Source organism: Aquifex sp. (genome assembly GCF_056494385.1).
The window spans coordinates 1-52,313 of the sequence record NZ_JBSLZM010000073.1 but is presented as its reverse complement, the minus strand read 5'-3'; the positions used below and the strand labels follow the sequence as shown (position 1 = coordinate 52,313).

The following is a 52,313-nucleotide window of genomic DNA, read 5'->3' as shown; positions in this document are numbered from 1 at the left end:
GGAGGCAGATAAGTTTAGCGATAAAGTGGCTGGTTGAGGCGGCGAGGGAGAGGCCTAGGGGAAGGGGGCAGTATACGATGATAGAGAGGTTGAAGGCGGAGTTATTGGATGCGTTGAATGAGAAGGGGGGAGCGTATAGGAAGAAGGAGGAGACCCACAGGATGGCACAGGCAAACATGGTCTTTTCCCATTTCAGATGGTAGGTCTTGAAAACTCCTCTCAATTGATATAAATTAAATAAATGCACAAGGGGGCGAAGGGATTCGACGGGGACAGGCGGTCCCCGAGGAGCAGGCCGGGTGGCTCCCGTAACAGCCACCGAAACACTTCCCGAAGCTGAACTCGCTCTCGCTGCCTAATTAACAGGCAGCGCGTCCCCGGAAGGTTTGCGGGTGGCCTTCCGGAGGGCGTCAGAGACACCCGCTCGGGCTGACCGGTTGCACGGGGCCGGTTAGCCGACACTCATCCCGTGCTACCTTCGGGGAGCTTGCCCGTGGGCAACCCGAAGGGAAACCCTAAACACGGGCTAAGCCTGTAGAGCCTCGGATGTGGCCGCCGTCCTCGGACGCGGGTTCGATTCCCGCCGCCTCCACCAAATAAAAAAGACATTTATCTCTCAAAATGCATTTATTACATAAAGGTTTTTTCATGCAAACCTCCTTTGCATGAACGTCAATAAGTGCGTGAAACTCCTTATAAATTTCTAAATCCCTCGGTAAGTTTTCTTCAAAAAGTGTCTTGATTTCTTCATAGGAACCCTCAATTCTCCAAAGCCTTTTTAAAAGCCTTTTTGTATAAGCATCAACTACAAAGGTTAACCTATCCGTTGCATAAAGAAGTATTGCGTCTGCAGTTTCTTTTCCTATTCCTTTTAACTTGAGGAGCTTTCTTCTTGAAACTTTTGAAAGCTCATCTATATTGTTAAACCTTCTTACGAAATTCTTCAAGTATTGCGCTTTCTTTTTATAAAATCCCGCAGGTTTTATTAAATTTTCTAATTTTTCCTCTTCAATACTTCTTATTCCTTTAAAGGATAACACTTTTTCCCTTTTCAAGTTTTCAAGGGCTCTTTCAACGTTCTTCCAAGCTGTATTCTGCGTTAGAATTGCACCTATAACAATCTCCTCCCTCGGGTCCGAGCCGTATTTTTTGTGATATTCGTAATCAACAGGCCACCAGTTCTGTTTCCCGTAGGTCTTTATAAGCTTTTCGTAAAGACCTAAGAGGTTTACCTTACCAGCTCCAGACATCCGAAGCCTTGATGTCTTCTGAATCCTAGTCCGTATTTGTATATTTCATTAAGGACGAAGGGGTCTCCCTCAAGCATAAAACTTCCCTGATAGGCAACTATCTTTATAATTTTTTCCTCTTCGCTGTTTCCTACCAAGTGCTTAACCACAGCCTTTTTCCCGACCTTATTTCTAAAGGAAAGCTCCGGAAGACCGTTGAATATATGTCTTAAGGAGAAACGTAGCTCCTTTGTAAACACGTTGTTGTCAAATACTATAAACGTATCACCGTCAGATTTTAATTCTTCCGGAAGAACGGGATGTTTGTCCTTCGTAACTACAACTATTGGGGAAAGGGTTCTAAAAACACACTTACTTTCTGAAAGAGGGTCTTCTTCAATAAGTTGAGTTCTTAGTATCCTCATAGAACCGTTTATGTATTTTCCCGAGAATTCTTTAATCTTTTTAACACCGTTGTAAAATCTCAAGAAAAAATCAGGACTTCCTGAGGAAACGGTGAGTATCGCTTTTCCGTTGTTGTAGAGTTTTTCCCCGTTAACCTTTATGTCCCCGAAAAATACACAAAAGGTAAAGGGTTTAAAGCTTCCTCTTCGGAATATTTTTTCGCAATAGTCTGCATCTTCCGATTCAAGAACACTTTTTATGAAGGATAAGAAGGAGCGCCTGTAAAATATAGACACTTCTTTAGGAACTTCTAAAAAAACCTTAACTCTCATAATCAGCCCCTTCCCTTCTTTTTATTGTCCGCCTTCTTCAGCAGAACATCCTTTATAAGATAATTCTGAGCTATGTTAAGTAAGTTATTCAAGGTCCAGTAAAGAACCAGTCCTGCGGGAAAGTTTATAAAGAGAAGGGTAAAAGCTACAGCGGTTATATACCCTACCATGGCCTGTTTAGGGTCGGGGGTCGGGGTAAGCTTTTGTTGGAGTATCATCGTAGCTCCCATGAGGATGGGAAGTATGTAAAAGGGGTCCTTATCCGCAAGACTCGGAATCCAGAGAAAACTGCTTACCTTCAGGTCAACGGTTATTATAAGGACTTTATAAAGTGCAAAGAAAACAGGGATCTGAAGAAGTAAGGGAAGGCATCCCGACATAGGGTTGAAACCCGTTTCCGCGTAAAGTTTCATCATTTCCTCTTGCATCTTTACGGGGTCGTCTTTATACTTCTGTTTTATCTTTTCTATCCTCGGAGCGAGTTCCTGGAGTTTCATCATGGATACAGTGCTCTTATAACCGAGGGGAAAGAGAACTATACGAACGAGAAGCGTTAAAACAACTATTGCAAGAACCCAGCTACCTGTATGTTCGTATATCCAGTAAAGGAACTTAAAGAGGGGTTTTACTATAAGTTTTAACTTTCCCCAATCAAGGACATCCTCAAGTCCGAGTTCCCTTAATCTTGCGTAATCCTTGGCACCTATGTAAATCTCCTTTGGAGAGTCGTAAAGGAAGAGGGAGAAACTCGTAAAGTTGTCTTTATATTTGACCTTGTAAACAAGGTGTTTTGTGTGTTCTTTCAGGCCTTTAAAGAAGTATCTACTTTCCTCTCCTCCGAATGCTATTTCCCCCGAAAAGTCATTAACACCTTTCAGCTCCTTTATATCATACCTTACAACCTCACCGTTTATCTTAAATACGGGTCCAACGTGGGTATAAAAAGCTTCATCATCCGGTGGACTTCCTATAAAGACCCAGAGAGGTTTATTAATACCTTTAAGTTTTAACTCAATAGCTCCATCTTTGTAGGTAAGAATTTTTCTAAACGGTAGTTCCTTATGTATTATCTCAACAATATTTTCCTTTTTTACGATTCTATACTCACCAAAATTTAACTTCCTGTCAAGGTCAGTATCACCCGTAAAAACTTCCAAGGGAAATATTTTGTAGGCTCTTTCAACTTCTGATATCAGATTAAAGCCGTATTTTTTATCAACAAACCTTATAATTTTCCCTCCCTTTTCTGATATTTCTAAGGAGTAATTTCCGAGCTTTACGTTAAAACTTTTCTTATACTCTTGTTTTTCCCTGAAAGTTCCCAGCATAAGCTGGGGAAAATTTACATTTTTTTCTTCGGACTTTTCCTTTTTCTCTTCTTTTTTTATAGGTTTCTGTTGAGGTTTAAAGTAATAACTGTAAAACAGCTCGTAACCGAGTATAAATGTGAACATTAAAACAGTGAAGATAAGGAATCTTTTCCAAAATTGGGAATCGTTGTCCATCATGGATAATCCACTCCTCCTTTAAAAAGGGGATTACACCTTAGAATACGTAGTATCGCCTTAAAGCTACCTTTTAATACACCGTACTTTTCAACCGCCAGGATAGCATACTCCGAACACGAAGGGTAATATCTACAAGAGGGAGGATAAATAGGAGATATGAATTTCTGCCAGAACCTAAGAAATAATATAAAAACCTTTTTCATACTTAAGGAGCTAATCTCTTTCTTCCCTTTCTCCTTCTCCTTGCTATTATCTTCCTTCCCGACTTGGTTCTCATTCTGGCGAGAAAACCGCTTTTTCTCTTCTTCTTCTTAATTGATATATGCGGTTTTAATCCTTCCGTTACCATATCTCTCCTCCTATAAAGGTAAAAGGAAGGGGAAAGGGCTTACACAACAAACAGGAGTATAAACGCTATGAGCAATCCGTAAAGGGCGATTGTTTCAATGAATGCGAGACCTATAAACATAAGGGTCTGTAGTCTACCACCTGCGTTGGGATTTCTCGCAACACCTTCCTGAGTTCCCCTAACGGCGTGTCCCATACCTACACCTGCCCCGAGTCCCGCAAGCCCGATTGCGAGACCTGCTCCCAGGTATAGTAGCCCCTTCTCTATTGACGCTTCCCCTTCTGCTGCCATCGCAAGTGCGGGCATCATAACGGTTAAGAGTGCGAGAAACTTCTTCATCGCCTACCTCCTTCAAGTTATTTGATTATAAGTGAAGCGGTATTAAGGTCGTCTATTATCTTACACAAGTAAGCTGAAGGGTAACAAGCCCACATAATTAACTCGTATTCCTTCCCCTCAACGAACTTTTTAACCTCTTCGTGAAGGGGACCCATCTTGTAGCTCACCCTCGGAAGCCCCTCAGAAGCGTACTTTTCCCAATTTTCTTTAAGCTTTTTCTCAATCCTTCTCACAGCCTCGTTCTTCACGTCGGGAGGTACGGGCATGCCGAAGGCCGTGCTTCCTCTCTCAAGGTGGTATAGGTCCTCAAGGACTACAAGGACTTCAAGCTCAGCACTCAGTTTCCGGGTAAATTCAACCGCAAAGCGGAGAGCTCTCTCACAGTCCGAGAAGGTATCCGTGAAAACGAGCAATACCTTCATCTTAATGCTCCTCGTGTGCTACAGCTCCGGCGATGTAGACGACAGAAAGTATCATGAAGATGTAAGTCTGTATAAATATTGCGAGAAACTTTATCGCTATTACGAATATAAGCACCGGCGGTGATACAACTAAGGTAAAAGGATTCTTTATAACGAGACTTGCGAGGGTTATAAGGAGTAGTGCTCCCGCCTTCATGTTTGCGAATAACCTGAGGGATAACGTTATGGGTCTTGCTATGTGGGATATTATCTCAACGATGAAGAAGAAAGGAGCCATCAGGGGAATCGGTCCCATAAAGTGTTTGAGATATGCGAGTCCGTTTTCTCTAAATCCCTCAAAGTGGTAATAGAAGAAAACGAGGAGTGCTATAGCGAGGTTCGTATTTATGTTGGCGGTAGGTGATTCAAAACCCGGGACCATACCGAGTATGTTTCCGAAGAACACAAAAACACCTATGGTAGCTATTAACGGGACGTATTTCAGACCTTTCTCACCTACGTTTTCCAGAAGCATATTCCTGACGAATCTTATATATCCTTCGAGGAGAGCCTGATATTTTGTAGGTTTAAGGGAAGGTTTTCCGCCTTTAAGAATCACGACAAGGGCTATGGCTATGCTTATAAGTCCAGAGACTACGTGTGAGTACTCCATTTCCTTACCCCGTTTGCTTAATGGCTTAGAAGATTATAACATAAAATCCATGCTCGCAAAGCGAATAATTCCCTGTCTTGACGTTGATAAGGGCAGGGTCGTAAAGGGTGTGAAGTTCTTAAACCTCAGGGATGCGGGAGACCCCGTAGAAGTTGCAAAGAGGTATGAGGAAGAGGGGGCGGACGAGCTCGTTTTTCTGGACATAACTGCTTCTGCTGAAGGAAGAGATATAATGCTTGAAGTTGTGAAGAGGGTTGCTGAAACCGTCTTTATGCCCTTTACCGTGGGGGGAGGTATAAAGAGTCTTGAGGATATGAGAAAACTCCTTGAGTCGGGAGCAGATAAGGTATCCATAAACACTGCTGCGGTTAAGAACCCGGACCTTATATACGAAGGCGCAAAGAGGTTCGGTTCTCAGTGTATAGTTGTAGCTATAGACGCAAAAAGAAAGGGAAACTCATGGGAAGTTTACATACACGGGGGAAGGACACCGACCGGAATTGACGCGATTGAGTGGGCAAAAAGGGTTGAGAGTCTTGGAGCCGGGGAAATTCTGTTAACGTCCATGGATAGGGACGGAACCAAGGATGGGTATGATATAGAGCTTAATAAAGCGGTTTCTGAAGCGGTTAACATTCCCGTTATAGCCTCCGGCGGTGCGGGAAGAAGGGAACACTTTTACGAGGTGTTTAAAGAGACAAAGGTTGAGGCAGCTTTAGCAGCCTCAGTTTTTCACTTCAGAGAGATATCAATCCCCGAGTTGAAGGAGTATCTGGCAAAAAAGGATATAGTTGTTCGTCTTACTTCCTGAGTAGACACTTTATTCTTTCCTTTCCCAACAGCCTTTCAGCTATGTATAACGCTCTCCTTTTTGCAACCTCTTCGTTTATATTCGGGTTTTTCGTTTTTCCGTCCGCCATCCCTATTATATCAATCTTTTCAAGCTTTCCTATTGCGGAAAGAACCTTTATGATTTCCTTTAAGTTTCTTAAGTTAAGGTCGTTTGTCGTTGTCTTTGCATAACCGAAAGTAAAGGAGTAAACGATTTTTACCCTCTTTTTTTTCTTTACTTCTTTCTTTTCCTTCAGCTCACCAACGGGAAAGCCTATTTTCCCTTTATGTTTTAACTTCACTCTGAGTTTTTCCGTCGGATTTAATGGGGGCATGGGAAACTTAACGCTTCTTTCGGATATGGAAAAGGGGTAAACAGAAAAAACTTCCTTTATCAGGGGTTTTTCACTCTTTATCTTCTCAACCTTTGCATACTCCTCAACGTAGGAGTTCTTAAGAGGTATAACAAGAAGCCAATCTTCTCTAAGGGGATCTTTTGTCTCCACGAGTATTCTTGCGTTATTTTCACTCTGCTTCACAGTTATAGCAAGGCCTTCTATAATTTTTCCACTTGTTGTGTATTCAAGGGGCAGGTAAAGAATCACATCCGTTCTTCTGAAAACTTTACCAGTCTTTTTCCAAACTTTATGTTTTATCTGAACTTCGTAATTGAGACCACAAAACCACTCGGAAAAGGCGAGGTCTAAAAAAAGTAGTAAAAGTAAAACAACCATTTAATTTAATTTTAAGAATTCTTCCGAAAGGATTTTGATAGCGTTGCCTTCCTTAATTAGATACATACGTTTTATTCCCTTGTCGGAATATGTGTCCGAACTGTACTCCTGAAGGAACTCAACGAGATAATAACGGGGTTCTTTATCCATGGGTTTTGAGAAAGCGAGAATGGTGAGGTTTGAGATATCAACGTTTATAAACTTCTTTGAGAGAATGGTCCTCTTTTTGTATCTTTTCCATTCCCTGAGTCCTCCTCCCTTCCATCTGAAGTTTTTTGAGTAAAAGGATATGAACCTATCGTAGTTTTTATTTTCCCAAGAGGTTTTCCAGTCTTTTATAAAGGCTTCAACATCCTCAAGCCTTAGCTTTCTTGGTATCACCTTGTATATACCTATTAACGTATTCTTTATGTTTATCTTTGGAACAATCTCGTTCTTTAACACTCTTGTTTCCGCTACAACGCATCCCCTTGTGCTGAACGGGAGCTTGTTTCTATCCTCCTCGTTACTCCCGTGGAGCCATATACCGCTTCCCGTCTTACCAAGGAGTTTATCGTAGGGATTGGGGTAGTTTAAGGCCACAGCTATCCCGCCGTATATTTCGGATAAAAACCTCGGGTCTATGAACTCTGTAAAGTAGTATAAACCCTCCGGGGTTCTCCCATCCCCTTCCTTTCTTTTATCTCCTAAATTCTTTCCCGTAGTTACTGGATACATATCCACGAGTTTATTTCCCTTAAATACGAAGAGGTATTGACTCATCTTCTCAACGAGGAACAGGTAATGGTTTTCGGGGTTTTTTACGATTACCGGAGGCTTTTTTTCAAATCTTTTTTTTAAAACCTCCGCTATCGCTTTTCTGTAAAACTCTCTATTTTCAACCTCCCTTATAAGAAAGTTAAATCGGTAGTAAGAAGGGTTATAGTAAGGGTTTAGCTTTATTGATTCAAGGTAATACCTTATAGCTTCATCTTTTTTCCCTTCCCTTTCAAGTATTAAACCCTTAGTGTAGTAATATATATAAGGCTCTACCTTAAGGTCTAATGTTTCAAAGTAAGCCTTTAGAACTTTAAGTTCCAATGAATTTGTTTTCCCTTCGTAAAGTTTCTTAAAAATCTCTTTTAAGTTTCCCCTTTCAAGTTCAAGGGAAGCAAATGTAAAGGATATAAGGAGAAGAAGAATCATTTCTCTTCTTTTCGCCTTATCACTTTAACCTTATTCTCAGCTATATCTTCTATTGCCGCAAAGGTTTTTTTTAAGTTTTCTTCGCCTCTTGTTACGAAGAAGTCATCACCTTCCTGCAGAAGCTGGAGTGTTCTCTTGACTGCAGCGTGGACCAGTTCATACCTTGATTCAACATTTTTCAGAGCTTCTTCTATTTTAGGTCTTCTTGACATAACACTTACCTCCTTTAAGAAGATTTATAACTTCTTGATTCAGATGAAGTTTTTCAAGATTATTAAGTATACTTTTCCGTGAAACCCTATGGGAAACAATTATGGATTTCACCTTCTCAACCGCAGAGGTGAGAAAGTCGTTAACAACTATGTAATCAAAGTATCTAGCACAGGGAATCTCTTCACCTGCGGTTTTTAGCCTTTTTTCAATATTTTCGTCCTTATACCCTCTTGACTCTATCCTCCTCTTTAGCTCTTCAAGGGATGGGGGGAGAAGAAATATGGTTATCGTATCCGGTCTTAGCTCCTTTACCTTAAAAGCCCCCTGTACGTCTATTACAAGAAGAGCATCCTTTCCCTCTTTAAGAATCCTCTCTATATCCTTTTTCGGAGTTCCGTAATAGTTTCCATAGACGTTCGCATACTCTAGAAAAAAGTCTTCCTTTATCTTTTTTTCGAACTCCTCTTTTGTTATGAATACGTAGTCAACTCCGTTTTTCTCATAGGGTCTCGGTTTTCTCGTTGTGTAGGTTATAACCTTCTCCAGGTTATCAATCTCACCAAGAAGCTTTTCCGCTACCGTTGTTTTTCCCGTTCCGGAGGGGGCGGATATAACGAAGAGCTTTCCCATCTTATCAAATTATAAAATCTATACTATGGGAAGGGTGCTTATAATTTACGACACGAGGACCGGAAACACGGAAAAAATGGCAAAGCTCGTGGCGGAAGGAGCACGTTCCGTAGAGGGAACCGAGGTAAGACTTAAACACGTTGACGAGGCTACAAAGGAAGACGTTCTCTGGGCGGACGGTATAGCTGTGGGTTCTCCTACTAATATGGGTCTTGTCTCTTGGAAGATAAAGCGTTTCTTTGACGACGTTATCGGAGACCTCTGGGGAGAGATAGACGGGAAAATAGGGTGTGCTTTTTCCTCTTCGGGAGGATGGGGAGGAGGTAACGAGATAGCCTGTATGTCTATCTTAACCATGCTGATGAACTTCGGTTTTCTCGTTTTCGGTGTTACGGACTACGTGGGAAAGAAGTTTACACTACACTACGGTGCTGTAGTTGCCGGGGAACCGAGGAGTGAAGAGGAAAAAGAGGCCTGTAGGAGACTCGGAAGGAGGCTTGCGGAGTTTGTAGCTATCTACTGCGACGGAAAGAAAGAGCTCCTTGAGAGGGTGAGAAAATCTCCCGATAAGTTCGTAGATTAAATATTTAAGGAGGAAAGGTTGCACCACCTTACGCAGGAACAGGTTAACGAGCTTAAAGCTATACTTCTTGAGATGAAAAGAAAGATTCTCGCTTCGGCAGAAGAACAGATAAAGGATCCCTCAAACGTTGCATTTGAGGGGGGGGACGAGATAGACAGAGCGGACCTTGAAACTGATAGGTTTATAACCTTCCGAATCAGGGGAAGGGAGGCTAAGCTATTACATAAGATAGATTACGCACTTATGAAGATTGAGATGGGAAACTACGGTATATGTGAGAACTGCGGGGCGGAGATACCCTACGAGAGGTTAAAAGCTCGTCCTGTTACAACGATGTGTATAAAGTGTAAGGAGCTGGAAGAGGAGATGGAGAATGATTGAAGACCCGATGGATTGGGCCTTCCCGAGGATAAGGAGACTACCAAAGTACGTCTTTTCCCTCGTTAACGAGCTGAAGTACAAGCTGAGAAGGGAAGGAGAAGACATAGTTGACCTCGGAATGGGAAATCCGAACATGCCTCCGGCAAAACACATAATAGACAAGCTGTGTGAGGTGGCACAAAAACCTCACGTTCACGGATACTCCGCATCAAGGGGAATACCGAGGCTAAGAAAAGCCATATGTGATTTTTACGAAAGAAGATATGGAGTGAAGTTAGACCCTGAAAGGGAAGCTATCCTCACCATAGGGGCAAAGGAGGGATACTCCCACCTCATGCTTGCAATGATTTCACCCGGGGATACTGTAATCGTTCCGAATCCGACCTATCCCATCCATTACTACGCACCTATAATAGCGGGCGGGGAGGTTCACTCAATACCCCTGATATACTCCAACGAAAACTTTCAAGAAGAGTTTTTAAGAAGACTATACGAAATAGTAAAAACCGCAATGCCTAAACCTAAGGCGGTTGTCGTAAGCTTTCCCCACAATCCTACAACCTTAACCGTTGAAAAGGATTTCTTTAAGGAGCTTGTAAGATTTGCTAAAGAAAATAGCATATGGATAATCCACGACTTTGCCTATGCGGATATAGCCTTTGACGGTTATAAGCCTCCTTCAATACTTGAGGTTGAAGGGGCAAAAGACGTTGCGGTTGAGATTTACTCAATGTCAAAAGGGTTCTCTATGGCAGGCTGGAGGGTCGCCTTTGTTCTGGGGAATGAAGTCCTTATAAAGAACCTCGCACACTTAAAAAGCTATCTTGACTACGGAATTTTTACACCCATACAGGTAGCCTCAATAATAGCCCTTGATAGCCCTTACGAGATAGTTGAAGAAAAAGCGAAGATCTACGAGAAAAGGAGGAACGTTCTCGTTGAAGGTCTGAATAAGCTCGGATGGAAGGTTGAAAAACCTAAGGCTACTATGTTCGTATGGGCAAAAATACCCGAGTGGGTAAATATGAACTCTCTTGATTTTTCTATGTTCCTTTTAAAGGAGGCAAAGGTTGCGGTATCTCCCGGAATCGGTTTCGGACAATACGGTGAGGGATACATAAGGTTTGCACTTGTTGAGAACGAACACAGAATTAGACAGGCGGTTAGGGGAATAAGGAGGGCCTTCAGGAAGCTTCAGAAGGGGGTGAAAAAGCTTGAAGCTGAAAGAAATCCTTAAGGAGTTTTACAGGCTTAAGTTTGGACAGGCTTTCGGAAGGGAAGCCCAAAAGATTGAGGAAGTTTTTTTATTTTTCCTATTCCTTGATTACTTCGGTATATCTACACCGCTTAAGTTTTACCTCCTTGAGCTGTATCCCGAACTTCTTGAGGAGTTCCACAAGTGGCACAAGAGAATAGGGATAGCGAACTCACCCCTTGACTGGATAAAGTGCTGTTAAAAGAGGATTTCCACGGCTTCGTTTATATGGGAGACGGGATACACCTCCATATCCTCTATGTGTATCTCAAGGCTTTTCGGGATAATGGCTCTCTTAAAACCAAATCTCTTCGCTTCCTTAAGTCTTAGGTCTCCGAAGTGAACCGCTCTCACCTCTCCCGAGAGTCCCAGTTCCCCGAATATAACCGTGTCTTCGGGGATTTCCTTTTCCTTCTTTGAGGAAACGATAGCCATAGCAACTGCAAGGTCAACAGCAGGTTCTTTTACACTCATTCCACCCGCCACGTTTACGAAAACGTCCTGGTCCCTTGTGAAGACCTTTGACTCTTTTTCAAGAACAGCGAGTATAAGGGCCAATCGGTTCGGGTCAAAGCCCTGGGTTCTCCTCTGGGGTGTTGTGTAAAGAGCAGGAATTACAAGCGCCTGTATCTCAAGAAGGACAGGCTTACTCCCCTCCGTATGGGGAAACACAACGCTCCCGGGAGCTTTTGCCTTTTCACTTATAAAGAACGCTGAGGGTTCCGGGACCTCCTCAAGGCCTCGGTCGGTCATCTTAAAGACCGCAATCTCTCCCGTTGAGCCGAACCTGTTTTTCACAACCTTAACAATTCTGTAGAAGTTAAACCTCTCTCCTTCAAACTGTAAAACCGTATCAACTATATGTTCAAGAACCTTCGGTCCGGCTATGCTTCCCTCCTTTGTAATCTGTCCGACTATAAAGGCGGGTACTCCTTTATCTTTACAGAACTCGGTAATTCTGTAGGTTACTTCTCTTACCTGACTTACCGAACCTGCTGAACTCTCAAGTTTTTCCGAGAAAATCGTTTGAACCGAGTCAAGAACCAAAAGTGACGGGTTTTCCCTTTCAAGGACGCTTAAAACTCTCTCCAGGTTTGTCTCGGGATAAACGAGAAGGTTTTCGTTTTCTATTCCGAGTCTTTTAGCTCTAAGGGCTATCTGGTTTCCCGACTCTTCCCCGGATACGTATAAAACCTTTTTATCCCTTGCAAAATGGTCCGATACCTGAAGAAGAAGGGTTGATTTACCTATGCCGGGCTCTCCCGCTATGAGTATAACCTGGCCTTTTACCACCCCTCCACCGAGTGCCGTATCAAGGCTTTTGTATCCTGTGCTCTCCCTGTTTAACTCCTCCCTTTCCCAAGAGGATACGGGAAGAATCTTTGAGTCTTCTTTTACGAGTGAAAAGGAATTATTTTGATAAACCTCCTCCAGGAAGGTGTTCCAACTCCCGCAGGAAGGACACCTTCCGAGCCACTTCACGGACTTGTATCCGCATTCCCGGCATATAAAGACATTTTTCGTTTTCCCCATGAGGGTTTTAAGATACTTCCGTTTTTATCGTCATCAACTCCCTTATGAGTGTTGCGGGCTCAACGTCTTTGGGACATGCGGTGTTACACTTATTGCACGAGAGACAGTGGTAAAGATTTCCTTCAAGGGCTTCCTTTATCCTGAACTCCTTATTTTCTTCCCTCGGGTCTTCAAGGAATCTGTAAATCTTTGCAAAGAAAAGGGGTCCGGCATACTCCTCCTCAAGCACCTGGGGACAGTAGGACTGACAAGCACTGCAGAGTATACAATCGGCTCCCTTCTCTATCTTCTTATTTATCTCAGGGGGTATCCTTACCTCACCTTTGAACTCCTTAATCCAGGTTCTGAACTTTTTCATTCGGTTTATAACCTTTTCGTTGTCAACAACGAGGTCCCGTATAACCTCAAACTTATCAAGGGGTTCAACGACAACCGTTTTTCCCATGAGTATGTAAGGTAACGTCTGTTCCTTACAGGCAAGCTTCGGGAATCCATCTATGTAAACGGTGCAGGTTCCGCATATCCCTGCCCTGCAGAAAGCACGGAAGGAGAGGGTAGGGTCTATCTCCTCTTTTATCTTCTGGAAAGCTCTCAGAAAGGTCATCCCCTCTTCGTAGGAAACTTCAAAGTAGTCGTATCTCTTTTCTCCCGTTTCCGGGTTGTATCTGAAAATCTTTAACTTCAAAAGCATAATTAAATTTTAATAGGTAAACTCTCTCTTACCTCCTTCAAGTAATCGGGGTCATACTCCGCAAAGAGAAGCGTATCTCCCTTCTCGGAAAAAGAAAGAACTTCCCCCCAAGGGGAGTATATGCCCGAACTGCCTCCATACCTAACACCGAGATGTTCTCCCCAGGTATCGGAGGCAACCAGAAAAGCTTGAATTTCTATAGCACGAGCTTTTGATAAGGTTCTGAAGTGTTCCCTTCTTGCGTATCCCCACTGGGCCGGAACTAGAACTATATCGGGTTTTTCCCTTTGAAGTTCAAGGATAAGGTCGGTAAACCTAAGCTCAAAGCATATAAGTATTCCTACCTTTCCGAACTTTGTATTAAAAACTTTATTCTCCCTTTCAGGAATAAAGTATTTATCCTCACCAAAGAGTTTAAAAAGCTTTATCTTTCCCCTTTTCCCTATAATTTTTCCATCTTCAATGAGGAAAGCTGTGTTCTTTATCCCTTCCTCAGTTTTTTCCGGAAGCGTTCCGCATAACGTGAGGGATTTACTTTCGGAAACCTCTTTAAGAGTTTCAAGAATTTTTTCTGTTTCCTTTGTGTGCTCTTCAAGGTTTTCGTAGTCAAATCCGGAATACCACATCTCCGGGAGGAGAACGAGAGAGTTATCTTCAACTTTATTCAAGAAGTTAAGGACGAGCTTTAGGTTGTGCTCCGGAGATCTCTGTCTGAACTGGACACTGTATAGCTTCATAGAATATAAATACCATAATGAAAAAGCTTCTTTACGAAATTCTTGAGAATGACAGGAGCGTTGTTTTCTACATTTACAACACCTTTTCCTTCACGGTTATATTCATTTCGGTAATACTTACCGTTTACGACGAGATACACGAGTTTCACTCAAGCTTACACCCTGTGATTATGAATATTGAATACTTTGCCAGTCTAATAATAGCCTTTGAACTAGTAGGGAGGTTTATAATAGCTGAAAACAAAATAAATTACATAAAAAATCCACTTACAATCCTTGACTTTATAGCAATAATTCCCACGCTTCAGTCTTTCAGAATAATAAGGTTAATCGTTCTTATAGCAAGAGTCCTAAGGCTTACTTACAGGTATAATTTCTTCTTTGCATTTTTCAAGAATGTTCTTAAGGATTTCGCTTACGAGCTTATCTTTTTATTAGCTATTTTCTTCGTTTTTATCTTTTCACTGATACTTATAATCTTTTCCATTGAACATATAGGCGGAAATCCAAACATAAAAAGTTTATACGATGCCCTTTATTACGTAATAATTACCGCGACAACCGTAGGATACGGAGATATAACTCCGAAAACAGCGGAAGGAAGATTCCTGGCTATGGTTCTCGGAATAACGGGGTTATTTCTTTTTTCTTTAATCACCGCAACTTTTAGCACAAGCTTCTTTCACTACGTTAATATGTTAAAAGCGGGTATGGTTAGCTTTAGAGAAATGAAGAATCACATAGTTATATGCGGGTGGAACGAAACAGGGGAAGTTGTCCTTGAGAGTCTTAAACGGTTTTACGAGGAAAGGGGAGAGAGGATGAAGCCGGTGGTAGTTATAACCGAGCAGGAGCTTGAGCCGAGGAAGGAGTTTTATTACAAAAAAGGTGATTACGTAAGTGAGGAAGTGTTAAAAAACGCCGGAGTTGAGAACGCAAGCGTTGTTATAATCCTTGCGGAAAAAGGAGTAAGTCTTACGGAGGACTCAATAGATGCGAGAACGATACTCTCGGCTATGCTTGTGAGAGACCTAAATCCGAGGGCTACAATAATAGCGGAGATTCTTCTACGTGAGAACGCAAAGACGATAAAGAGAAAGAAGATAATAGACTACATAGTCGTTGACGGAGAAGTTGTAGGCATAATGATTTCAAACTTTCTTAAAAAGAGGGAAAAAGCCGGCGTTCTTGACCTAATAATAGAGAAAGTTGACTACGAAGAGATTCCGGCCGGAGAGAATAAAACCGTTGAAGAGCTGGAAAGAGAGATAAGAGACGGAAGGATTTTACTCGGCATAAGGAGGGGGGACGATATTATAGTTATGCCGGAGAAGGATTTTGAAGTTCTCCCCGATGATAAGCTCATAGTTGTTAAGAAAAAGACAAGTATCTAACTAATAAGTTATGGCAAGGTTAGTTGCAGTACTTTTTCCTTTGGCAAGTTTTTGTTTTCCTTTGAGTTCTCAAGAAGAAAAACAGCTTATAAAGGAGAGTATGAAAATTAAAGCAACTTTAAAAACCTTTATGGAACAGACGGATAAAAGATTTAAGGAATTGAGAGAATATATGAACAAAAGATTTGACCAGCTTTATAAATAACGGGTGTATTTACTACATTAACAGCAGGTGTTATAGCCTTTGCGTGGTGAGATAAACAGACAATTATAAGATAAGGTAAGGGATGAAACTATTGATTACCTTGAGCATGAAGAAGAGTTAGGGAAAAGGCTAAAACCGATAAGGAGCCTGAAGCCATACTGAAAAAATACAGACTTTTATAAAATTAACTCCTATGGGCTATAAGGTTGCGATAGTAGGAGCTACGGGAGAGGTAGGAAGGACATTTTTAAAGGTTCTTGAGGAGAGAAACTTTCCCGTTGATGAGCTTATCCTTTACGCTTCCGAGCGTTCCGAAGGAAAAACACTGACCTTTAAAGGGAAAGAGTATAGGGTTAAGGCTTTAAATAAAGAGAATTCCTTTAAGGGCATAGATATAGCCCTGTTCTCCGCGGGAGGTTCAACAAGTAAGGAGTGGGCTCCGAAGTTTGCAAAAGACGGCGTTATTGTGATAGATAACTCTTCCGCTTGGAGAATGGATCCCGAAGTTCCCCTGGTGGTCCCCGAAGTGAATCCCGAGGATGTGAAGGACTTTAAGAAGAAAAACATTATAGCTAATCCCAACTGCTCAACCATACAGATGGTTGTTGCCCTAAAGCCGATATACGACGTTGCGGGTATAAGTAGGATTGTAGTCTCAACCTATCAAGCGGTTTCAGGAGCAGGAGCAAAAGCGATAGAGGATTTAAAGAGTCAGACAAAAGCCTGGTGTGAAGGAAAGGAAATGCCACAAGCCCAGAAGTTTCCCCACCAGATAGCCTTCAACGCACTTCCCCATATAGACGTATTCTTTGAGGATGGATACACGAAAGAAGAGAACAAGATGCTTTATGAGACGAGAAAGATAATGCACGATGAGAGTATAAAGGTTTCCGCAACCTGCGTAAGGATTCCCGTATTTTACGGACACTCGGAAAGTGTTTCCATTGAAACGAAAAAGGAAATATCTCCGGAGGAAGCAAGAGAAGTTTTAAGAAAGGCGCCGGGTGTTGTTGTGGTGGACAATCCCCACAACAACGAGTATCCTATGCCCATCATGGCGGAAGGAAAAGATGAAGTTTTCGTGGGAAGGATAAGAAGAGACAGAGTTTTTGAGCCCGGGCTTTCTATGTGGGTTGTAGCGGATAACATAAGAAAAGGAGCGGCTACGAACGCTGTTCAGATAGCGGAGCTCCTAATAAAAGAGGGATTAATCTGATGACGGTTATTTTTAAGGAGAATAAGATAACGGGGGTTCCCGGAAATTACCCCCTTACTGCGGAAAATCTCTTCCGTGTTGGTCTTGCCCTTTGCACATTCCTTATAATAGACAGGAATGTTGATAAACCCACCCTTTCAATTGATGAGCCTAACTTTTTAACCCTTGCACTCTCGGTTGGTTTTATGAACGGAGGGGGGAACGTAAAGGTGGGAGAAGTAGGAGACTTAAAAGTGGAAACCCTTAAAGGTGAAAACTTTACTCTCGTAATCTCCCCCCTCTCGGATACCGACGTTAAGAAGCTTGAGAGCATGCTTTTCGGAAGAACACCCATTCCAAAAAGAACCGGAGAGGATATAGGAAACTTTTCCTGTTAACTTTATTTCTTATGGAACAGGACTTAATCGTATCAATAGGTCAAAGAGCCCTTGAGATGACACTTTTACTTTCTATGCCCGTATTACTCGCCACATTCCTTGTGGGACTTATAGTGAGTATACTTCAGGCTGCCACCCAGATTCAGGAGATGACCCTGGCTTATATCCCGAAGGTTATAACAGCCTTCCTCGTTATATTCTTTCTGGGGGGATGGATGCTGATGAAGCTCGTTGATTTCGCAAAGGAGATATTTGTAAACATTCCCGTATGGATAAGATAAGTGGCGGAGCGGACGGGATTTGAACCCGCGACCTCCGGCTTGACAGGCCGGCGTTCTGACCGGGCTGAACTACCGCTCCAGCCAGAATAATATTATATTACCCTTCCTTCCTGAAATCAAGATATAAGTTATCCTATTTCCTATGATTGAGAGGTATACCCGAAAGGAAATGGGTAGAATATGGAGCGAGGTAAATAAGTTTAAAAAGTGGCTTGATGTAGAGATAGCGGTATGTAGGGCTTGGAACAAACTGGGGCAGATTCCCGATGAAGCGCTAAAGAAGATAGAAGATAAAACATATGTTAACGATGAAGTAGTTGAAAAGATTAAAGAAAAGGAAAAGGTCTTTAAGCACGACGTTTTAGCCTTTGTTTCGGTAATTGCGGAGCAGGTTGGGGAGGAAGGAAGGTATATACACATGGGTCTCACCTCTTCAGACGTTGTTGATACCGCTTTAGCTCTTTTAATTAGGGAGGCAATTGACTTAATTCTTGAGGATATAGAGAAGGTTTTGGAGGAGATAAAGAGACTTGCCTTTGAACATAAGGATACCCTGATGATTGGAAGAACGCACGGGGTTCATGCGGAACCGTACACATTCGGTTTGAAGATGTGCGTATGGTATGACGAGATGAGAAGACACAAAGAGAGACTCCTTCAAGCAAAGGAGAATATACTTTACGGAAAAATCTCGGGAGCTGTAGGAACCTACTCGAACATACCTCCCGAGGTAGAAAGGTTAGCCTTAGAAGAACTCGGGTTAAAGATAGAACCCGCATCTACCCAGATAGTCCATAGAGATAGACATGCACACCTTCTTACCACCCTCTCACTTATAGCGAGCTCCCTTGAAAAGTTTGCCACGGAGATAAGACACCTCCAGAGGACAGAAGTTCTGGAAGTTCTTGAACCCTTTACAAAAGGTCAAAGGGGTTCTTCCGCGATGCCCCATAAGAAGAACCCCATACACTCGGAGAGGATATGCGGGCTTGCGAGAGTCATAAGGGCAAATACGATTCCAGCGATGGAGGATATAGTTCTTTGGCACGAAAGGGATATATCCCACTCCTCGGTGGAGAGGGTGATACTTCCCGACTCCTTTATAGCCCTTGACTACATACTCAACCTCTTTCACGAAATACTTAAGGGTCTCGTTGTCAACAAGGAAAAAATGAGGAAGAATATGGAGGTATCAAAGGGACTTTACGCCTCTTCAAAGATACTCGTTCTTCTTACACAGAAAGGACTTTCAAGGGATTACGCCTACGACGTTGTTCAGAGATGTGCTATGAAGGCCTGGGAGAGTGATAAAAGCTTTAAGGAAACGCTTCTTGAGGATGAAGAGGTGAGAAAATACCTATCTGAAGAGGAAGTGGAAAAAGCTTTAGACCCCTGGGAGTTTCTTAAGAACAGGGATTACGTCTATAAAAAAGTTTTCAGGAATTCTTAACTTTATAATAAAGCTATGCTTGTGGAAAAGTTTGACGCCGTAGTTATCGGCGGAGGCGGTGCGGGTCTTAGGACTGCTGTTGAAATTGCCAAAGATGAAAGTTTAAAAGTTGCTCTTGTTTCAAAGGTTTACCCCACTCGTTCCCATACTGGTGCGGCACAGGGTGGTATGAACGCAGCACTCGGGAACGTTATTCCCGATGACAGTCCCGAGGTTCACGCATATGATACGATAAAGGGTTCCGATTTTCTCGCAGACCAAGATGCGGTTTTCTTCATGACAGAAAGGGCACCGGAGATAATATACGAGCTTGATAGATGGGGTGTTCCCTTCTCAAGACTTCCGGACGGAAGGATAGCCCAAAGACCCTTCGGGGGAGCTTCTTTTCCGAGAACGGTTTTCGCAGCAGATAAAACGGGACACGTTCTTTTACACACTCTCTTTGAACAGGCACTTGCAAGGGATAATATAACCTTCTTTAACGAGTATTTCCTCCTTGATATCGTTCACGACGGGGAAAGGGTTAAAGGGGTATCGGTATATGACATAAGGAACGGGAGGGTCTTATTTCTTCAGGCTAAGGCGGTTGTTCTCGCAACGGGGGGTTTTGCTCGTATTTACTGGTTCAGGAGCACAAACGCCATAGGAAACACGGGGGACGGACAGGCTGTAGCTCTCAGAGCAGGTATTCCCCTAAAGGATATGGAGTTTATCCAGTTCCACCCCACGGGTCTTGCAAAAACGGGGATACTCCTCTCGGAAGCCTGCAGGGGTGAAGGGGGATACCTCTTAAACAGGGAAGGGGAGCGCTTTATGAAGAGATACGCCCCCGATAAGATGGAGCTTGCTCCGAGGGATATCGTCTCAAGAGCTATAGAGACGGAGATAAGGGAAGGAAGGGGAGTCGGTGAAGGGGCAAGAGCTTATGTCTACCTTGACCTTAGACACCTGGGTGAAGAGAAGATAAACGAAAGGCTTCCTCAGGTAAGACAGCTCGCCATAGACTTTGAGGGTGTTGACCCCGTAAAGGACCTCGTTCCCATAAGGCCCTCGGCCCACTACTGCATGGGGGGTATTCACGTCGTTGATTACAGAACTTCTGAAACACCCCTGAAAGGGCTATACGCGGTAGGTGAGTGTGCCTGTGTTTCTGTTCATGGTGCAAATAGACTGGGAGGAAACTCCTTAACTGAGTTAATAGTTTTCGGAAAATACTGCGGTATGGCGGTAAGGGAGTTCGTTAAGAATACCGATTTTGTTTCCGTAAGTGAGGGTGAAGCAAGAAGAGGTGAGGAATATGTTGAGACCCTTCTCAAGAGGGAAGGAAAGGAAAGCCTTGCGGATATAAGGGCTCAGATGGGAGAGATAACTTGGGGTAAAGTAGGTATATTCAGGGACGAAAAATCCTTAAAAGAGGCATACGAAGAACTTTCGGAGCTCCTTGAGAGATGGAAAAACATACCCGTAGTTGATAAAGGAAGGGTGTTTAACACTAATCTTATAGAGGTTATGGAGCTTAGAAATATGCTTGAACTCGCAAGGGTTGTTGCGTACTCAGCTCTTCACAGAAGAGAGTCACGGGGAGGACACTCAAGGGAGGATTACCCCCAAAGGGACGACAAGAACTTCCTAAAGCACTCCCTCGTTTATTACGACAACAACGGAAACCTAAAGCTTGAGTATATACCCGTAAGGATAACAAAGTATAAACCCGAAGAGAGAAAGTATTAAAGACGTTCAAGGAGCTCCCTGTTTACATTCACCCCGTATTTTTTCATTAACCTGTCAACAAGCAAACGAATGAGGTCTTCGGACTTTGTTTCCTTAATCCTGTTTTTTATATCCTTAAGCTCTTTCTCTCCGAGCTTTTTGTACTCCACCTTTTCAACAACGAGAATTCCATAACCACCGAATACGGGATAAACTCCCTTTACCTTATCCTTTCCGAAAAGTATTAAGAGTATATCCCTATTATCAAGTTTCATAATTCTTCTAAGACCCTCAAGGTTCTCTTTCTCAAACTTAACGGGTTTTACCCCTACCTCTTTCCCTTTTCTTAGATTTTCCATCAAGCCCTTGGCATACTCACTGAGTTTTTCTCTCTTTTCTTTCTCAATAAGTCTTTTTTCTATTTCATCCTTTACCTCTTCAAGGGTTTTTATCCTTCCTTTTTTTAAACCCTTGTAGTATAAAACGTAATAGGTTCCGTTATCTCTCAGGATTTTAACCTCACCCTCCTTTAATTTTTCCAAAGTTTCTTTAAATTTCTCAGGAGGTTTTTTATAACCTTCAGGAACTTTTCCTTCTTTTATAGCTTTGTAAATCTCTTTCACCTTTTCCTTATCTTTTAGCTCCCAAGCGTAGTATAGCTTCTCACTTCTTTCCCTAAACTCTTCCTTATGCTTTTCGTAATAGTCTTTTATCTCCTTTTCCGTAGGCTTATACTCAAGCTTTACGTCATTCGGTATTATGAGGTATAGCTTTCCACTTACAAGTGCACTCTCAATTTTCTTTTGTATCTCAAGCTCTTCGGGAAGAACGTAAGTTCCGAGTTCCACGAGTTTACTTACCCTCAAAGCCATAAGACTTTTCCTAAGTATTTCTTCGTATTCTTCTGGGGTTATGTTAAGCCTTTGTAGTAATTCTATGTATTTTTTGGGGGAAAACTTACCATTTTCCTTAAACTCTTCTCTTTTCTTTATCTCTTCAAGTAACTCCTCGTCTGAAACGTAAAGTTCGAGCTCCTTAGCCTTTAGGTATAAAACCTCCCGTGTTATGAGAGAGGATAAAACGAAGTTCTTAACAACTTGTCTCATACCCTCTCTATCAAGGAGTCCTGCAAACTTCAGAAGTTCAAACCTGAACTCCCTCACGGTTATACACTCGTTCTTAACAGTTGCAACGCATGGATTTCCCGAAAGCATCTGCCTTATGTCCGAAATGGAAAACATCCAGAACAGGAATGAGAGTGAAGCTACAGCTATGAAAATTACCGCTATCCTTTTGTGTTTGTGGATTAGGCCGAACATAGAGAAGATTTTAAGGGATTTGGTGGCGGCGGGAGGACTCGAACCTCCGACCTGGGACTTATGAGATCCCCGCTCTAACCAGCTGAGCTACGCCGCCTCTTCAGATTTAATATTATATTTAAACTCGGGAACGTTGCCAAGCTCCTTGGTTCCGAGGACCTCCTCAAGATAAGCCCTTATCTCGCCCAAGTTTATACCCCTGAAGTTTTCCGGACAATCAACCATATCCATTAAGGCCTGCTTTATAACGTTCATTGCGGATTCAACGTTTCCTTCTTTCAACCTGTGTAGGGCTATGGCAGCCCTTATGAGACCCCTGTAGCACTTTTTTATCTCCTCATTCTTAAAAAGTCCCCACACTTCTTCTAAAACTTCATGGGCTTTGTAATACTCACCCGTGTTCCAAAGGTATGAAGCCTCTTTGAGTAGCTCCCTTTCCCTGCTTATCCCGAGTAGTCTCTTCACGTGGTTAATCTTTACGTTATCCCTCTGGAGAAGGACGTAAAGGGATGCGTAGACCTTTCTTAGGTCCGCTCCCTTAAGCTTTTTAATAAGCTCAAAGTAGTTTTCGCTGGAAACGTTAAGGAGTTTCGCTATCTCCTCGTTAAGGGGTAAGAATACCTCGTTAAAGAAAAGGTTTGCAATCTGTGTAGCGGTTAAGAAGTCCACGTTCTGAGTGAGACAGTTAAAGAAATCTTCCCCCTCAAGTCCCCGTATGCATATCTCACAGGCTGTGAGCTTCTCTATATACTCCTTTAACCGGAGAGGTTTATTCTCCGAGCTCTCCATCTCCCTCCACAACTCTCTGTAGTTGTTTATTAGGGGAACTATCGCTACAGCTTCACCGAAGCTCTTAACACCTTCCTTTTCTATTCCGTTTAAAAATCTCGCATAAACCTGTATCTGGTTGGGGTTATCTATCCAGAGGTTTAGGCTTTCCTTCACCCTTTTTAGCAGGCTTCTGTTAAACTTCTTTCCCTTCTGGTAGGAACTAAGCAGATTGTTTGCAAGCTTGTAATACTCCTTTCGCTTTTCAAACTCAAAAAAGTATTCCGCCATGTAGTGTATGAACTTCTCATTCAAGTATTTCAACATCGTCCTCTCCTAAATACTCTCCGCTCTCAACTTCTATTATCTCAAGAGGTATCCTTCCGACGTTAATTATTTTATAAGGTGTTGATTTTGGTATAAAGAAACTCTCGTTTTCGTGGTAAAACTTCTCACTCCCGTTTATCCTCACCTTTGCGGTTCCCCTAAGGATTATGAAGTGAACCGTCCTGTGGTGGTGCATTCTGAGGGGTATGTCTTTCCCCCTCTTTATGACAAGCTTCCTTATCCTGTATCTCTCCCCGTTCTCAAGCTTCGTTATACTCCCGTAGGGGGTAAATACCGTTATGTGCTCAACAGCCCTATCATCCCCCTTCTTTTTCAGGTGTTTTACTATGTCCCTTACCTTCTGGGCTTCCTCCTTTCTTATTATGAGTGTTGCGTCCTCGGTTCCTACTATAACAAAGTCTTCAAGACCTACGCATGCTATCAGATTTTTCCCCTGAGAGAGTAAAAGAGAGTTTCCGGTATCTATCGCTTCTACGTCTCCTATTACGACGTTACCCCTTCCGTTTTTTTCCATATTATCGTAAACCGCCTTCCAGGAACCTACATCGCTCCATCCCGCCTCCATCTTTACAACTGCGAGCTTATTCGTTTTTTCAAGGATTGCGTAGTCAAAAGATATATCGGGAAAGCCGGAAAAGGCTCTTCTGAACTCCTCAAACTTTAGGTTTAAGTTAAGCTCGGGCAAGTATTCCGAGTAGTCTTTTACTATCCTCTCAAGGGTAAAGAGGAATATACCACAGTTCCAGAGATGTTTCCCATCTTTCACATACTCCTTAGCCCTTTCGTAATCGGGTTTTTCTTCAAACTTCTCAACCTCGTAAACACCGTTCTCAATTTCTTTGAGGAGCTTTATATAACCGTATCCCGTTTCCGGATAAGCCGGCTTCTCACCGAAGAGGACTATGTAACCCTTTCTTGCAATTTTCTTTCCCTTATCAACCGCATCCTTAAAAGCTTCTTCATTCCTTATAAGATGGTCCGAAGGAAGGACGAGAATACACTCGTTGGGGGGGGTTTCAAGTCTTAAAAGCTCCTTTACCCCAAGAGCTATCGCCGGAGCTGTGTTCCTTCCTGTAGGTTCAACGATAACGTTTACGTTCTCCGCTCCTATCTCTTCAAGCTCACTCCTTATGAGCCACTCGTATCTCTCCCCGGTTATAACGAAAACCTCTTCTTGAGAGGTGAGCCTTAAGGCTCTTCTTACGGTTTCCTGAAAGAAGGAATATTTTGAAAAGAGCCTTATAAACTGCTTTGGAAAGTTTTCCCTTGATAAAGGCCAGAGTCTTGTTCCCTTTCCCCCACCTAATATAAATACCTTCATGATTAAATTTTAATAAAGGTGCATTTAAATGAGCAAAAGCTTTGGAAAAAAACTTATTATCCTCTGGAGCGTAAGCCTTATACTGATCTTTGCCTTTAGTTTTTTCTCTGTAAGGAAATCAGTTTTAAAACCCGCAAAGGAGAGGGCTTATACGGTTGCGGAAGTAGTAAGAAGTGCCCTTACAACCCTTATGCTTACAAACTCAATGGATAAAAGGGATATATTCCTCGCTCAGATAATGGGAATGAAAAACCTCAAAGAGGTAAGAGTTCTGAGGGGTAATGCGGTAATAAAGCAGTTCGGAAAAGGAAAACATTACGAAGAACCCGTTTATACGATAGAGAAGGAGGTTCTCGCTTACGGAAAACCGAAAGAAGAACTTATTGAATCCATAGAAAGAGTTCTTTACAGGGTTGTGATACCTTACAAAGCGGAGCCTACCCCTTCCGTAAACTGTATGGCATGCCATAATGTAAAAAGGGGAGAGGTTCTCGGAGCGATATCCATAACTATGGATATAACCCCTTACAGGAATTTCGGGCTCTTTGTATGGGGAACCCTGGTGGGAATTGTTTCCCTCGTCGGGTTAATTTCCCTCATTATTGTGTTAAGGAATTTCAAGTCCTTGAGCAACTTCCTCCTGGAGATTACAAACCTCTTTAATCAGTTTGAAAGGGGAAATTTCGGTGTAAGGATGAACCTATCAAATCTGGATAGAGATTTCCTTCCCCTCGCAAATAGAATAAACGAGGTCGTTAACTCTCTGAATGCTCTTCTAAAAAGTATAAGGGAAAAGGTTTACACACTTCTCGGATACAACCTTATGGAGACCGAGAACGAGGTAAGGGATACCGAAAAGATAATAGATGAGCTGGTGAGAATATCCCAGTTTAAGAAAACTATAGAGCTTGACTCCACAAAGGAAGACGTTTACAGAAGAATAGAAAGTGTTCTTTCGGACTACATGAGTCTTGATAAGTTTTCTATATACGAGGTTACCGACTCAAACACGATAGAGAAGATAGCGGTAAGGGGCAGGGATAGCTGGTGTACAAACGTTATTTTTGAAAAGCCGGAGGAGTGCAGGGCAAAGAGGACTGGTCAGGACGTTGACTCGGAGGAGTTCAAGTGTGTATGTCCCAACTTCGTTATGTGTGAAGAGGAATCAAATAACTTCTGTTATTACTGTATACCGGTAAACGTCGGGGGAAAGGTGGGAAACGTAGTTCAGATAGTGTATGAAAAAGAGATAAAGGATTTTATAAAACTCATAATTCCATACATAAAGGGATACCTGAGAGAAGCATCCCCGGTCCTTGAGTCTAAGAGGTTAATGGAACAACTTAGGAAACAGTCTTACATAGACAAGTTAACGGGAGCGTTTAACAGGCGTTTCCTTGAAGACATTATTGATAAGCTCGTAGCTCAGTCCCAAAGGAGAAACTCAAATATAGGGATTCTTATGGTTGACGTAGACTTTTTTAAAGAAGTTAACGACACCTTCGGCCATGACGCAGGAGACGAGGTGCTAAGACAGGTTGCAAAGTTAATAAGGGAGTCCATAAGGAAGTCCGATTACTTGATAAGATACGGAGGGGAGGAGTTCTTGGTCCTTCTTACGGATGTAAAAGATGGATATGCACAGCATGTTGCGGAGAAGATAAGAAAGAGGATAGAAGAAACACCTATAAAACTGCCGAATGGGACGGTTATAAGGAAAACGGTAAGTATAGGCGTTTCTGAGTTTCCCAAGGACTGTAACGGTAAGTTCTGGCGGTGTGTTAAGTTTGCGGACGTTGCCCTCTACAAGGCTAAGGAGGGGGGAAGAAACAGGGTTGTAAGGTTCAAGCCAGAGATGTGGCAGGAGGAGGAGTATTAGTATAATTCCCTATGCTGGAACTCAGAAGAGTTGAGGAACTGCTGAGGAAACTGAAGAGCTTGAAAATCCTCGTGGTGGGGGATGTTATTCTTGATACATACCTTAAAGGGAAGGTTGAGAGAGTTTCTCCCGAGGCTCCCGTTCCCGTTCTTGAGGTTGAAGGTGAGGAGTTCAGGCTCGGCGGTGCTGCAAACGTTGCAAGAAACTTAAGTTCCCTGGGTGTAGAGACCTACCTCTGCGGTGTTATAGGGAAAGATGAAGGGGGAAAGATAATAAAGGAACTCTGTAAAGAAAGCGGTATAAACTTTTTTCAGGTGGAAGATGAAAGGCCTACGACTAAGAAAACACGGGTGGTCGCTATGAATCAGCAGCTTTTAAGGATTGACTGGGAAAGCAGAGAAAGGATAAAAGGAAAAACCCTACGGGGTATCCTTGATATTATTAAAAACTCAGAAGTTGACGCGGTTATAGTTTCGGACTATGCAAAGGGAGTTATAACACAAGAAGTTATGGAAGAGGTATTAAAAAAGGGGTGGTTCACAAGCGTTGACCCGAGACCACAAAACAAGCATCTATACAGAGATGTTGACCTCGTTACACCCAACGAGAAAGAGCTTAAGGCAATGACAGGGGAAGGTGGGCTTGAAAGTTTGGGAAGAAAACTAAAGGAGGAACTAAATCTAAGAACGCTAATAGTAACCAGAGGGGAGAAGGGAATGAGCCTCTTCCTTGACAGTGAAGTTAAACACTTCCCTGCAAGAGCAAGGAAGGTTTACGACGTTACCGGTGCGGGTGATACGGTAATAGCTTCAATAACCGCCTTTAAAACCGCCGGGGCTACGTGGGAGGAGTGCTGTGAGCTGGGGAACGTCTGTGCGGGTATAGTCGTGGGAGAGTTTGGAACCGCAAGCGTAACACCCGAAAAGCTTTTAAAAGAGTTAAAACTTTTAAGCCTCAAGGATAGCACCCCTTGAGGCGGAAGCAACAAGCTTTGCATACCTTCTCAACCAGGGGCTCTTTATCTCTTTCTGCTTCGGCTTGAAGTTCTCAAGTCTCTTCTTTAACTCCTTCTCCGATATAAGAAGCTCTATCCTCCTATTCGGAATATCTATGAGTATCTCATCACCGTCTTGAACGACTCCTATGGGACCTCCCGCTGCGGCTTCGGGAGATATATGGCCAACACACGCTCCCCTGGTTCCTCCCGAGAACCTTCCGTCCGTTATGAGAGCAACCTTATCCCCGAGCCCCATGCCCATAATGGCCGAAGTGGGAGAGAGCATCTCCCTCATACCGGGTCCGCCTTTTGGCCCTTCATACCTTATCACTACCACGTGGCCGGGTTTTACCTTTCCTCCCAAGATACCTTCTATAGCTTCCTCTTCGGAGTTAAAGCATATAGCTTTACCTTTAAAAGTGAGCATCTTAGGGTCAACGCCCGCTGTTTTGACAACTGCCCCTTCAGGAGCAAGGTTCCCGAAGAGAATCGCTATTCCCCCGTCCTTTGAATAGGGATTTTCAAGGGTTCTAACCACTTCACCGTCGGGCTCCGGTGCTTCTTGGATTATCTCTTTTACCTTCTTACCGCTTGCGGTTATTCTATCGGTGTGAAGAACTCCGAGTTTCGCAAGCTCCTTCATTATCGTAGGAATACCTCCTACCCTGTCAAGGTCTTCTATATGGTAATGAGATGCGGGAGAAATCTTACAAAGTGTTGGCGTCCTTCTTGATATCTCGTTAATCTTAGCAAGGTCATACTCTACTCCCGCTTCTCTTGCTACAGCCAGGAGGTGTAGTATAGTGTTTGAAGAACCTCCCATAGCTATATCAACGGTAAAGGCGTCGTCTATAGCCTCTTCCGTCACTATATCCCTCGGCTTTATGTCCTTTTCAAGGAGTTCAAACAAGGCTTTTACCGCATTTCTTGCGAGAATTTCCCTTCTCGGGTCTATGGCGAGTATGGTTCCGTTTCCCGGAAGGGCAAGACCCAAAACCTCGGTTAAACAGTTCATAGAGTTTGCGGTAAACATTCCCGAACAACTGCCGCACGTAGGACATGCGGAGGCTTCTATTACCTTCAGCTCTTCTTCCGTCATCTCACCCTTCTTTACCTTTCCTATACCCTCAAACACGGATATGAGGTCAACCTTCTGACCGTTAACCTCTCCGGCCAGCATCGGACCGCCGCTTATAAAAACCGTGGGAACGTTAACCCTTAGGGCTCCCATAAGCATTCCGGGAACGATCTTGTCGCAGTTGGGTATGCATATGAGTGCGTCAAGCTGGTGGGCGTTAACAACCGTTTCTATCGCATCCGCTATTAGCTCCCTTGAGGGTAAGGAGTAATGCATTCCCTCGTGCCCCATAGCTATCCCGTCGTCAACCCCTATCACGTTAAACTCTATTGGGACACCGCCGAGTTTCCTTACCTCTTCCTTTATGGGCTCAACGAACTCCCTTAGGTGAACGTGCCCCGGAATTATGTCTATGTAGGAGTTTGCTATGCCTATAAGGGGCTTATCAAAGTCCTCGTCAGAAAGACCGCAAGCCCTGAGAAGAGCCCTGTGGGGAGCCCTCTCTATTCCCTTCTTTACTTTATCACTTCTGTATTTCATGATATATAAAGGTAAGTGCTAAAAGCTTAAGGGGTCAAGTTATAATTACGGTTTGGAGGTGAAGGGAATGGTAAAGCTTCTGGCTATGCTAAGTATTCCTGTAGTTCCTCTAAGTTTTATAACCGAATACTTCTTTGAAAACTGCAGGAGTTGTAGGGACTTCTTTTTTCCCGTCTTAGTTTTCTTCGCTCTGTTTTTTGCAAGCTTAGGGCTTGGTAAGACGGGACTGCTTTTATCACTTCTTGCGGTAATAACGAGCTTAATCTACACCTACAAGCTCTTTAAGGTTGAAAATGTTGAGGAGTGGGTATTTAACTTTTTTGTAGCCACAGTTTCCCTTTCTTGGCTCAACACTGAGAACATGCTCCTCTTTATTCTCGCCTTTGCTGTCCCCATTACCGTTATCCATTTCCTCTTTTATCACCTAAAGAGACAGGGAGTTTCCCTGAAGTTTAAGGAGCTTACGGGTATAGGTTCATACCTTCCTAGGTTCTCTACACTCCTCTTCTTGGCTCTCGTTTCCGCACTGGTTATAGCTCCGGCATACGCCTTCTTCTTGAACGTTGAACTTATAAAGGGAAATCTCCTTCTTGCCTTACTTTTTATAGCTGAATGGATAGCCTGGAACTGGGTAGGCTTTAAACTCTTTCCGAACGTGATATTCGGAGAACCTAAGGAAATAAACGGATACAGGGACGTAGAGGCGGAAGAAGCCTTCCCGCTTACCTTTACGCTTCTTGCTATACTCCTGCTTCCTCTTGTATAAATAGGGGAATTTCCCGTCGGGGGTCTGCGAGCCCCCTTAAGAACATCTTTTCTACAAGCTTTTTATGAACCTCCTTGAACTCCCTGTTTAACCTCAAAAAGAAGTGGTAGAGAACCCCTGAGGCTTCAAGCCCGAGCCCTTTATCAAGGGCTACTTTCTCCTCCCACGTGTTTATCCTAAATGCCCTAAGAAGGGGGTTTCTCGGGTTTAGTTTCGGAAACTTCGGAACTCCAACGAACTGGTATCCCCTTACCTTTCCCTCCTTTAAGAATACCTTAACGAGATACTCTTTATACTCAAGGAAGAAACTCTCTTCCGCATCTTCAAACAGCCCGCCGCTTCCCGCGGTTACACTTCTAGTCTTCACCGCGTTGTAATCAACGAGTCCCGTGTTCCTGACTCTTTTTCCCGCCATGTTGAACCCGGCTACGTATCCCGATTGCTGAGCCGGAGGGAAAAGAGCTATCCATCTGTGATTGCCCCATGCATCAATCCCCGAGGCTATATCGCCTGCAGCGTAAACGTCGGGGTCACTCGTCTGCTGATATTCGTTAACGAGTATACCTCCTATCGGTTTTCCGAGTTTCTTGTCTATGTGAATCTCTATATTCGTTCCTTCAACGAGGTAGGTTCTCGGTCTTACACCCGTTGATACTATTACCATGTCGGTCTTTATGAAGGAGGTCTTATCACTTCCGCGTTTTTTTACTTCAACCGCTTCAACCTCTCCATTCTTGCCGTGAATGGCGACAACCTGGTGTTCAAGAAGGAACTTTATACCTTCCTCCTCAAGGGGCTTCTGGTAAAGGTGTCCCATCTGTCTATCAAGCATCCTCGGGAGTATTCGGTCAAAAACCTCAATCACCGTAACGTCAAGACCGAGATGCCTTAAGGTTTCCGCATCCTCTATACCTATGGGACCTGCACCTATTATTACGGCGCTCCTCACCTTGCCCGACACAATCCAGTTTCTTATCTTGTAGGCATCGTATAAGTTTTTAGCGGTCGTGACCCTTTCAAGCTCAACACCCTGTATGGGAGGAACAAAAGCGTAAGCACCCGCTGCAAGAAGACATTTATCGTAAGATATCTCTTCTCCTTCTTTCGTTATAACTACCTTTCTCTCGTTATCAATTCTTACGACTTCCTTTTTTGGTCTGAAATCAACCCTGTGTTTTTCGTAAAACCTTTCTCCTCCCTTGTAAAAGAGTGCTTCCTTGGATATATCGTCCCTTATAACGTTTTCCATACAGTTTGGGGCGTATGTGGGAAACTCTTCGTCCGAGAGAATAACTATTTCACTTTCTCTATCTACCTTTCTGAAAGCCTCAACGGCACTTGCTGCGGCAGGACCGTTACCGACTATAACAACTTTCATAGAGTTTTAGTTTAAAGGAAGCAGGGGAAAAAGGAGTTACCACTGGGGAACAATCTTCTTCTTTCCGCTCAGGAACTTGTCAACCGCAAGTGCTGCTTTACATCCCATAGCCGCAGCGACGACAGCCTGCTTTACCTCGTTACACAGAACATCTCCCGCTGCAAAAACCCCCGGAACGGAGGTCATCATCTCCTCGTTTACCACTATGCAGTCTCCTTCCGTCATCTCAACCTGACCCATGAGGAAGTCAACGGAGGGTTTAGTTCCTCCGAGGAATATGAATACACCGTCAACCTCAAGGAGTTTTTCCTGTTTTTGTTGTAGATCCTTAAGTTTTACACCTTTTACAACTTTGTCCCCCACTATTTCCATGGGTCTATGTCTTAAGAGTACCTCAACGTTTTCCATGTTTTTGAAGTGTTCTACAACTTCCGGGGGTGCTTTTATCTTGCTTCCGGGCACAACAAAGTAAACCTTACTTGCAAAACGGGCTATGAACTCAGCCTCCTCTATGGCGTAATCGTCGTCACCTATAACCGCAACGGGCTGATCTTTGAAGAACGCCGCATCACAAACACCGCAGTAAGATACACCCCTTCCGAGAAATTCCTCCTCCCCCTTGAACTTGTTAGCCCTTTCCATAGCACCCGAGGCAACTATTATCGTTTTTCCTTGAAACTCCCTCCCGTCTATTGTATAAACCTTTTTGGGATCACTGTTCAGATCCGTAGCTATAACCTTACCTCTTACAAACTCAGCTCCAAAGCTTTTCGCTTGGTCCCTCATTATCTTTAAGAGTTCGTAACCGGAAAGAGGCCCGGGAACTCCGGGATAGTTTTCTATCTTTTGGGTTACACCAAGAGCTCCGTCAGCTTCCGCCCTGTATAAAACTAAAGTTTTCCATCCGGCTCTTGCTGTATAAAGCGCAGCCGTTGTTCCTGCCGGTCCCGCACCTATTATAATTACGTCGTAAACCTTATCGGGTTGCTTATTTAGACTTACTTCCATTTCTTCCTACCTCCTCTTAAAATTTTAAGCCCTGTAAATAAGCACGGTACACATGCAAACAATGCCCTCTTCCCTGCAAAACCCTTCCCTCCTCTTTCCCTTAATGGAAATTCTATCCTTACCTATACCGATAATCCTCGATAAGTTTTCCTTTATCCTGTCTTTGTAGGGGGCTATCTTAGGCCTATCGGCTATGAGCGTGCAGTCAAGGTTTGATAGCTCAAAACCCTTTTCCCTCATAAGCTCAAGTGCCTTTTTCAGGAATACTTCCGAAGGCGCATTTTTCCACCTCGGATCCTCATCACTGAAAAGCTCCCCTATATCCCTTTCACCGAGGGCTCCGAGAATAGCGTCCGTTATTGCGTGGAGAAGTGCATCCCCGTTCGAGTGCCCTTTGAGTCCGTAGGGAAAATCTATCTCTACACCCCCGAGTATTAACTTCTTGTTCTCCGTAAACTCGTGGGAGTCAAAACCGAAACCTACCCTGAACTCCATCACTTATTAATTAATGGTATCCCTATGCGTGAAAATCTCGGGTTGAGAAGAGCCAAAACTATCTGCTTTACAGCTGTAAAAGGTGTAACGTCTGCCGGAGTAAGAGGAGGAACCTCACCCGAGTAGTATATTACAAAGGCCTTTCCTATCACGTTTTCACGGGGAACGAATCCCCAGAACCTGCTGTCCTGACTGTTGTCCCTGTTGTCCCCCATAACGAAGTAGCTGTTTTCCGGAACAACGAACTTCGTACAGACCCCCTCCTCGCTGTATCTCAGACAGAGGCTTTCGTCTATCGCATTGTAAGCGACTCCCGGAAGTTTAAAGGGACGCCTTTTGAAGCAAACGTAATGCTGTATCTCCTCTCCGTCCTCCCTGTATATAGTCTCCCTGAACTTGTAACATGTTCCCCTCGTTAGTTTTTCCTTTCCAACATACTTGAGCTCATAAACCTTTCTGTTTACTGAAACTTCGTAGTATATTAAATCCTCCTTTTCATCGTATAAGGGAATAAACTCAACAATGTCCCCACCCTTTGCGATAATTCTCTTTATAAAGCTTATATCGGGATTCTTCGGGTATTTAAAGACCAGCATATCCCCTCTCATGGGCTCGGAAAGAGAGTAAACGAGCTTATTTACAAGTATGAAGTCTCCAACTAGGAGAGTAGGTTCCATGGATGCGGAAGGTATGTTGTAAGCCTGAGCTAAATACTCCCTTATGAGTAAGACCGCACCTATTATGAGAATGAGTTCAATCAGTTGTTTTTTCATAGAAGGATATTTTAATGGTTATAAGGAGGTGGGAAGATGAAAAGAGCTCTTCTTTTTATGGGATTGAGTGTTTTGAGTGCAATTTCTTTTGCGATAGAGAGGGCTCATGCGGAGCTTATAAATAGAGAGGGGAAGGTTATAGGAAGGGTTGAACTTCTTGATGCGGGAAACGGGGTTCTTCTTAAAGTAGAAGCTTCAAACCTGCCGCCGAACCGAGAGCTTGCCTTCCACATACATGAGAAGGGGAGCTGTATACCTCCCGACTTTAAAAGTGCTAAGGGACACTTCAACCCCTTCGGAAAAGAACACGGACTTTTGAATCCGAAGGGTTTCCACGCAGGTGATATGCCTAACGTATTTACCGACTCAAAAGGTAACCTCAGAGTTCACGTATTTAACCCCTTCGTTACACTAAAGGAAGGAAAGGTAAACAGCCTATTTAAAGAAGGGGGAACAGCAATCGTTATTCACGAGAGGGGGGATGACTACAGGTCAAACCCTGCAGGAAATGCGGGTAAACGTATAGCCTGCGGAGTTATAAAGAAGTAATCACTCCCTTTTCCAGAGCTCCCCTCCGTATCTTTCTTTAAGCTCAAGCTCAAGCAGGAAGGCATACTTTTGAAAGGTGTAGATGGCTACCGAGAGGGAAGCGAGTAATCCCCTGTATCCGTCAAGGAATCCCAGCTTTAATACGTAAAGCTTAAGAAAACTCCATAAAGGGTTTAAGAGAAGCTTGTAAAACCTGAATTTTTCACCCTTTTCCCGCATGGCTTTTGCCATAATTTTTGCGTAGTTCAGGTTTTTCACAAACTGGTGTTCCAAACTTTTAAAGGAGTAATGGTATAAATCACCCTTTATCTTTCCAACCTTTCCCTTAATCACGGGTTTTTCGTGAACTTCCCCTTCAAAGAAAACCTTTCCCTTTTTAAACAGCCTGAGTCTCCACTCGGGATACCACACGTGGTTTAAAAATTTTCCTAGGTAATACGTTCTCCTCGTAACCTTATAAGCCTCATACCCGGGGTTTTTCAGTTCCTTTCTTACGTTCTCCCTTAATTCTTCGGATACTTCTTCGTCAGCATCTATAACCATAATCCACTCATTTTTACAGAGTTTCGCCCCGTAATTCAGCTTTTGGGAATAACTCATCCCCTCTTTGGGTTTGTAAACTTTCGCTCCTAAGCTCTTTGCAACTTCCGCAGTTTTATCCTTTGAGAAGTCATCAAGAACTACAACCTCATCCGCAATACCCTGCACACTTTTAATGGCTCTTCCTATGTTCTTCTCCTCATTCTTTGCCTGAATGAGAACGGAAAGCATGGAATACTTATTATGCTATCTTAAACTTTATGGAAACGGAATTGAGAAGGTTCTTCGAAAAATTTTCGGAGAGTAAAGCATGAATGTAACCTTTAAAGAGGTTGCAGAAACCATAAAGGGAGAGCTGAAGGGAGATCCTTCGGGAATTATAAAGGGAATATCTACGCCCGAAAATCCGAAAGAAGAAACCGTGGTTTTCTGTCAGAGCGATAAGGATATAGAAAAAGCAAAGGGGAAGATTGTCCTCCTTGTTGTAAACAAAGATGTAGACGGTGAGCCTTACGTTAAGGTTAAAGATGTAAAGCTTGCCCTTGCTCAATTCCTTGAGAAGTTCTTTCCCGAGGAACATCCGGTAGGTATATCTGAAAAGGCTTCGCTAGGTGAAGGGGTTGAGATAGGCGCGGGAAGTTACGTGGGGGATTTCGTATACATAGGAAACAACGTCAAGATAGGAAGAAACGTTAAGATTTATCCCTTTACTTATATAGGGGACAACACAGTTATAGGGGATAATACGGTTATCTTCAGCGGGGTTCACATATACAGGAATACGGTAATAGGAAGAAACGTAAGAATTCACAGCGGTGCGGTGATAGGTGCTGACGGTTTCGGTTATCATATAACACCCGAGGGTATAAAGAAGCTTAACCATATAGGGAACGTAGTAGTTGAGGATAACGTTGAGATAGGAGCAAACACTACCGTAGACAGAGCACTTATTGAGACGACGGTTATAGGAAGAAACACAAAGATAGATAACCTCGTGATGGTGGGTCACAACTGCAGGGTGGGGGAAAACAACATACTCGTTTCACAGGTGGGTTTATCGGGTAGCGTGAAGACAGGAAAGAACGTAATCCTCGCCGGACAGGTAGGTGTTGCAGACCACGTTGAGATAGGAGATAACGTAATAGTTACCGCAAAGTCGGGAGTTGCAAACGATTTAGAACCTAACAAAACCTACGGTGCAAACCTTCCTGCGATTGAGTGGAACAGGTGGAAAAGGATTTACCTTTACCTGTTGCGTCTTCCCGAACTCTTTAAGAATTTTAAAAAATAATGGAGTACATTTTTCCGATACTACTTTTAGTAGTCGGTGTTTACCTTATTTACAGGAGCAGGAGGAGAAAACGCTCCTGCTGTGAGACCTAATCCAGGGTTTTTACGTGCTCAAGAGTATATAAGGTAAAGTGAGAAAGGATTAAGCCAAAAAGAAGTGCTACAAAAGAGGCAAGCAACACACCTGCAACGGAAAGAACAAGTCCGGTGAAAAGGAGCAGAAGAATGGAGGATATAAAAAGCCACTTAACACCCACTTTTGCGTATCTTCCGTTCGGGATTAAAAGAAGGACGAGCATAGCCTGAAAGCCCTCCCTAAAAGTTTCCGCTATGTAAAGCTCCTTTGAAAGGTATGGTTTGTAAAAAAGCCACCAAATGCCCAAGATTATGTAAAACTTTGTGAATAAGTAAGATAAAACCGCTACAAAGTAAAGGTAAACAGCTTCAGCCAAGGTATAGCTAAAAACAGAGCTTTTCGGGAATAAAACCTTTCTTATATCGTAACTCTTGTTATTCTTCAGAACTTCCGTGAAGTGTATAACTGTTGAGTTCATAAGCAGGAGAAGGAAGTAAAAGGAGACCAAACCTACATAGGGTAAAGGAGTTATAACGAGAAGAACCGTGAAAAAGAATATCCACGGAATGAGGAATTCTGCGGAAAGGATAACACTTCTTACTGAATTTATAACAACTTCCCTCATATTCCCTTAACGTTCAGGTTTATTTTAAGCTAAAATCAAGGCATGGGGGTTGAGGGTTTACTTGAAAGATTTTACGAGCAGATAGTTTACGAGGAGATAAGTAAGGACCTATCAGATTACAAGGGTGTTGTCTTCTGCGGAATGGGAGGGTCCGGAATAGCCGGAACCTTTGCGAGTAAATGGTTAAGCCACAGGGGTGTAAAAACTCCCTCCTTTGTCGTAAAGGGTTACGAACTGCCTCCCTTCGTTGACGAGAACTACCTCGTTGTTTGTATAAGCTACAGCGGAAACACCGAGGAAACCCTTTCAAACTTTGAGGAAGCCCTGAAAAGAGGCATTAAGCCCGTGTGTATAACCTCGGGAGGGAAGTTAAAGGACCTTGCCGAAAAGAGCGGTTGTGAGGTTTACGAAGTTCCTAAAGGTTTTCAGCCTAGATACGCCTTTGGCTACCTACTTTCAAAAACCTTATGTCTTGTAGGTGTAACACCCGAGGAAATGGAAGACGCTAAGGAAAACGTAAAGGAAAACCTCGGAAAAATAAAGGAAGAAGGGTACAAAATAGCGGGAAGGCTATACGGATACGTTCCGGTGATTTACTCAACACCCCTTACAGATGCTGTAGCGGAAAGGTGGAAGGGACAGATAAACGAGAACGCGAAAACACCTCTTTACTACGCTGTCCTTCCCGAGATGCACCATAACGAGGTTATGGGTTGGAACAATCCTTCCCTGAGGAACAGGTTTAGCTACGTAGTTATGTATGACGAAAAGGACCACCACAGGGTTAAACTAAGGGTTGATATAACTGTGAAACTCCTAAAGGATATGGGAATAGTCCCTATAGTGCTTAAAGGGGAAGGAAACTCATACCTTTCAAGAGTTCTTTACCTTGTTCATTTGGCAGACTGGGTAAGTATAAAACTCGCGGAGCTTTACGGATACGACCCCTTAAGGGTTGATACGATTGAGAGGATAAAGGAAGAACTCAAGAAGTATGATTAATTACCTCATTCGGCTTGCCTTCATCGGAACCAACTTTTCGGGTTGGCAAGTTCAGCCAAAGGAGAGAACCGTTCAGGGAGTCCTCCAGGAAGCTCTCTCAAAGATTTTCAACAAAGAGGTTAAGGTAATCGGTTGTTGTAGAACGGACGCGGGAGTCCACGCTCTTGATTACGTGGCTAACTTTAAGGTTGAAAAGAACTTTCCCGAGGAGAAACTCCTTCTCGCTTTGAACGGAATACTACCGAAGGATATAGGGGTTTATGAGGTAAAGAAAGTTTCTACGAAGTTCAACGCGAGATATTCCGTAAAGGGTAAGGTTTACCTCTACAAGATATGGAACGCCGAGATGAGAGACCCTTTCCTTTATCCCTTTACCTGGCAGGTGAAGAAAGAGATAAACTTTGAAATTTTAAAGAAAACTCTTGAACTCGTAAAGGGAAAGCACGACTTTAGAGCCTTTGCTAAACTTGAAGAGGATAGGAATACCCTTGTAGAAATTCAAGAGGTAAGCCTAAAGAAGGAGGGAAGGCTTATAGAGATAAGACTAAAGGCTTCCCACTTCCTGAGGTATATGGTGAGGAGGATAGTGGGAACCTCGGTAAAAATAGCACTCGGGGTTTACGAACCCTCGTTAATGGAAGAACTCCTTGAAGGAAAGGGAAAAGCTCCCTACACCGCACCTCCCCAAGGTCTCCACCTTGAAAAGGTCATACTATAAAATCTTGATTTCATTATTCTTAATTAACATGAGAGAGAGACCGTTACCCGACTGGGTAAAAGAAAGGATACTCCAAAAGGTGAGGAACAAAGCTCTCGCCCAGGAAGCCTTTAAGTATATAACTGTCGTTGAAAAGGACGACGGAACGCTTGTCGTTAAGGAAAACTTTAACAACACCCAACACCACGCCCTTTGGTTTATGGTGTTAGCATGTGTTAACTATGCTCAGAGACTGCTGAGAGGTGAGGATATAGAGGATATCTGAGTTAAAATTTTCTTTATGCTTACAAATGAAGAGAAAAAAGTAGTAGCGGGAATAACCTTTGTAGTCGTTTCGAGATTCTTAGGTCTATTTCTACTTCTTCCCGTCCTCGCACCTTACGTTAAGAAGCTTTCGGGAAGCACCCCGCTTTTAACAGGGCTTGCGGTAGGTATATACGGACTAACCCAGGCTTTACTCCAGATTCCTTTCGGATATCTCTCGGATAAATACTCAAGGAAAGGTGTTATAACCATAGGTCTTATTGTATACGCACTGGGAAGTTTCCTCGGAGGTATAGCCCAAAATATATGGACCATGCTCGTAGCCCGTTTCCTTCAGGGAGCGGGTGCTATATCTTCCGCTGCTATAGCCCTATCCGCGGACCTCATAAGGGAGGAGGTAAGGACGGTAGCCTTTGCCCATATAGGTGCGGCAATAGGAATGACCTTTGCCTTCAGCATAGTGGTTGCTCCGGTTCTGGCGGGTAAGTTCGGAGTTCCCTTTATGTTCTTCCTTACAGGAACGTTATCTCTCCTCGCGCTCTTATACCTCCTTCTCTTTATTCACGAACCTAAAAGACACGAAAAGGAGATAGAACCTTTCTTAAAGCTCCTTCCCCAAATACTAACGGATAAAAACCAGATTGCCGTTGATCTATCAGTAGGCGTTCTTCACCTTATCCTCGTTTCCATATTCACGGTTATACCGATTGAGCTTATAGAGAGCTACAACATACCGAAGCCCGAACACTGGAAGATATACCTGCCTGTTATCCTCGTATCTCTTGCTATAATGGTTCCGGCTATAATAGTTGCGGAAAAGAGGGGAAAAATAAAGCCCGTTTACCTTTCGGGAATACTATTAATCTCTCTGGGATTCTTTGTTCACATACTGTTTAAAAATATTTACGGCGTTTTCCTTATGCTTTTACTTTTCTTTATAGGTTTTCACCTTCTTGAGCCTATACTTCCCTCCCTTCTTACAAAGTTTGCAGGTTCTGAGAAAAGGGGAATAGCTGTAGGTGTTTACAATACCGTTCAGTTCATCGGTGCGTTTCTCGGCGGTATCTTGGGAGGTATTTTCCTGAAGTTCGGAAAGGAGTATCTCCTTATTACAGACTTTCTTATATCCGTCCTCTGGTTAGTGTTTATAGCTATATGGATAAAAGGGGTTGAGATAAAGAAGAGGGAAGCTCAGCCGTAAAGGGAAATCCTCGTTTCCTTTCTTTCCATGTATCCTTTCCTGAGCTTATATCCCTCTTCAGGGTAGAGTCCGTAAAAGAGGTTCTGGACGTGATTTCCTTCAACGAAGAAACACCATCTTTCTATTGCACTTCCAACGAGTATGGATAGGTAAATCGTTGAAAGAAGGAACATGTTAACGGTTCCCGTTATGTAAACGTATATAAGCAGAAATAGGGGAAGTATAAAGGTAAAAAGGTATGCGAGGGGTATAAAAGTGGGAAGCATCTGTTTCCCTTTTGCGTAGTAGAACTCGGTTGTGCAGTAGTTATCCGTCGTTGAACCTTTGTCTATAACCCTTATGGGTCTGTTGTGGGGAAGGTTCAAGGCTTCGTTAAGGGTGGGACGCCTGATGTAAAACTGCCTTATGTTAAAGGCGAGTCTGAAACCGAATCCCAGAAGAACAAATAGAAAGGTTAAAAATAAGAACGTTCCCGTATAAGGTAGGTTGTAGAAGTAGGATAGTATCGTAAATGCGGAAGAACCCAGCATTAAATACATTAAGAGATAGTAAATAACTGTTATTCCCGTGTTCCATTCAAGGACAAATTTGTTTGTTGCGTAAATCATCGCTGTTGAGAAACCGCTTAGAACTCCGAGAATCCAAGTGATTATTCCAAAGGTGTGTTCAAGGAAAGGAGAAACCTCAAAGTATTTTAGGACAAGGTATATGAGAAGTGTAAATCCGTAAGCTCCGCTAAATACGGCCTCCCTTGAGAGCCAAGAAGTGTTAAACCTCTTTATCGCCTTCCAAGCCCTTAGTTTGTGTCCCAGGTGGAAGGAAGCACCTATAGCACCTATACCTATAAGGATAAGGCTTATAACACCCGATATAAGGACTACTTCTTTGGGAAGTCCTTGGCCCTTCCCGAAAAGGGTAAGAAACTCAATAAAGTAGGTGAAGATAAATAGCCCTATGGAAGTGCCTGCGGTTAAAAAGAAGAATATAAGGGAAATCGGCGGGTGCATCTCTTACCTCCTTTTATGGTAATTGTTCGTAAGCTTCTTCGGGTTTTTCCTCGGTTGCTTTCTGGCCTGCGGATGTGTGATGTCTTCTTAAAACTTCAAGGAAGAGGGGATTATCAGGTTTCAGTATGTGCTTTTCAAACTCTTCAAGGTTTATCTTCGTTTCCTGTCTGGGTAGATAGTGATTTGCGGGGTTTGTTCCCATATCCGGGAATAGAACGAAACCGTTTCTCTCCTTTATAAGTTTGTATACCTCGCTATTCGGGTCCTCAATATCGCCAAAGAATCTGGCTTTTGCAGGACATGTAAGAACACACGCAGGTTGTCTATGTTCGGGAGGAAGTGTCTCATCGTATATCCTGTCTATACAAAGGGTGCACTTTTTCATCACCTTGTCCGCTTCGTCAAACTCACGGCAACCGTAGGGACATGCCCAGGAACAGAGCTTACATCCTATACAGTCGTCGTAGTTTACGAGAACTATACCGTCCTGTTCCCTCTTGTAGCTCGCACCCGTCGGGCATACGGGAACACACGGAGCGTCTTGGCAATGGAGACAGGACTTAGGAAGGTGGAACACCTGCGTTTCGGGAAACTCACCAGTCTCGTAGGTGAATATCCTGTTGTACCAGACTCCTGAGGGGTGTGCTCCGAAGGGGTCGTAATCGGATAAGGGACCAAAAGCGGCCTGGGTATTCCACTCCTTACAGTTAGTAGCACAAGCATGACAACCAACACAGGTGTTCAAATCTATAACGAGAGCATACTGCGGCATATTTCTACCTCCTTACTTAAGGTTTATACCTTAAAAGTTCTTCCCACCTTTCCTTAATGTAGGGAAGGGGTTCAACCTTAAACTCGGGATATGTCTCGGGCGTTTGGTCTTCCGCCTTGTAAACCCTTACCTTTGTATCAAACCACGCAAGGTGTCCCGTTATGGGATCTCCGTAGTAGAACTCCCTTCCGCCCATTCTTATGGAGTGGGGTATGACGTGGTTAAGAAGGAATCCCTGGTGTCCTTCTTCCGCTTCGGGTTTAAGTCCCCAAGCTCCTATCATCTTACCTATAGCGTTCCATGTCCATACGGAGTTCGGTTCAGTGCACTCTGTGAGGAAGACCTGACACTTAACCTTTCCTATCCTTGACTCAACCCATACCCAATCAAGGTGCTTTATACCGAGCTTCTTAGCAGTTTTGGGGTTCATGTAAAGGTAGTTTCTTGTAGATATCTGTCTGAGCCATACGTTTTGGGAGTCCCATGAGTGATACATCCACTGGGGTCTTTTTGTGAAGGCGTAAAGGGGGTAATCATTACCGCTAACTTCTTCCTCAAAGGGAGGATACCAGAAGGGTAGAGGGTCAAAGTATCTCGCAAGTCTTTCCCTGATTACCGGGTCATTGGGAGGTTGTTTTTCTCCTTCCCAGAGACCCTGACCGGCCAGCCTGAACTTTTGGAGTGTCTCAACGTAGAAGTTCATAATTATGGGGTCCGTTCTCTTTACGAACTTAACGCTTTTAGCCCATTCAAGGTAGTCCTTGTTAGCGTACCTGTAATAACGCATGTGCTCCGGAAGAGGATAGTAGAAGAATCCCTTGTTCTTTGCATACATCTCAAGCTGGTTGGGATTGGGTTCTCCCACAAAGTGTTTATCTCCGTTCTTTCCTCTCCACCCCGCAAGAGCTCCAATGCCGGGTTGGGGTTGCCAGTTTATAAGGAAGTCCTTCCAATCCTTGTATTTGGGTGTTCCATCTTCGTTTACAAATCCGGGAAGCCCGAGCTTAGTTCCGAGCCTTACCATAACCTCTCCCCAGGGAAGAACGTCAAGCTTCTCACCTTTTAGGTCCCTCGGCTCAACTATTGGTTGCCTTATAGCGTCAACTGGTCCGGAGGCAACGGAGGGCGGTCTGTCAAGAAGTGAGAGTGCAAACCACTGTTCAAGATATGTAGCGTCCGGCAGAACGAGGTCCGAGTAAGCCACCATTTCGCTGTAGAATGCGTCTATAGTTATTATCTTCGGTATTACGTAGTTTCCGCTTGCATCCTTAGCAGTTAGAGCTTTCAAGATGTAAGGGATATTCTGGGAGGAGTTCCATGCCATGTTTGCCATGTAAATCATGAGAACTTCTATGTCGTAGGGGTTTCTCTCGTAAGCTGCGGGTATTACGTTCTGTATAAGACCGTGTGCAGCTATGGGGAACTCCCAGCTGTAAGCCCTGTCTATCCTGAGGGGGTTTCCGTTCTCGTCAACTAAGAGGTCGTCAGGGCTTTGAGGTATACCGAGGTGAGGTCCGTAAGGCTTTCCGAACTCAAGCTCGTCAAGTGATTTTATCTGCTTAGGTTTCGGTAAGTCTTCTATATGTTTGGGGTAAGGGGGTTTTGCAAGGTGTCCACCGGGCCTGTCTATACAACCGAGAAGCATCATTAGGACGAATACCGCCCTTGCTGTTTGGTATCCGTTTGAGTGGGAAGCTATTCCTCTCATTATGTGGAAGGAAACCGGCCTTCCCTTCATAGTTTTGTGCTTCCTTCCCCATACGTCGGTCCACTCTATCGGGAGTTCTATGGGGTCGTATAGGGCGGTAACTCCGAGCTCCTTCGCTATCCTTTCTATCGTTTCCGCAGGTATGCCGGTAATCTTTGATACCTTCTCGGGGGTGTAGTCCTTGACAATTCTCTCTGCGAATATATCAAAAGCCGGTCTTACCTTGTATCCTTCGGGTGTCTCAAACTCACCTATGAACGCCGGGTCAAGGTTGTCGGGAACTATGCGGTCCGCAGGCTTGAAGCTGTTTGATTTCTTGTCAAATACCATAGGTTTCCCTTCCTCATTTCTGTAAAAGAGTCCGTCCTTTGGTGTTCCTGGTGCCTGAATTACAAGCCATGGAGCGTTTGTATACTCTTTTAGGAACTCCCAGTCTATGAGGTTGTACTTAAACAGGACGTGAGCAAGACCTAAGATAAAAGCTCCGTCCGTTCCCGGCTTAATGGGAACCCATTCGTCCGCTATCGCTCCGTAGCTCCACCTTACGGGGTTAACGAATACAAACTTTCCTCCCCTTCTCTTGAGTTCCTGTATACCGAGCTTAAAGGGGTTGGAGGAGTGGTCTTCCGCAACACCTATCATCATAAAGTATTTGGTGTGTTCAAAGTCCGGGTCTCCGAACTCCCAGAAAGAGTATCCAACGGACATAAGTCCTGCAGCTGCAACGTTAACGGAACAGAATCCACCATGAGCAGCCCAGTTTATCGTTCCTATCTGCCCTGCAAACCAGCTGTTTATAGCCTGCATCTGGTCCCTTCCCGTGAAGAATGCTACCTTTGCGGGGTTTTTCTGTGCAGCTTCCCTTATCCACTTTGCTGCTATCTCAAGGGCTTCATCCCACTCTATTTCCTTAAACTGGCCCGAACCCCTTGGTCCTACCCTGAGTAGGGGTTTCCTTAACCTTGCGGGTGAATACTCTTTCATTATTCCCGAGGAACCCTTAGCGCAAAGAACACCTTTATTTAAGGGGTGGTCATCGTTACCCTTTATGTAAGTAACTCTACCGTTTCTTACGTAAACTTCTATACCGCAACGACAAGCACACATATAACAAGTGCTGTAATACTTCTTTTCGTAAAAACTTCCGCCGATTTCCATAGAAGTTCCCTCCTTAACTTCTTTTAAGAATAAATACTTCACCCGAGATGTAGATGACACACTTCCTTAAGGTATTATAAGACTTACTTATAAGGCCTATAAGCTGGAAGTGCATTTAAAATCTCTAAGGAATGAGAATCGTTTTAAAGATAGGTTCTAACCTTCTTGAGACACCAGAAGGGGACATAGACCTCAGGTTTCTTTCAAAACTAACGGAGGAAATAAAAAGACTAAAAGGTAGAGGGTACGAGTTTTTAATAGTGTCTTCCGGTGCTGTTCTCTCGGGAGCTAAGAAGCTGGGCATAAAGGAAAGGCCAAGGGATTTAATAACGAAACAAGCACTTTCCGCCGTCGGTCAGGCATACCTTATGCATCTTTACGATACCGTTTTCTCAAACTACGGGCTAATGGTGGGGCAGGTTTTACTTACAAAGGACGTTTTCTCTGCAAAGAATAAGGACAGATTTACGAACGCAAAGAACACCCTAAATAGGCTCCTTGAGATGGGAATTATTCCCGTTATTAACGAGAACGACGCGGTGGCGGTAAGTGAGCTAATATTCGGTGATAACGATTTTCTTGCGGTATACGTCTCCTTTACGATTGGTGCAAACCTTCTCGTCATATTCTCAAGTGCGGGCGGACTCAGGGATCACGAGGACAAAGTTATACCCGTTGTTGAAAGTGTTGAGGAGGCTTTCAAATACGTGAAGGGAACGGGAACGAGCTTCGGAACGGGAGGCATGAGAAGCAAGCTGGAAGCCACAAGACTTGCAACCACCTTGAACATTCCCGTAATAATAACGGGAAAGGAGGACTCCCTTGAGGATTTAGTGAATTTCAGGACTAAGGGAACACTCTTTAAACCTTCAAAAAGGAAGCTGAGGAATGCACTCAAGGTGATAGCCACGCTTGAGGAACCAAAGGGTGTAATAGTGATAGACCGCGGAGCGGTAAAGGCTTTAAAAGAAGGGAAGAGTCTACTTCCTGCGGGTATAAAGAGAGTTGAGGGAGTTTTCGGACGTGGGGACATTGTGAGCGTTGCTAACGAAGAAGGTTTAATTGTCGGAAAGGGAAAGGTGAATTTCTCCTCTCAGGAGCTTGAAAGGATTAAGGGGTTAAAAACTAAGGAAGTTAGGGAGCTACTTAAGACTACGAAGGACGAGGTGATACACCGAGATAACATGGTTGTATTCCTTTAAAGTTTTTAAAATTTATATCTATGTTTAAAACGGAGTTTGAGTTTCCCGAGGAGCTTAAGAAGAAGCTTGAGGAACACATAAACTACTTTCCAAAGAAACAGCAGGCTATACTCCTCTGCCTCCACGAGATACAGGACTACTACGGATACATACCTCCCGAAAGTCTAAAGTCCCTTGCGGATATGCTTGAACTTCCCCTTAACCACGTTGAGGGTGTTGTTGCCTTTTACGATATGTTTGACAGGGAGGATAAGGCGAAATACAGAATTAGGGTATGTGTAAGTATAGTCTGCCACCTTATGGGTAAAAACAAGCTCCTTGAGGCCCTTGAGAAGATACTCGGTATAAAACCGGGTGAGACTACACCTGACGGTAAGTTTAAGATTGTTCCCGTTCAGTGTCTCGGTGCGTGCTCCGAAGCGCCCGTGTTTATGATAAACGAGGACGAGTATAAATTTGAAAGTGAGGTGCAGTTAAATGAGGTCCTATCCCGCTATACCTAGGATTTACGCGGAGACAACCTTAAATATGCTTTTAAAGAGGGCTAAAAAGCCCCGTGTCCATACAATAGACGAATACATAAGGGACGGGGGATACCAGGCTCTTGAGAAAGCTCTTAACATGTCCCCCGAGGAGATAATAGACTGGGTTGATAAAAGCACGTTAAGGGGAAGAGGTGGAGCAGGTTTCCCGACCGGTAAGAAGTGGAAGTTCGCGGTTCAGAATCCTGGACCCAGATACTTTATCTGCAACGCAGACGAGTCAGAACCCGGAACATTCAAAGATAGGATTATCATAGAGAGAGACCCTCACCTTCTGATAGAGGGGATAATAATATCTTCTTACGCGATAGGTGCTAACGAGGCTTACATATACATAAGGGGTGAGTATCCCGCAGGGTATTACATCCTGAGGGATGCCATAGAGGAGGCTAAGAAGAAGGGACTTCTCGGGAAAAACATACTTGGTTCAGGCTTTGACCTTGAGATATACGTGGCAAGGGGTGCGGGAGCCTACATCTGCGGTGAGGAAACAGCGCTTATAGAAAGCCTTGAAGGGAAGAGGGGACATCCGAGACTAAAACCCCCTTATCCGGTCCAGAAGGGACTGTGGGGTAAACCGACCGTCGTTAACAACGTTGAAACAATAGCAAATATCCCCTACATAATCTCAATGGGTTGGGAGGAGTATAGGTATATAGGCCCGAGCGATTACGCCGGTCCTAAGCTTTTCCCCGTAAGCGGTAAGGTGAAAAAACCCGGTGTTTACGAACTTCCAATGAATACGACACTCAGAGAAGTTATATTCAAGTATGCGGTGGGAACACTCGGAAACAAGAAGGTGAAAGCTGTCTTTTCCGGAGCCCTTGACTGCTTCTCCCACGAAGAGCTTGATATTCCGATGGACTACTCACCTCTGGGATTCGGTGGAACGGGAACGGTTATAGTCCTCACGGAAGATGACGATATAGTTGAGGCTGCCTTAAAGATTGCGGAGTTTTACGAGCACGAAACCTGCGGTCAATGCACACCCTGCAGGGTTGGTTGCTACGAACAGGCTAACCTTCTTGAAAAGATTTACAAGGGAGAAGCGGACGAAAAGGATTGGGAAGGCTTTGATTTCGTAAACAGAAATATACAACCGACGTCAATATGCGGGCTCGGAGCGGTTGCAGGAAGGCTCATAAGGCAGACAATTGAGAAGTTCCCCGAGGAGTGGGAAAAGTATAGGAAAAAACTTCAAAAGGTCGGGGCTTAGCGCCCCCTTTACTTTTTTTCCTTAAAGAAACAGAATAATTACTTATGAAGAAAACTTTTAAAAATATAGAACTTGAGCTTCTCAAAGAGATTTCTAACCTTGAGTATTACGATGTAAAAGCACCCCTAAACTCAAAGGAGTTCTGGAGGGAGTGGCAGGAGAAGTTTAACAGGGCTAACTTAACCTTAATAGCCCTGAGAAATATCTTGAGAAAAAATAAACTAAGTAAAAGGGATTTTAGAAAGGTAGTTAACCTTATAAGGAGTTATGAAGATATAATATCCTACCTGAACAGTCTTAAAGCTACTGCTTTAAATGCACGGGGCTATTACGGCTACTTCATAGAGTTTGAAGAAGACGACGAAGACGAAAGTGAAGGAGGTTGAAAATGTTTGAAGGATTTAAAGAGGTTACCGATAAAGACTTTTACAAAGCTGTTATGATGAATCCTAAACCTTCCGTTGTTGTCTTCACGGACCCCGGCAACCCGGCAAATGAACAGATAAAACCAATACTTGAGAAGTTCCAGAAACTTTACGGGGATAAAGTTGACTTCTTTTACCTTGACGTTGCGAAGAACACCTCCTTTGAGGACTTCGGTATATTCAACTTTCCCGCTATACTCTACTTCAGGGATACGATGGAACTTGACAGGCACGACTTTATACCTACAGAGGAGATGGTAGAACAAGCTATAAAAAGACTTCTAAGGATGGTGTGATGAGAAGAGGGTTTACACTTATAGAGGTTCTCGTTGTCTTAATAATTCTGGGGCTTCTTGCTGCTCTAATTGTCCCTAAGTTAACCTCTCGTGTTGATGAAGCAAGGATAAAGGCAACAAAGCTTCAACTAAAGGCTATAAAAAACGCCCTTGAACAGTTTAAGCTTGACAACGGTTTTTATCCGACTACGGAACAAGGTCTTAAGGCTCTTGTGGAGAAGCCTACAACGCCCCCTGAACCCAAAAACTGGAAACAGTATATGGAAAAAGTGCCAAAAGACGCATGGGGAAACGACTTCATTTACGTATCACCTGCAGGTTCGAAGCCCTACGAACTTAAATCGGTAGGGCCTGACGGCGTTGAGGGAACGGACGACGACATAAGCGTCTGGGATTTATGAGGGGATTTACTCTCCTTGAAACGGTTATAGCCTTAATGCTTATAGGTTTAACCCTTTCTGTTGTATTTTCCTTACTTTCCCAGGGAATAAGAACTGTTGACAGGGTAAAAGAAAACTGGAAAGACTTCACATACCTTGATATGGCTGTAAAGCTCGGGATGAACGAGGGTGTAAGTATTGAAGAAAAGGAGTTAAAGGAATACGAGATAAAAGTGAAGGTTTACAGAAGGGGAAATGTAGAACTCATTCTTCTTGAGTGATTTGCCCGTCTTTTAGGTAAACAATTCTTGAAAAGAAACGCTTCAGTTCCTCGTTGTGTGTAGCAACGATAAAGGTTATACCTTTCTTGTTCATCTCCTTGAAGAGATTGAAAATCTTTTCTCCCTCTTTGCTGTCAACGTTCCCTGTAGGTTCGTCCGCAAGGATTAAAAGAGGGTCCACCATTAACGCCCTTCCTATCGCAACCCTTTGCTGTTCCCCGCCTGATAGCTGGTAGGGTTTATGATGTATTCTGTGGGAAAGTCTGAGAAAGGATAGTATCTCCATGGCCTTTTTCTTGGGGTCTTTGACGCCTAAAAGCTCTCCAATAATCGTTAGGTTTTCAAGGACCGTGAAGTCCTCAAGGAGATAGTAAAACTGGAATATGTAGGCCATCTTCCTTCTTCTTAGCTCCGAAAGCTCGTCCTCACTCATTGAAGATATATCCTTTCCGAAAACCTTTACTTCACCTTCCGAAGGTTTATCAAGACCCCCTATTATGTGAAGGAGCGTGCTTTTTCCCGAACCGGAAGGGCCCATAACTCCCAAAAACTCACCTTCGTTTACTTCCAGGTTTACACCCCTCAGGGCTACTGTTCCGTTCTCGTATACCTTTTTAAGGTTCTTGAGTTCCACCAGTTTCCCCATCTTCCCTTACCTTCTCAACTACTAACCTTAAGCCTTTAACGCTCACAACCTTTACCCTATCTCCCTTCTTTATATTCTCCTTTGAGTATGCGTCCCAAATCTCTCCGCGGATGAAGACCTTTCCCTTTCCCTTCTTAAACTCCGTAATCGCCTCCCCCTCTTCACCTATCATCGCCTCCATTCCCGTTATCTTCTTTCTCTTTTGGGCCTTTATACCGAGGTATCCCACGGTTAGGAAGAAAACCGCACTGAAAAGGGAAACGCCGAAAATCAACTGTTTGGGTATCTCCCCGTAGGGTGAGTTTTCTTCAATCAGAAAGAGAGAACCAAGGACGAGAGATATTATCCCTCCAACCGTTAAAGCCCCGAAGGTAGGGGTTATGAGCTCAAGAACGAAGAAAAGTATCCCGAGAAGTATTAAAAGGAGTGCAAGCCAGTTAACCGATATGAGACTCAGGCCGTAAAGACCTAAAAGGAGGGATATAGCTCCCACAACACCCGGGATAACCGCCCCGGGGTTATAAAGCTCAAAGAAAATACCGTAAAAACCTATCATAAGGAGAAGATAGGCAACCGTCGGGTTTGATATTATCTTCAAAATTTTCTCCCTAAGGAGAAGGTCAACCTTTACAACTTCCTCCCCCTTAGTCTTTATCACGTAAACCTTTCCGAGTTTCCTCACCCTTTTCCCGTGTATCTTTTCAAGGAGGTCCCCTAAGTTGTGGGCTATTAGGTCTATAACATCTTTCTTTAGAGCTTCTTCTGCGGAAAGGGAGAGGCTTTCTTTTACCATCCTTTCAACTATTTTTACGTTCCTCCCCTTTTCTCCGGCTATTGCCCTCACGAATGCGAGCATATCCTCAAGGGCTTTCTTTAACATGACATCGTTCTTTTTATCGCCTCGTGAACCGGCTATAACCGGGTGTGCTGCACCTATGTTAGTTCCCGGAGCCATAGCCGCTATGTCCGCGGCTATTGTTATAATTGCTCCCGCAGATGCCGCCCTTGCCCCGGGAGGATATACAAAAACAACCACGGGAAGGGGAGCTGTATTAAAAGCTTGAACAATCTTTCTCATACTCTCAACCAGACCTCCGGGCGTATTTAGAATTAGAACGTATAGGTTTCCTCCCTTTTCTTGAGCTTCTTTCAGGGACCTCTCAACGTATCCCGCGGCGGTTGGGGTTATGGGACCCTCCCACTCAGCTACGAACACCTTGGGAAAGGTAAAGGAAAGCAGGAGTAATAAAAAGGTTATAAGGGCTATCATAACTTATATTATGACCGTTCAGAGCGTTAGGGGTTTTCACGATATACTCGGCAAGGAAGCCGGAAAGTTCAGAAAGGTATCAAATACGGCGAGGAGAATTCTAAAGCTTTACAACTTTGAAGAGATTATACTTCCCGTAGTTGAGTATGCTGAGCTCTTCCAGAGAAGTGTCGGAGAAACTACAGACATAGTTCAGAAGGAGATGTTCGTATTTGAGGACAGGAAGGGGAGGAAGTTAGCCCTCAGACCCGAGGGAACGGCGGGAACCGTAAGAGCTTTCATACAGCACAAGCTTTACGCCTTAAGACCTTACGTGAAGCTATTTTACGAGGGGCCTATGTTCAGATACGAAAGGCCCCAGGCGGGAAGGTATAGGCAGTTTCACCAGATTGGTGCCGAGGTTTTCGGTGTTGCAGAACCTTACGCAGACGCGGAGATAATAAAGATTACTTACGACATACTTAACGCCCTTAACATAAAGGACGTTGTTATAGAGATAAACTCCCTTGGTTGTAAGAAAGATAGAGAAGCCTACAGAGAGGCACTCCTTAACTACCTTAGAGGTGTTAGAGAAGAGCTGTGCACCGATTGTATAAACAGGATGGAGAGAAATCCTCTGAGAGTTCTTGACTGTAAGGTGGAGACGTGTAAGGAAGCGGTAAAGGAATCTCCGAAGATGATTGACTTTTTATGTGATGAGTGTAGGCATCACTACGAGAGCTTAAAGGAATACCTTAAAGCCTTGAATATCCCCTTCAGGGAAAATTACAACCTCGTCAGGGGACTTGATTACTACACGAGGACGGTTTTTGAAGCGGTTTCCGACAGCCTAGGACTTACTCTTATAGCGGGGGGTAGATACGATTACCTCGTTGAAGAACTCGGAGGCCCTCCAACACCCGCTCTCGGTTTTGCCCTTGGTGTTGAAAGGCTTATGCTTCTACTTCCGGACGAAGAAGAAAAAGAGGAGATATACTTCGTCATTCCCTTCGGGAACGTTCACGCTTACGCACTTAAGGTTGCAGATAGATTGAGGAGTAAAGGAAAGATTGTTGAGTTCTCTTACAGGAAGGGAGGATTAAAAAAGCAGCTTGAGTTTGCAAATAAACTTGGTGTTAAGTATGCGGTGATAGTAGGAGAAGACGAAGCATCAAAAGGAGAGATAACCATAAAGGATATGGAAACGGGAGAGCAAAAAAGGTTAAAGTTTGAGGAGCTTTAAAGGACCTTTACGCTCATCTCTTCATCTCCATAAAGGTGGACAGCACAGGCAAGACAAGGGTCGAAGGAGTGAATGGTTCTCAGTATCTCAATAGGTAGTTGTTGCTTTAGGGATACTCCGCCAAGACCCATGTCCCTCTTCAAAGGGACTTTTCAGCGAACTCCCAACCCACACCACAGAGCGGGATCACTCGCCTCCTTTTGGGAGATGGGACAGGTATAGAAAGTGTTGATTAAATACCGCATTCACATCCCCATTCACTATATACCCACATCCCTTGCAATAAAATAACGCTTTTGAACCCAAGGGAGAGAACCTCTTTTCCTCTCCCCTACATCTGTTACATCTCCTTGACGGATAATTCGGATACACAAAATCTATACCAAATCCTTCCTCTTCACTTATCTCCTTTACCCTTTCTTGAATCTTCCTCCTCATCCAGAAATTTATCCTCCTATTTAATCTCTTACTCCTCCTCTTATTCCCTCTTAAACCTTTTAGCTTCTCAAATACTACTACAGTCTCTCCTCTTTCTGAAAATTACTTAGCTATCTCGCTTATCTCCCTTGCTACCTTGAGTGCTATATCTCTATTTATGTTCTTCACCTTCT

58 protein-coding genes, 2 tRNA genes, 1 other RNA gene and 4 pseudogenes are annotated in these 52,313 nt (G+C 43.6%); 31 read left to right on the top strand and 34 right to left on the bottom strand.

Going from position 1 to position 52,313, the window contains the following annotated elements; translation table 11 throughout:
* Both ACWB1W_RS05940 and ssrA read left to right on the top strand, forming a co-directional pair.
* Nucleotides 1–203, top strand: a pseudogene (locus tag ACWB1W_RS05940) (30S ribosomal protein S7); the annotation flags it as partial.
* 46 nt (nucleotides 204–249) lie between these two features.
* Nucleotides 250–595, top strand: a transfer-messenger RNA (tmRNA) gene (gene ssrA, locus ACWB1W_RS05935).
* 130 nt (nucleotides 596–725) lie between these two features.
* Here the strand turns inward: ssrA and ACWB1W_RS05930 are convergent.
* From ACWB1W_RS05930 to atpB, 8 genes and pseudogenes are all read right to left on the bottom strand, one after another.
* A pseudogene (locus tag ACWB1W_RS05930) lies at nucleotides 726–1,250 on the bottom strand (helix-hairpin-helix domain-containing protein); the annotation flags it as partial.
* Nucleotides 1,229–1,966, bottom strand: coding sequence for a CRISPR-associated endoribonuclease Cas6 (gene cas6, locus ACWB1W_RS05925; protein ID WP_479370462.1), 738 nt, complete (start codon nucleotides 1,964–1,966; stop codon nucleotides 1,229–1,231). The pseudogene ACWB1W_RS05930 and the gene cas6, both read right to left, overlap by 22 nt.
* Before the next feature lie 2 nt (nucleotides 1,967–1,968).
* Nucleotides 1,969–3,420, bottom strand: a complete 1,452-nt coding sequence (yidC, locus tag ACWB1W_RS05920) for a membrane protein insertase YidC (protein WP_479370461.1) — start codon at nucleotides 3,418–3,420, stop codon at nucleotides 1,969–1,971.
* A 50-nt stretch (nucleotides 3,421–3,470) separates the two neighbouring features.
* Nucleotides 3,471–3,677, bottom strand: coding sequence for a membrane protein insertion efficiency factor YidD (gene yidD / locus ACWB1W_RS05915; protein WP_479370460.1), 207 nt, complete (start codon nucleotides 3,675–3,677; stop codon nucleotides 3,471–3,473).
* A gap of 2 nt (nucleotides 3,678–3,679) precedes the next feature.
* Nucleotides 3,680–3,823, bottom strand: coding sequence for a 50S ribosomal protein L34 (gene rpmH / locus ACWB1W_RS05910; RefSeq protein WP_010880061.1), 144 nt, complete (start codon nucleotides 3,821–3,823; stop codon nucleotides 3,680–3,682).
* Nucleotides 3,824–3,862: 39 nt separating this feature from the next.
* Complete coding sequence (gene atpE, locus ACWB1W_RS05905) at nucleotides 3,863–4,162, bottom strand: ATP synthase F0 subunit C (protein ID WP_479370459.1); 300 nt, start codon at nucleotides 4,160–4,162, stop codon at nucleotides 3,863–3,865.
* A gap of 17 nt (nucleotides 4,163–4,179) precedes the next feature.
* On the bottom strand, nucleotides 4,180–4,584 hold the full coding sequence (locus ACWB1W_RS05900) for a universal stress protein (RefSeq protein WP_479370458.1): 405 nt from the start codon (nucleotides 4,582–4,584) through the stop codon (nucleotides 4,180–4,182).
* Between the two features lies 1 nt (nucleotide 4,585).
* The gene (atpB, locus tag ACWB1W_RS05895; protein ID WP_479370457.1) at nucleotides 4,586–5,236 is read right to left on the bottom strand and encodes a F0F1 ATP synthase subunit A; all 651 of its coding nucleotides are present in this window, start codon (nucleotides 5,234–5,236) and stop codon (nucleotides 4,586–4,588) included.
* Nucleotides 5,237–5,285: 49 nt separating this feature from the next.
* Between atpB and hisF the strand changes: the two genes are divergently transcribed.
* A complete protein-coding gene (gene hisF / locus ACWB1W_RS05890; RefSeq protein WP_479370456.1) occupies nucleotides 5,286–6,047 on the top strand; it encodes an imidazole glycerol phosphate synthase subunit HisF in 762 nt (253 codons plus the stop codon).
* Here the strand turns inward: hisF and ACWB1W_RS05885 are convergent.
* The 4 genes from ACWB1W_RS05885 to gmk are packed head-to-tail and all read right to left on the bottom strand — an operon-like array spanning nucleotide 6,037 to nucleotide 8,829.
* Nucleotides 6,037–6,801, bottom strand: a complete 765-nt coding sequence (locus ACWB1W_RS05885; RefSeq protein WP_479370455.1) for a hypothetical protein — start codon at nucleotides 6,799–6,801, stop codon at nucleotides 6,037–6,039. The two genes, hisF and ACWB1W_RS05885, sit on opposite strands and share 11 nt — an antisense overlap.
* Complete coding sequence (locus tag ACWB1W_RS05880; protein WP_479370454.1) at nucleotides 6,802–7,986, bottom strand: L,D-transpeptidase family protein; 1,185 nt, start codon at nucleotides 7,984–7,986, stop codon at nucleotides 6,802–6,804. It lies immediately after the preceding gene.
* Complete coding sequence (gene rpoZ / locus ACWB1W_RS05875; protein WP_479370453.1) at nucleotides 7,983–8,198, bottom strand: DNA-directed RNA polymerase subunit omega; 216 nt, start codon at nucleotides 8,196–8,198, stop codon at nucleotides 7,983–7,985. Before rpoZ ends, ACWB1W_RS05880 begins: the two co-directional genes overlap by 4 nt.
* Nucleotides 8,182–8,829, bottom strand: coding sequence for a guanylate kinase (gene gmk / locus ACWB1W_RS05870; RefSeq protein ID WP_479370452.1), 648 nt, complete (start codon nucleotides 8,827–8,829; stop codon nucleotides 8,182–8,184). Before gmk ends, rpoZ begins: the two co-directional genes overlap by 17 nt.
* 25 nt (nucleotides 8,830–8,854) lie before the next feature.
* Between gmk and ACWB1W_RS05865 the strand changes: the two genes are divergently transcribed.
* From ACWB1W_RS05865 to ACWB1W_RS05850, 4 genes are read left to right on the top strand one after another with little or no spacing between them, the layout of a single operon-like run.
* A complete protein-coding gene (locus tag ACWB1W_RS05865; protein ID WP_479370451.1) occupies nucleotides 8,855–9,412 on the top strand; it encodes a flavodoxin family protein in 558 nt (185 codons plus the stop codon).
* 18 nt (nucleotides 9,413–9,430) lie between these two features.
* A complete protein-coding gene (dksA, locus tag ACWB1W_RS05860; protein WP_479370450.1) occupies nucleotides 9,431–9,793 on the top strand; it encodes an RNA polymerase-binding protein DksA in 363 nt (120 codons plus the stop codon).
* Nucleotides 9,786–11,030 carry an aminotransferase class I/II-fold pyridoxal phosphate-dependent enzyme gene (locus ACWB1W_RS05855; protein ID WP_479370449.1) on the top strand — a complete coding sequence of 415 codons (1,245 nt, stop codon included), beginning with the start codon at nucleotides 9,786–9,788 and terminating at the stop codon, nucleotides 11,028–11,030. Before dksA ends, ACWB1W_RS05855 begins: the two co-directional genes overlap by 8 nt.
* Entirely contained in the window at nucleotides 11,008–11,250 is a 243-nt protein-coding gene (locus ACWB1W_RS05850; protein ID WP_479370448.1) for a cory-CC-star protein, read from the top strand. The genes ACWB1W_RS05855 and ACWB1W_RS05850 overlap by 23 nt, the downstream gene beginning before the upstream one ends.
* On the opposite strand, the gene radA is transcribed toward ACWB1W_RS05850, so the two are convergent.
* Genes radA through ACWB1W_RS05835 form a run of 3 tightly spaced genes read right to left on the bottom strand, consistent with a single transcriptional unit; the run spans nucleotide 11,247 to nucleotide 14,009 of the window.
* Nucleotides 11,247–12,581, bottom strand: coding sequence for a DNA repair protein RadA (gene radA / locus ACWB1W_RS05845; RefSeq protein ID WP_479370447.1), 1,335 nt, complete (start codon nucleotides 12,579–12,581; stop codon nucleotides 11,247–11,249). The two genes, ACWB1W_RS05850 and radA, sit on opposite strands and share 4 nt — an antisense overlap.
* Nucleotides 12,582–12,588: 7 nt before the next feature.
* Nucleotides 12,589–13,272, bottom strand: a complete 684-nt coding sequence (locus tag ACWB1W_RS05840; protein WP_479370446.1) for a succinate dehydrogenase/fumarate reductase iron-sulfur subunit — start codon at nucleotides 13,270–13,272, stop codon at nucleotides 12,589–12,591.
* A 2-nt stretch (nucleotides 13,273–13,274) separates the two neighbouring features.
* On the bottom strand, nucleotides 13,275–14,009 hold the full coding sequence (locus ACWB1W_RS05835) for a carbon-nitrogen hydrolase family protein (protein ID WP_479370445.1): 735 nt from the start codon (nucleotides 14,007–14,009) through the stop codon (nucleotides 13,275–13,277).
* Nucleotides 14,010–14,026: 17 nt separating this feature from the next.
* Here ACWB1W_RS05835 and ACWB1W_RS05830 point away from each other — a divergent pair, with 17 nt between their 5' ends.
* The 5 genes from ACWB1W_RS05830 to fliQ all read left to right on the top strand — a co-directional run bounded on the left by ACWB1W_RS05830 (nucleotide 14,027) and on the right by fliQ (nucleotide 17,482).
* Entirely contained in the window at nucleotides 14,027–15,403 is a 1,377-nt protein-coding gene (locus tag ACWB1W_RS05830) for an ion transporter (RefSeq protein ID WP_479370444.1), read from the top strand.
* A 10-nt stretch (nucleotides 15,404–15,413) separates the two neighbouring features.
* Nucleotides 15,414–15,608, top strand: coding sequence for a hypothetical protein (locus ACWB1W_RS05825; protein ID WP_479370443.1), 195 nt, complete (start codon nucleotides 15,414–15,416; stop codon nucleotides 15,606–15,608).
* 193 nt (nucleotides 15,609–15,801) lie between these two features.
* Complete coding sequence (gene asd, locus ACWB1W_RS05820; RefSeq protein ID WP_479370442.1) at nucleotides 15,802–16,824, top strand: aspartate-semialdehyde dehydrogenase; 1,023 nt, start codon at nucleotides 15,802–15,804, stop codon at nucleotides 16,822–16,824.
* A complete protein-coding gene (locus tag ACWB1W_RS05815) occupies nucleotides 16,824–17,201 on the top strand; it encodes a hypothetical protein (protein WP_479370441.1) in 378 nt (125 codons plus the stop codon). The genes asd and ACWB1W_RS05815 overlap by 1 nt, the downstream gene beginning before the upstream one ends.
* Before the next feature lie 11 nt (nucleotides 17,202–17,212).
* Nucleotides 17,213–17,482, top strand: a complete 270-nt coding sequence (fliQ, locus tag ACWB1W_RS05810) for a flagellar biosynthesis protein FliQ (protein ID WP_479370440.1) — start codon at nucleotides 17,213–17,215, stop codon at nucleotides 17,480–17,482.
* A 1-nt stretch (nucleotide 17,483) separates the two neighbouring features.
* Here the strand turns inward: fliQ and ACWB1W_RS05805 are convergent.
* Nucleotides 17,484–17,561, bottom strand: a tRNA-Asp gene (locus ACWB1W_RS05805).
* Nucleotides 17,562–17,624: 63 nt separating this feature from the next.
* On the opposite strand from ACWB1W_RS05805, the gene purB reads away from it, so the two are divergent.
* Entirely contained in the window at nucleotides 17,625–18,932 is a 1,308-nt protein-coding gene (gene purB / locus ACWB1W_RS05800) for an adenylosuccinate lyase (RefSeq protein WP_479370439.1), read from the top strand.
* Nucleotides 18,933–18,947: 15 nt separating this feature from the next.
* Entirely contained in the window at nucleotides 18,948–20,663 is a 1,716-nt protein-coding gene (locus ACWB1W_RS05795; RefSeq protein WP_479370438.1) for an FAD-dependent oxidoreductase, read from the top strand.
* On the opposite strand, the gene ACWB1W_RS05790 is transcribed toward ACWB1W_RS05795, so the two are convergent.
* The 4 genes from ACWB1W_RS05790 to ACWB1W_RS05775 all read right to left on the bottom strand — a co-directional run bounded on the left by ACWB1W_RS05790 (nucleotide 20,660) and on the right by ACWB1W_RS05775 (nucleotide 24,398).
* Entirely contained in the window at nucleotides 20,660–21,961 is a 1,302-nt protein-coding gene (locus tag ACWB1W_RS05790) for a peptidylprolyl isomerase (RefSeq protein WP_479370437.1), read from the bottom strand. The genes ACWB1W_RS05795 and ACWB1W_RS05790 overlap by 4 nt on opposite strands.
* Before the next feature lie 20 nt (nucleotides 21,962–21,981).
* Nucleotides 21,982–22,058: transfer RNA gene (locus ACWB1W_RS05785), tRNA-Met, on the bottom strand.
* The gene (locus ACWB1W_RS05780) at nucleotides 22,049–23,056 is read right to left on the bottom strand and encodes a DUF309 domain-containing protein (RefSeq protein WP_479370436.1); all 1,008 of its coding nucleotides are present in this window, start codon (nucleotides 23,054–23,056) and stop codon (nucleotides 22,049–22,051) included. Before ACWB1W_RS05780 ends, ACWB1W_RS05785 begins: the two co-directional genes overlap by 10 nt.
* Complete coding sequence (locus ACWB1W_RS05775) at nucleotides 23,037–24,398, bottom strand: mannose-1-phosphate guanylyltransferase/mannose-6-phosphate isomerase (protein ID WP_479370435.1); 1,362 nt, start codon at nucleotides 24,396–24,398, stop codon at nucleotides 23,037–23,039. Before ACWB1W_RS05775 ends, ACWB1W_RS05780 begins: the two co-directional genes overlap by 20 nt.
* Before the next feature lie 28 nt (nucleotides 24,399–24,426).
* On the opposite strand from ACWB1W_RS05775, the gene ACWB1W_RS05770 reads away from it, so the two are divergent.
* The gene (locus ACWB1W_RS05770) at nucleotides 24,427–26,277 is read left to right on the top strand and encodes a GGDEF domain-containing protein (RefSeq protein ID WP_479370434.1); all 1,851 of its coding nucleotides are present in this window, start codon (nucleotides 24,427–24,429) and stop codon (nucleotides 26,275–26,277) included.
* Between the two features lie 11 nt (nucleotides 26,278–26,288).
* Nucleotides 26,289–27,251 (top strand): D-glycero-beta-D-manno-heptose-7-phosphate kinase, encoded by a 963-nt coding sequence (rfaE1, locus tag ACWB1W_RS05765; protein ID WP_479370433.1) that lies wholly within the window; start codon nucleotides 26,289–26,291, stop codon nucleotides 27,249–27,251.
* On the opposite strand, the gene ilvD is transcribed toward rfaE1, so the two are convergent.
* The gene (gene ilvD, locus ACWB1W_RS05760; RefSeq protein WP_479370432.1) at nucleotides 27,225–28,892 is read right to left on the bottom strand and encodes a dihydroxy-acid dehydratase; all 1,668 of its coding nucleotides are present in this window, start codon (nucleotides 28,890–28,892) and stop codon (nucleotides 27,225–27,227) included. The genes rfaE1 and ilvD overlap by 27 nt on opposite strands.
* Nucleotides 28,893–28,959: 67 nt before the next feature.
* Between ilvD and ACWB1W_RS05755 the strand changes: the two genes are divergently transcribed.
* A complete protein-coding gene (locus ACWB1W_RS05755; protein WP_479370431.1) occupies nucleotides 28,960–29,658 on the top strand; it encodes a hypothetical protein in 699 nt (232 codons plus the stop codon).
* Here ACWB1W_RS05755 and ACWB1W_RS05750 read toward each other — a convergent pair.
* The 4 genes from ACWB1W_RS05750 to lepB are packed head-to-tail and all read right to left on the bottom strand — an operon-like array spanning nucleotide 29,633 to nucleotide 33,312.
* Nucleotides 29,633–31,036 (bottom strand): NAD(P)/FAD-dependent oxidoreductase, encoded by a 1,404-nt coding sequence (locus tag ACWB1W_RS05750; protein WP_479370430.1) that lies wholly within the window; start codon nucleotides 31,034–31,036, stop codon nucleotides 29,633–29,635. The genes ACWB1W_RS05755 and ACWB1W_RS05750 overlap by 26 nt on opposite strands.
* A 36-nt stretch (nucleotides 31,037–31,072) precedes the next feature.
* Nucleotides 31,073–32,044, bottom strand: coding sequence for a thioredoxin-disulfide reductase (gene trxB / locus ACWB1W_RS05745; protein WP_479370429.1), 972 nt, complete (start codon nucleotides 32,042–32,044; stop codon nucleotides 31,073–31,075).
* Between the two features lie 24 nt (nucleotides 32,045–32,068).
* Nucleotides 32,069–32,539 carry a 2-C-methyl-D-erythritol 2,4-cyclodiphosphate synthase gene (gene ispF / locus ACWB1W_RS05740; protein WP_479370428.1) on the bottom strand — a complete coding sequence of 157 codons (471 nt, stop codon included), beginning with the start codon at nucleotides 32,537–32,539 and terminating at the stop codon, nucleotides 32,069–32,071.
* Complete coding sequence (lepB, locus tag ACWB1W_RS05735) at nucleotides 32,539–33,312, bottom strand: signal peptidase I (protein WP_479370427.1); 774 nt, start codon at nucleotides 33,310–33,312, stop codon at nucleotides 32,539–32,541. The genes ispF and lepB overlap by 1 nt, the downstream gene beginning before the upstream one ends.
* 36 nt (nucleotides 33,313–33,348) lie before the next feature.
* Here lepB and ACWB1W_RS05730 point away from each other — a divergent pair, with 36 nt between their 5' ends.
* Nucleotides 33,349–33,861, top strand: coding sequence for a superoxide dismutase family protein (locus tag ACWB1W_RS05730; RefSeq protein WP_479370426.1), 513 nt, complete (start codon nucleotides 33,349–33,351; stop codon nucleotides 33,859–33,861).
* Here the strand turns inward: ACWB1W_RS05730 and ACWB1W_RS05725 are convergent, their stop codons facing one another.
* Nucleotides 33,862–34,632: a glycosyltransferase family 2 protein gene (locus tag ACWB1W_RS05725; protein ID WP_479370425.1), complete on the bottom strand. Its 771-nt coding sequence runs from the start codon at nucleotides 34,630–34,632 to the stop codon at nucleotides 33,862–33,864.
* A 79-nt stretch (nucleotides 34,633–34,711) separates the two neighbouring features.
* Between ACWB1W_RS05725 and lpxD the strand changes: the two genes are divergently transcribed.
* Nucleotides 34,712–35,692: a UDP-3-O-(3-hydroxymyristoyl)glucosamine N-acyltransferase gene (gene lpxD / locus ACWB1W_RS05720; protein ID WP_479370424.1), complete on the top strand. Its 981-nt coding sequence runs from the start codon at nucleotides 34,712–34,714 to the stop codon at nucleotides 35,690–35,692.
* 88 nt (nucleotides 35,693–35,780) lie between these two features.
* Here the strand turns inward: lpxD and ACWB1W_RS05715 are convergent, their stop codons facing one another.
* Nucleotides 35,781–36,392, bottom strand: coding sequence for a hypothetical protein (locus ACWB1W_RS05715; protein ID WP_479370423.1), 612 nt, complete (start codon nucleotides 36,390–36,392; stop codon nucleotides 35,781–35,783).
* 42 nt (nucleotides 36,393–36,434) lie between these two features.
* Between ACWB1W_RS05715 and ACWB1W_RS05710 the strand changes: the two genes are divergently transcribed.
* From ACWB1W_RS05710 to ACWB1W_RS05695, 4 genes are read left to right on the top strand one after another with little or no spacing between them, the layout of a single operon-like run.
* A complete protein-coding gene (locus ACWB1W_RS05710) occupies nucleotides 36,435–37,394 on the top strand; it encodes a bifunctional phosphoglucose/phosphomannose isomerase (RefSeq protein ID WP_479370422.1) in 960 nt (319 codons plus the stop codon).
* Nucleotides 37,387–38,112: a tRNA pseudouridine(38-40) synthase TruA gene (truA, locus tag ACWB1W_RS05705; RefSeq protein WP_479370421.1), complete on the top strand. Its 726-nt coding sequence runs from the start codon at nucleotides 37,387–37,389 to the stop codon at nucleotides 38,110–38,112. Before ACWB1W_RS05710 ends, truA begins: the two co-directional genes overlap by 8 nt.
* A gap of 28 nt (nucleotides 38,113–38,140) precedes the next feature.
* Nucleotides 38,141–38,377, top strand: a complete 237-nt coding sequence (locus ACWB1W_RS05700) for a hypothetical protein (protein ID WP_479370420.1) — start codon at nucleotides 38,141–38,143, stop codon at nucleotides 38,375–38,377.
* Between the two features lie 15 nt (nucleotides 38,378–38,392).
* Nucleotides 38,393–39,577, top strand: a complete 1,185-nt coding sequence (locus ACWB1W_RS05695) for an MFS transporter (RefSeq protein ID WP_479370419.1) — start codon at nucleotides 38,393–38,395, stop codon at nucleotides 39,575–39,577.
* On the opposite strand, the gene sreC is transcribed toward ACWB1W_RS05695, so the two are convergent.
* From sreC to sreA, 3 genes and pseudogenes are all read right to left on the bottom strand, one after another.
* Entirely contained in the window at nucleotides 39,568–40,584 is a 1,017-nt protein-coding gene (gene sreC, locus ACWB1W_RS05690) for a sulfur reductase subunit SreC (protein WP_479370418.1), read from the bottom strand. The genes ACWB1W_RS05695 and sreC overlap by 10 nt on opposite strands.
* Nucleotides 40,585–40,597: 13 nt before the next feature.
* On the bottom strand, nucleotides 40,598–41,356 hold the full coding sequence (sreB, locus tag ACWB1W_RS05685) for a sulfur reductase subunit SreB (protein WP_479370417.1): 759 nt from the start codon (nucleotides 41,354–41,356) through the stop codon (nucleotides 40,598–40,600).
* Nucleotides 41,357–41,372: 16 nt separating this feature from the next.
* Nucleotides 41,373–44,337, bottom strand: a pseudogene (gene sreA / locus ACWB1W_RS05680) (sulfur reductase subunit SreA).
* Nucleotides 44,338–44,353: 16 nt separating this feature from the next.
* Between sreA and proB the strand changes: the two are divergent.
* From proB to ACWB1W_RS05645, 7 genes are read left to right on the top strand one after another with little or no spacing between them, the layout of a single operon-like run.
* Nucleotides 44,354–45,424 carry a glutamate 5-kinase gene (gene proB / locus ACWB1W_RS05675; RefSeq protein WP_479370416.1) on the top strand — a complete coding sequence of 357 codons (1,071 nt, stop codon included), beginning with the start codon at nucleotides 44,354–44,356 and terminating at the stop codon, nucleotides 45,422–45,424.
* Nucleotides 45,425–45,444: 20 nt separating this feature from the next.
* Nucleotides 45,445–45,927 (top strand): NADH-quinone oxidoreductase subunit NuoE, encoded by a 483-nt coding sequence (gene nuoE, locus ACWB1W_RS05670; RefSeq protein WP_479370415.1) that lies wholly within the window; start codon nucleotides 45,445–45,447, stop codon nucleotides 45,925–45,927.
* Nucleotides 45,902–47,182 (top strand): NADH-quinone oxidoreductase subunit NuoF, encoded by a 1,281-nt coding sequence (gene nuoF, locus ACWB1W_RS05665; RefSeq protein WP_479370414.1) that lies wholly within the window; start codon nucleotides 45,902–45,904, stop codon nucleotides 47,180–47,182. Before nuoE ends, nuoF begins: the two co-directional genes overlap by 26 nt.
* A 44-nt stretch (nucleotides 47,183–47,226) precedes the next feature.
* Nucleotides 47,227–47,568 (top strand): hypothetical protein, encoded by a 342-nt coding sequence (locus ACWB1W_RS05660; protein ID WP_479370413.1) that lies wholly within the window; start codon nucleotides 47,227–47,229, stop codon nucleotides 47,566–47,568.
* Between the two features lie 2 nt (nucleotides 47,569–47,570).
* Entirely contained in the window at nucleotides 47,571–47,903 is a 333-nt protein-coding gene (locus tag ACWB1W_RS05655; RefSeq protein WP_479370412.1) for a thioredoxin family protein, read from the top strand.
* Entirely contained in the window at nucleotides 47,903–48,304 is a 402-nt protein-coding gene (gene gspG, locus ACWB1W_RS05650; protein ID WP_479370411.1) for a type II secretion system major pseudopilin GspG, read from the top strand. The genes ACWB1W_RS05655 and gspG overlap by 1 nt, the downstream gene beginning before the upstream one ends.
* The gene (locus ACWB1W_RS05645; RefSeq protein ID WP_479370410.1) at nucleotides 48,301–48,564 is read left to right on the top strand and encodes a prepilin-type N-terminal cleavage/methylation domain-containing protein; all 264 of its coding nucleotides are present in this window, start codon (nucleotides 48,301–48,303) and stop codon (nucleotides 48,562–48,564) included. Before gspG ends, ACWB1W_RS05645 begins: the two co-directional genes overlap by 4 nt.
* Here ACWB1W_RS05645 and ACWB1W_RS05640 read toward each other — a convergent pair.
* Both ACWB1W_RS05640 and ACWB1W_RS05635 read right to left on the bottom strand, forming a co-directional pair.
* Nucleotides 48,548–49,210, bottom strand: coding sequence for an ABC transporter ATP-binding protein (locus tag ACWB1W_RS05640; protein ID WP_479370409.1), 663 nt, complete (start codon nucleotides 49,208–49,210; stop codon nucleotides 48,548–48,550). The two genes, ACWB1W_RS05645 and ACWB1W_RS05640, sit on opposite strands and share 17 nt — an antisense overlap.
* Nucleotides 49,179–50,426, bottom strand: a complete 1,248-nt coding sequence (locus ACWB1W_RS05635; RefSeq protein WP_479370408.1) for an NfeD family protein — start codon at nucleotides 50,424–50,426, stop codon at nucleotides 49,179–49,181. Before ACWB1W_RS05635 ends, ACWB1W_RS05640 begins: the two co-directional genes overlap by 32 nt.
* A gap of 64 nt (nucleotides 50,427–50,490) precedes the next feature.
* On the opposite strand from ACWB1W_RS05635, the gene hisS reads away from it, so the two are divergent.
* Nucleotides 50,491–51,702 carry a histidine--tRNA ligase gene (hisS, locus tag ACWB1W_RS05630; RefSeq protein ID WP_479370463.1) on the top strand — a complete coding sequence of 404 codons (1,212 nt, stop codon included), beginning with the start codon at nucleotides 50,491–50,493 and terminating at the stop codon, nucleotides 51,700–51,702.
* Here hisS and ACWB1W_RS05625 read toward each other — a convergent pair.
* Together ACWB1W_RS05625 and ACWB1W_RS05620 are read right to left on the bottom strand one after the other, a co-directional pair.
* A pseudogene (locus ACWB1W_RS05625) lies at nucleotides 51,699–51,797 on the bottom strand (nickel-dependent hydrogenase large subunit); the annotation flags it as partial. The gene hisS and the pseudogene ACWB1W_RS05625 overlap by 4 nt on opposite strands.
* A gap of 91 nt (nucleotides 51,798–51,888) precedes the next feature.
* Nucleotides 51,889–52,140: a zinc ribbon domain-containing protein gene (locus ACWB1W_RS05620; protein WP_479370407.1), complete on the bottom strand. Its 252-nt coding sequence runs from the start codon at nucleotides 52,138–52,140 to the stop codon at nucleotides 51,889–51,891.
* Between the last annotated feature and the right edge of the window lie 173 nt (nucleotides 52,141–52,313).

Excerpts from the sequence above, each read along its gene's own strand:
- ACWB1W_RS05835 (WP_479370445.1), bottom strand. The coding sequence starts at position 14,009 with ATGAAGCTATACAGTGTCCAGTTCAGACAGAGATCTCCGGAGCACAAC.
- nuoE (WP_479370415.1), top strand. The coding sequence starts at position 45,445 with ATGTTTAAAACGGAGTTTGAGTTTCCCGAGGAGCTTAAGAAGAAGCTT.
- cas6 (WP_479370462.1), bottom strand. The coding sequence starts at position 1,966 with ATGAGAGTTAAGGTTTTTTTAGAAGTTCCTAAAGAAGTGTCTATATTT.
- yidC (WP_479370461.1), bottom strand. The coding sequence starts at position 3,420 with ATGTTCACATTTATACTCGGTTACGAGCTGTTTTACAGTTATTACTTT.
- asd (WP_479370442.1), top strand. The coding sequence starts at position 15,802 with ATGGGCTATAAGGTTGCGATAGTAGGAGCTACGGGAGAGGTAGGAAGG.
- ACWB1W_RS05840 (WP_479370446.1), bottom strand. The coding sequence starts at position 13,272 with ATGCTTTTGAAGTTAAAGATTTTCAGATACAACCCGGAAACGGGAGAA.
- ACWB1W_RS05695 (WP_479370419.1), top strand. The coding sequence starts at position 38,393 with ATGCTTACAAATGAAGAGAAAAAAGTAGTAGCGGGAATAACCTTTGTA.
- proB (WP_479370416.1), top strand. The coding sequence starts at position 44,354 with ATGAGAATCGTTTTAAAGATAGGTTCTAACCTTCTTGAGACACCAGAA.
- lepB (WP_479370427.1), bottom strand. The coding sequence starts at position 33,312 with ATGAAAAAACAACTGATTGAACTCATTCTCATAATAGGTGCGGTCTTA.
- ACWB1W_RS05730 (WP_479370426.1), top strand. The coding sequence starts at position 33,349 with ATGAAAAGAGCTCTTCTTTTTATGGGATTGAGTGTTTTGAGTGCAATT.
- fliQ (WP_479370440.1), top strand. The coding sequence starts at position 17,213 with ATGGAACAGGACTTAATCGTATCAATAGGTCAAAGAGCCCTTGAGATG.
- purB (WP_479370439.1), top strand. The coding sequence starts at position 17,625 with ATGATTGAGAGGTATACCCGAAAGGAAATGGGTAGAATATGGAGCGAG.
- ACWB1W_RS05855 (WP_479370449.1), top strand. The coding sequence starts at position 9,786 with ATGATTGAAGACCCGATGGATTGGGCCTTCCCGAGGATAAGGAGACTA.
- ACWB1W_RS05795 (WP_479370438.1), top strand. The coding sequence starts at position 18,948 with ATGCTTGTGGAAAAGTTTGACGCCGTAGTTATCGGCGGAGGCGGTGCG.
- rpoZ (WP_479370453.1), bottom strand. The coding sequence starts at position 8,198 with ATGTCAAGAAGACCTAAAATAGAAGAAGCTCTGAAAAATGTTGAATCA.
- rfaE1 (WP_479370433.1), top strand. The coding sequence starts at position 26,289 with ATGCTGGAACTCAGAAGAGTTGAGGAACTGCTGAGGAAACTGAAGAGC.
- ACWB1W_RS05770 (WP_479370434.1), top strand. The coding sequence starts at position 24,427 with ATGAGCAAAAGCTTTGGAAAAAAACTTATTATCCTCTGGAGCGTAAGC.
- ACWB1W_RS05645 (WP_479370410.1), top strand. The coding sequence starts at position 48,301 with ATGAGGGGATTTACTCTCCTTGAAACGGTTATAGCCTTAATGCTTATA.
- ACWB1W_RS05640 (WP_479370409.1), bottom strand. The coding sequence starts at position 49,210 with ATGGGGAAACTGGTGGAACTCAAGAACCTTAAAAAGGTATACGAGAAC.
- atpB (WP_479370457.1), bottom strand. The coding sequence starts at position 5,236 with ATGGAGTACTCACACGTAGTCTCTGGACTTATAAGCATAGCCATAGCC.
- truA (WP_479370421.1), top strand. The coding sequence starts at position 37,387 with ATGATTAATTACCTCATTCGGCTTGCCTTCATCGGAACCAACTTTTCG.
- sreC (WP_479370418.1), bottom strand. The coding sequence starts at position 40,584 with ATGCACCCGCCGATTTCCCTTATATTCTTCTTTTTAACCGCAGGCACT.
- ACWB1W_RS05710 (WP_479370422.1), top strand. The coding sequence starts at position 36,435 with ATGGGGGTTGAGGGTTTACTTGAAAGATTTTACGAGCAGATAGTTTAC.
- rpmH (WP_010880061.1), bottom strand. The coding sequence starts at position 3,823 with ATGGTAACGGAAGGATTAAAACCGCATATATCAATTAAGAAGAAGAAG.
- trxB (WP_479370429.1), bottom strand. The coding sequence starts at position 32,044 with ATGGAAGTAAGTCTAAATAAGCAACCCGATAAGGTTTACGACGTAATT.
- lpxD (WP_479370424.1), top strand. The coding sequence starts at position 34,712 with ATGAATGTAACCTTTAAAGAGGTTGCAGAAACCATAAAGGGAGAGCTG.
- hisF (WP_479370456.1), top strand. The coding sequence starts at position 5,286 with ATGCTCGCAAAGCGAATAATTCCCTGTCTTGACGTTGATAAGGGCAGG.
- ACWB1W_RS05725 (WP_479370425.1), bottom strand. The coding sequence starts at position 34,632 with ATGCTTTCCGTTCTCATTCAGGCAAAGAATGAGGAGAAGAACATAGGA.
- ACWB1W_RS05655 (WP_479370412.1), top strand. The coding sequence starts at position 47,571 with ATGTTTGAAGGATTTAAAGAGGTTACCGATAAAGACTTTTACAAAGCT.
- ACWB1W_RS05815 (WP_479370441.1), top strand. The coding sequence starts at position 16,824 with ATGACGGTTATTTTTAAGGAGAATAAGATAACGGGGGTTCCCGGAAAT.
- gspG (WP_479370411.1), top strand. The coding sequence starts at position 47,903 with ATGAGAAGAGGGTTTACACTTATAGAGGTTCTCGTTGTCTTAATAATT.
- atpE (WP_479370459.1), bottom strand. The coding sequence starts at position 4,162 with ATGAAGAAGTTTCTCGCACTCTTAACCGTTATGATGCCCGCACTTGCG.
- ACWB1W_RS05780 (WP_479370436.1), bottom strand. The coding sequence starts at position 23,056 with ATGTTGAAATACTTGAATGAGAAGTTCATACACTACATGGCGGAATAC.
- ACWB1W_RS05660 (WP_479370413.1), top strand. The coding sequence starts at position 47,227 with ATGAAGAAAACTTTTAAAAATATAGAACTTGAGCTTCTCAAAGAGATT.
- ACWB1W_RS05755 (WP_479370431.1), top strand. The coding sequence starts at position 28,960 with ATGGTAAAGCTTCTGGCTATGCTAAGTATTCCTGTAGTTCCTCTAAGT.
- hisS (WP_479370463.1), top strand. The coding sequence starts at position 50,491 with ATGACCGTTCAGAGCGTTAGGGGTTTTCACGATATACTCGGCAAGGAA.
- yidD (WP_479370460.1), bottom strand. The coding sequence starts at position 3,677 with ATGAAAAAGGTTTTTATATTATTTCTTAGGTTCTGGCAGAAATTCATA.
- nuoF (WP_479370414.1), top strand. The coding sequence starts at position 45,902 with ATGAGGTCCTATCCCGCTATACCTAGGATTTACGCGGAGACAACCTTA.
- ACWB1W_RS05775 (WP_479370435.1), bottom strand. The coding sequence starts at position 24,398 with ATGAAGGTATTTATATTAGGTGGGGGAAAGGGAACAAGACTCTGGCCT.
- ACWB1W_RS05880 (WP_479370454.1), bottom strand. The coding sequence starts at position 7,986 with ATGATTCTTCTTCTCCTTATATCCTTTACATTTGCTTCCCTTGAACTT.
- ACWB1W_RS05750 (WP_479370430.1), bottom strand. The coding sequence starts at position 31,036 with ATGAAAGTTGTTATAGTCGGTAACGGTCCTGCCGCAGCAAGTGCCGTT.
- ispF (WP_479370428.1), bottom strand. The coding sequence starts at position 32,539 with ATGGAGTTCAGGGTAGGTTTCGGTTTTGACTCCCACGAGTTTACGGAG.
- ACWB1W_RS05790 (WP_479370437.1), bottom strand. The coding sequence starts at position 21,961 with ATGTTCGGCCTAATCCACAAACACAAAAGGATAGCGGTAATTTTCATA.
- ACWB1W_RS05700 (WP_479370420.1), top strand. The coding sequence starts at position 38,141 with ATGAGAGAGAGACCGTTACCCGACTGGGTAAAAGAAAGGATACTCCAA.
- ACWB1W_RS05900 (WP_479370458.1), bottom strand. The coding sequence starts at position 4,584 with ATGAAGGTATTGCTCGTTTTCACGGATACCTTCTCGGACTGTGAGAGA.
- sreB (WP_479370417.1), bottom strand. The coding sequence starts at position 41,356 with ATGCCGCAGTATGCTCTCGTTATAGATTTGAACACCTGTGTTGGTTGT.
- ACWB1W_RS05825 (WP_479370443.1), top strand. The coding sequence starts at position 15,414 with ATGGCAAGGTTAGTTGCAGTACTTTTTCCTTTGGCAAGTTTTTGTTTT.
- gmk (WP_479370452.1), bottom strand. The coding sequence starts at position 8,829 with ATGGGAAAGCTCTTCGTTATATCCGCCCCCTCCGGAACGGGAAAAACA.
- ACWB1W_RS05830 (WP_479370444.1), top strand. The coding sequence starts at position 14,027 with ATGAAAAAGCTTCTTTACGAAATTCTTGAGAATGACAGGAGCGTTGTT.
- ACWB1W_RS05715 (WP_479370423.1), bottom strand. The coding sequence starts at position 36,392 with ATGAGGGAAGTTGTTATAAATTCAGTAAGAAGTGTTATCCTTTCCGCA.
- ACWB1W_RS05620 (WP_479370407.1), bottom strand. The coding sequence starts at position 52,140 with ATGAGGAGGAAGATTCAAGAAAGGGTAAAGGAGATAAGTGAAGAGGAA.
- ilvD (WP_479370432.1), bottom strand. The coding sequence starts at position 28,892 with ATGAAATACAGAAGTGATAAAGTAAAGAAGGGAATAGAGAGGGCTCCC.
- ACWB1W_RS05885 (WP_479370455.1), bottom strand. The coding sequence starts at position 6,801 with ATGGTTGTTTTACTTTTACTACTTTTTTTAGACCTCGCCTTTTCCGAG.
- radA (WP_479370447.1), bottom strand. The coding sequence starts at position 12,581 with ATGGGGAAAACGAAAAATGTCTTTATATGCCGGGAATGCGGATACAAG.
- ACWB1W_RS05865 (WP_479370451.1), top strand. The coding sequence starts at position 8,855 with ATGGGAAGGGTGCTTATAATTTACGACACGAGGACCGGAAACACGGAA.